The 57,671-nt window shown below is 44.8% G+C and carries 46 protein-coding genes and 2 tRNA genes (1 of these 48 running past the window's edge); 21 read left to right on the forward strand and 27 right to left on the reverse strand.

The window, feature by feature from the left end:
* Window positions 1–258: 258 nt before the first annotated feature.
* The 9 genes from ISR87_04705 to ISR87_04745 all read left to right on the forward strand — a co-directional run bounded on the left by ISR87_04705 (window position 259) and on the right by ISR87_04745 (window position 8,054).
* On the forward strand, window positions 259–1,521 hold the full coding sequence (locus ISR87_04705; protein ID MBL7024737.1) for an alkaline phosphatase family protein: 1,263 nt from the start codon (window positions 259–261) through the stop codon (window positions 1,519–1,521).
* Window positions 1,522–1,639: 118 nt separating this feature from the next.
* Window positions 1,640–3,829 carry a hypothetical protein gene (locus ISR87_04710; GenBank protein MBL7024738.1) on the forward strand — a complete coding sequence of 730 codons (2,190 nt, stop codon included), beginning with the start codon at window positions 1,640–1,642 and terminating at the stop codon, window positions 3,827–3,829.
* A complete protein-coding gene (locus tag ISR87_04715) occupies window positions 3,826–4,740 on the forward strand; it encodes a serine hydrolase (protein MBL7024739.1) in 915 nt (304 codons plus the stop codon). Before ISR87_04710 ends, ISR87_04715 begins: the two co-directional genes overlap by 4 nt.
* A 97-nt stretch (window positions 4,741–4,837) precedes the next feature.
* The gene (locus ISR87_04720; GenBank protein ID MBL7024740.1) at window positions 4,838–5,626 is read left to right on the forward strand and encodes a 3'(2'),5'-bisphosphate nucleotidase CysQ; all 789 of its coding nucleotides are present in this window, start codon (window positions 4,838–4,840) and stop codon (window positions 5,624–5,626) included.
* A gap of 1 nt (window position 5,627) precedes the next feature.
* Entirely contained in the window at window positions 5,628–6,329 is a 702-nt protein-coding gene (gene thyX, locus ISR87_04725) for an FAD-dependent thymidylate synthase (GenBank protein ID MBL7024741.1), read from the forward strand.
* Window positions 6,330–6,338: 9 nt separating this feature from the next.
* A complete protein-coding gene (locus ISR87_04730) occupies window positions 6,339–6,482 on the forward strand; it encodes a hypothetical protein (GenBank protein ID MBL7024742.1) in 144 nt (47 codons plus the stop codon).
* 38 nt (window positions 6,483–6,520) lie between these two features.
* Window positions 6,521–7,765, forward strand: a complete 1,245-nt coding sequence (locus ISR87_04735; GenBank protein ID MBL7024743.1) for a 6-phosphofructokinase — start codon at window positions 6,521–6,523, stop codon at window positions 7,763–7,765.
* Between the two features lie 72 nt (window positions 7,766–7,837).
* Window positions 7,838–7,910: transfer RNA gene (locus ISR87_04740), tRNA-His, on the forward strand.
* A 72-nt stretch (window positions 7,911–7,982) separates the two neighbouring features.
* Window positions 7,983–8,054 (forward strand) — tRNA-Glu (locus ISR87_04745).
* A 63-nt stretch (window positions 8,055–8,117) separates the two neighbouring features.
* On the opposite strand, the gene ISR87_04750 is transcribed toward ISR87_04745, so the two are convergent.
* The 6 genes from ISR87_04750 to ISR87_04775 form a co-directional block, all read right to left on the reverse strand.
* Complete coding sequence (locus tag ISR87_04750) at window positions 8,118–9,722, reverse strand: hypothetical protein (GenBank protein MBL7024744.1); 1,605 nt, start codon at window positions 9,720–9,722, stop codon at window positions 8,118–8,120.
* A gap of 303 nt (window positions 9,723–10,025) precedes the next feature.
* Entirely contained in the window at window positions 10,026–10,997 is a 972-nt protein-coding gene (locus ISR87_04755) for a protein DA1 (protein MBL7024745.1), read from the reverse strand.
* A 61-nt stretch (window positions 10,998–11,058) separates the two neighbouring features.
* Entirely contained in the window at window positions 11,059–12,033 is a 975-nt protein-coding gene (locus tag ISR87_04760) for a phosphatase PAP2 family protein (GenBank protein MBL7024746.1), read from the reverse strand.
* Window positions 12,034–12,069: 36 nt separating this feature from the next.
* The gene (locus tag ISR87_04765) at window positions 12,070–12,498 is read right to left on the reverse strand and encodes a small multi-drug export protein (GenBank protein ID MBL7024747.1); all 429 of its coding nucleotides are present in this window, start codon (window positions 12,496–12,498) and stop codon (window positions 12,070–12,072) included.
* A gap of 40 nt (window positions 12,499–12,538) precedes the next feature.
* The gene (locus ISR87_04770) at window positions 12,539–13,159 is read right to left on the reverse strand and encodes a CDP-alcohol phosphatidyltransferase family protein (protein MBL7024748.1); all 621 of its coding nucleotides are present in this window, start codon (window positions 13,157–13,159) and stop codon (window positions 12,539–12,541) included.
* Between the two features lie 14 nt (window positions 13,160–13,173).
* The gene (locus tag ISR87_04775; protein MBL7024749.1) at window positions 13,174–14,484 is read right to left on the reverse strand and encodes an inositol-3-phosphate synthase; all 1,311 of its coding nucleotides are present in this window, start codon (window positions 14,482–14,484) and stop codon (window positions 13,174–13,176) included.
* Window positions 14,485–14,707: 223 nt separating this feature from the next.
* On the opposite strand from ISR87_04775, the gene ISR87_04780 reads away from it, so the two are divergent.
* Both ISR87_04780 and ISR87_04785 read left to right on the forward strand, forming a co-directional pair.
* On the forward strand, window positions 14,708–15,676 hold the full coding sequence (locus tag ISR87_04780) for a phosphatase PAP2 family protein (protein MBL7024750.1): 969 nt from the start codon (window positions 14,708–14,710) through the stop codon (window positions 15,674–15,676).
* A gap of 22 nt (window positions 15,677–15,698) precedes the next feature.
* Window positions 15,699–16,121 (forward strand): GNAT family N-acetyltransferase, encoded by a 423-nt coding sequence (locus ISR87_04785; GenBank protein MBL7024751.1) that lies wholly within the window; start codon window positions 15,699–15,701, stop codon window positions 16,119–16,121.
* 322 nt (window positions 16,122–16,443) lie between these two features.
* Here the strand turns inward: ISR87_04785 and ISR87_04790 are convergent, their stop codons facing one another.
* From ISR87_04790 to ISR87_04810, 5 genes are all read right to left on the reverse strand, one after another.
* A complete protein-coding gene (locus tag ISR87_04790; protein MBL7024752.1) occupies window positions 16,444–17,025 on the reverse strand; it encodes a fumarate hydratase C-terminal domain-containing protein in 582 nt (193 codons plus the stop codon).
* Window positions 17,018–17,905: a fumarate hydratase gene (locus ISR87_04795; protein ID MBL7024753.1), complete on the reverse strand. Its 888-nt coding sequence runs from the start codon at window positions 17,903–17,905 to the stop codon at window positions 17,018–17,020. The genes ISR87_04790 and ISR87_04795 overlap by 8 nt, the downstream gene beginning before the upstream one ends.
* Before the next feature lie 15 nt (window positions 17,906–17,920).
* A complete protein-coding gene (locus ISR87_04800) occupies window positions 17,921–18,949 on the reverse strand; it encodes a 2-oxoacid:ferredoxin oxidoreductase subunit beta (GenBank protein ID MBL7024754.1) in 1,029 nt (342 codons plus the stop codon).
* 34 nt (window positions 18,950–18,983) lie between these two features.
* Window positions 18,984–20,822, reverse strand: coding sequence for a 2-oxoacid:acceptor oxidoreductase subunit alpha (locus ISR87_04805; GenBank protein ID MBL7024755.1), 1,839 nt, complete (start codon window positions 20,820–20,822; stop codon window positions 18,984–18,986).
* A gap of 286 nt (window positions 20,823–21,108) precedes the next feature.
* Window positions 21,109–23,502, reverse strand: coding sequence for an AAA family ATPase (locus ISR87_04810; GenBank protein MBL7024756.1), 2,394 nt, complete (start codon window positions 23,500–23,502; stop codon window positions 21,109–21,111).
* Between the two features lie 454 nt (window positions 23,503–23,956).
* On the opposite strand from ISR87_04810, the gene ISR87_04815 reads away from it, so the two are divergent.
* Window positions 23,957–25,504 (forward strand): aldehyde dehydrogenase family protein, encoded by a 1,548-nt coding sequence (locus tag ISR87_04815; GenBank protein MBL7024757.1) that lies wholly within the window; start codon window positions 23,957–23,959, stop codon window positions 25,502–25,504.
* A 94-nt stretch (window positions 25,505–25,598) separates the two neighbouring features.
* Here the strand turns inward: ISR87_04815 and ISR87_04820 are convergent, their stop codons facing one another.
* The 5 genes from ISR87_04820 to ISR87_04840 form a co-directional block, all read right to left on the reverse strand.
* Complete coding sequence (locus ISR87_04820; GenBank protein MBL7024758.1) at window positions 25,599–26,003, reverse strand: DUF1761 domain-containing protein; 405 nt, start codon at window positions 26,001–26,003, stop codon at window positions 25,599–25,601.
* Between the two features lie 114 nt (window positions 26,004–26,117).
* The gene (locus ISR87_04825; GenBank protein ID MBL7024759.1) at window positions 26,118–27,902 is read right to left on the reverse strand and encodes a long-chain fatty acid--CoA ligase; all 1,785 of its coding nucleotides are present in this window, start codon (window positions 27,900–27,902) and stop codon (window positions 26,118–26,120) included.
* Between the two features lie 103 nt (window positions 27,903–28,005).
* Window positions 28,006–29,427, reverse strand: coding sequence for an aspartate aminotransferase family protein (locus ISR87_04830; protein MBL7024760.1), 1,422 nt, complete (start codon window positions 29,425–29,427; stop codon window positions 28,006–28,008).
* 111 nt (window positions 29,428–29,538) lie between these two features.
* Window positions 29,539–30,684: a hypothetical protein gene (locus tag ISR87_04835; protein MBL7024761.1), complete on the reverse strand. Its 1,146-nt coding sequence runs from the start codon at window positions 30,682–30,684 to the stop codon at window positions 29,539–29,541.
* Between the two features lie 57 nt (window positions 30,685–30,741).
* Window positions 30,742–32,505: a T9SS type A sorting domain-containing protein gene (locus ISR87_04840; protein MBL7024762.1), complete on the reverse strand. Its 1,764-nt coding sequence runs from the start codon at window positions 32,503–32,505 to the stop codon at window positions 30,742–30,744.
* Between the two features lie 127 nt (window positions 32,506–32,632).
* On the opposite strand from ISR87_04840, the gene ISR87_04845 reads away from it, so the two are divergent.
* The gene (locus ISR87_04845; protein ID MBL7024763.1) at window positions 32,633–33,676 is read left to right on the forward strand and encodes an LD-carboxypeptidase; all 1,044 of its coding nucleotides are present in this window, start codon (window positions 32,633–32,635) and stop codon (window positions 33,674–33,676) included.
* Window positions 33,677–33,907: 231 nt separating this feature from the next.
* Here ISR87_04845 and ISR87_04850 read toward each other — a convergent pair whose 3' ends face one another.
* The 6 genes from ISR87_04850 to ISR87_04875 all read right to left on the reverse strand — a co-directional run bounded on the left by ISR87_04850 (window position 33,908) and on the right by ISR87_04875 (window position 42,049).
* A complete protein-coding gene (locus ISR87_04850) occupies window positions 33,908–34,459 on the reverse strand; it encodes a YqgE/AlgH family protein (GenBank protein ID MBL7024764.1) in 552 nt (183 codons plus the stop codon).
* A gap of 154 nt (window positions 34,460–34,613) precedes the next feature.
* Window positions 34,614–36,974, reverse strand: a complete 2,361-nt coding sequence (locus ISR87_04855; GenBank protein ID MBL7024765.1) for a penicillin acylase family protein — start codon at window positions 36,972–36,974, stop codon at window positions 34,614–34,616.
* 39 nt (window positions 36,975–37,013) lie between these two features.
* On the reverse strand, window positions 37,014–38,132 hold the full coding sequence (locus tag ISR87_04860) for a glycerol-3-phosphate dehydrogenase/oxidase (GenBank protein ID MBL7024766.1): 1,119 nt from the start codon (window positions 38,130–38,132) through the stop codon (window positions 37,014–37,016).
* A 189-nt stretch (window positions 38,133–38,321) separates the two neighbouring features.
* Complete coding sequence (locus tag ISR87_04865) at window positions 38,322–39,719, reverse strand: DASS family sodium-coupled anion symporter (protein ID MBL7024767.1); 1,398 nt, start codon at window positions 39,717–39,719, stop codon at window positions 38,322–38,324.
* An 18-nt stretch (window positions 39,720–39,737) separates the two neighbouring features.
* Window positions 39,738–40,658: a universal stress protein gene (locus ISR87_04870; protein MBL7024768.1), complete on the reverse strand. Its 921-nt coding sequence runs from the start codon at window positions 40,656–40,658 to the stop codon at window positions 39,738–39,740.
* The gene (locus tag ISR87_04875) at window positions 40,655–42,049 is read right to left on the reverse strand and encodes a DASS family sodium-coupled anion symporter (GenBank protein ID MBL7024769.1); all 1,395 of its coding nucleotides are present in this window, start codon (window positions 42,047–42,049) and stop codon (window positions 40,655–40,657) included. Before ISR87_04875 ends, ISR87_04870 begins: the two co-directional genes overlap by 4 nt.
* A 256-nt stretch (window positions 42,050–42,305) precedes the next feature.
* Here ISR87_04875 and acnA point away from each other — a divergent pair, with 256 nt between their 5' ends.
* A complete protein-coding gene (acnA, locus tag ISR87_04880) occupies window positions 42,306–44,984 on the forward strand; it encodes an aconitate hydratase AcnA (GenBank protein ID MBL7024770.1) in 2,679 nt (892 codons plus the stop codon).
* Window positions 44,985–45,799: 815 nt separating this feature from the next.
* Window positions 45,800–47,983, forward strand: coding sequence for a DNA helicase RecQ (gene recQ / locus ISR87_04885; GenBank protein MBL7024771.1), 2,184 nt, complete (start codon window positions 45,800–45,802; stop codon window positions 47,981–47,983).
* Window positions 47,984–48,193: 210 nt separating this feature from the next.
* Here recQ and ISR87_04890 read toward each other — a convergent pair whose 3' ends face one another.
* Together ISR87_04890 and ISR87_04895 are read right to left on the reverse strand one after the other, a co-directional pair.
* Window positions 48,194–49,300 (reverse strand): dienelactone hydrolase family protein, encoded by a 1,107-nt coding sequence (locus ISR87_04890; GenBank protein ID MBL7024772.1) that lies wholly within the window; start codon window positions 49,298–49,300, stop codon window positions 48,194–48,196.
* 198 nt (window positions 49,301–49,498) lie between these two features.
* Complete coding sequence (locus tag ISR87_04895) at window positions 49,499–50,212, reverse strand: 16S rRNA (uracil(1498)-N(3))-methyltransferase (GenBank protein MBL7024773.1); 714 nt, start codon at window positions 50,210–50,212, stop codon at window positions 49,499–49,501.
* A 119-nt stretch (window positions 50,213–50,331) separates the two neighbouring features.
* Here ISR87_04895 and ISR87_04900 point away from each other — a divergent pair, with 119 nt between their 5' ends.
* From ISR87_04900 to ISR87_04915, 4 genes are all read left to right on the forward strand, one after another.
* Window positions 50,332–51,600 (forward strand): hypothetical protein, encoded by a 1,269-nt coding sequence (locus tag ISR87_04900; protein MBL7024774.1) that lies wholly within the window; start codon window positions 50,332–50,334, stop codon window positions 51,598–51,600.
* 132 nt (window positions 51,601–51,732) lie between these two features.
* Window positions 51,733–52,830 (forward strand): histidine kinase, encoded by a 1,098-nt coding sequence (locus tag ISR87_04905; GenBank protein MBL7024775.1) that lies wholly within the window; start codon window positions 51,733–51,735, stop codon window positions 52,828–52,830.
* Complete coding sequence (locus ISR87_04910) at window positions 52,823–53,548, forward strand: response regulator transcription factor (protein MBL7024776.1); 726 nt, start codon at window positions 52,823–52,825, stop codon at window positions 53,546–53,548. The genes ISR87_04905 and ISR87_04910 overlap by 8 nt, the downstream gene beginning before the upstream one ends.
* A gap of 143 nt (window positions 53,549–53,691) precedes the next feature.
* Window positions 53,692–54,837, forward strand: coding sequence for a hypothetical protein (locus tag ISR87_04915; GenBank protein MBL7024777.1), 1,146 nt, complete (start codon window positions 53,692–53,694; stop codon window positions 54,835–54,837).
* A 36-nt stretch (window positions 54,838–54,873) separates the two neighbouring features.
* Here ISR87_04915 and ISR87_04920 read toward each other — a convergent pair whose 3' ends face one another.
* The 3 genes from ISR87_04920 to ISR87_04930 form a co-directional block, all read right to left on the reverse strand.
* A complete protein-coding gene (locus ISR87_04920; protein MBL7024778.1) occupies window positions 54,874–55,269 on the reverse strand; it encodes a hypothetical protein in 396 nt (131 codons plus the stop codon).
* Between the two features lie 66 nt (window positions 55,270–55,335).
* Window positions 55,336–56,046 (reverse strand): TIGR00730 family Rossman fold protein, encoded by a 711-nt coding sequence (locus tag ISR87_04925; GenBank protein MBL7024779.1) that lies wholly within the window; start codon window positions 56,044–56,046, stop codon window positions 55,336–55,338.
* Window positions 56,043–56,924, reverse strand: a complete 882-nt coding sequence (locus tag ISR87_04930; GenBank protein ID MBL7024780.1) for an FMN-binding protein — start codon at window positions 56,922–56,924, stop codon at window positions 56,043–56,045. The genes ISR87_04925 and ISR87_04930 overlap by 4 nt, the downstream gene beginning before the upstream one ends.
* A gap of 162 nt (window positions 56,925–57,086) precedes the next feature.
* On the opposite strand from ISR87_04930, the gene ISR87_04935 reads away from it, so the two are divergent.
* Both ISR87_04935 and ISR87_04940 read left to right on the forward strand, forming a co-directional pair.
* Entirely contained in the window at window positions 57,087–57,572 is a 486-nt protein-coding gene (locus ISR87_04935) for an asparaginase (protein MBL7024781.1), read from the forward strand.
* 14 nt (window positions 57,573–57,586) lie between these two features.
* Window positions 57,587–57,671 carry the beginning of a hypothetical protein gene (locus ISR87_04940; GenBank protein ID MBL7024782.1) on the forward strand. It continues 209 nt past the right edge of the window, so the window shows 85 of its 294 coding nt (coding positions 1–85); it begins with the start codon at window positions 57,587–57,589; its stop codon lies off the right edge, out of view.

A 57,671-nucleotide genomic window follows, 5' to 3' on the forward strand; every position in this document is an offset into this window, starting at 1 on the left:
TATGAGACATATTACTTAACAGAAAGGAAACTGTTCATCTAAAGATCGCTGATAATCAGATATCGTGAACCCACAAACTTTTTTGATCAAATGTATCAGACAAAACTCTTTAACTGGGCTTTATATCGGAATCAGGGACCCTGGCTAACAGATATGCAGTATTGAATTAACTGCCTGTTTCAGATAGATTATTGCTCTCAAATTGATCGCATAAAACGAGTCCAGCATTGCTAATGAAACTGGTGTTAAAGGGAAAGCATGAAAATCCATAAAAAGATAAAATTAATTGCCCCAGTACTACTGTTTGTTCTTGTCATCGTTGCCTGTTCCAGCAACCCCTACGTAAAAGAGATTCCAAAGAAACAATATGTGGTCATGTTATCCCTGGATGGCTGTCGTTGGGATTACCCCCAAATGGCTGATATGCCCAATCTGGAAGCCATCGCACGTGAAGGGGTTAAAATGGAATCCTTGCAACCTTCCTTCCCCAGTAAAACTTTTCCAAATCACTATAGCATTGCTACAGGTTTATATCCTGACCACCATGGAATTGTGCAGAATACCTTTTATGACCCGGATATGGATGCCTACTATAAGATCAGAGACCGCAAGGCTGTGGAGAATAAGGATTTTTACGGCGGAGAACCAATCTGGGTTACCGCAGAGAAACAGGGCTTAAAGACCGCCTCCTTCTACTGGGTGGGAAGCGAAGCTCCCGTCAATGGCACCTATCCTTCCAGATGGAAAAAATATGATCATCACTTTCAATATGAAGCCAGAGTAGATACGGTTATTTCCTGGCTATCCCTTCCTGAAAAGGAGCGCCCCCGCCTCATCACCTGGTATTATCCAGAACCAGACGAAGTTGGCCACAATACCGGTCCTGAAAGCGACAAAACCAGGATTAAACTTGAGTATCTTGATAGCTTGATTGGAGATTTCCGGCAAAAGCTGGCTACACTTCCCATTGCTGATCAGGTAAATATTATTGTGACGGCAGACCATGGCATGACACAAATTTCAGGCGACAAGTGGATTTACTTTGAAGATTACATTCAGCCAACCTGGCTGGATACTTCCCTGGGCAGCACACCGGTCTGGATGTTTGATGTCAAGGCAGGGTTTGAAGATTCTGTTTACATCAATCTCAACCGGGCTGAACACCTAAACGTATGGAAGAAAGACAGTATCCCGGATACGCTACACTATGGTAAAAATTCCCGGGTAATGGATATTGTGGCAACCCCTGATCTCCATTGGAGTATTGGATGGGGAGATAGAAAATATCCACTTGATATGATTGGAGGCGCTCATGGATATGATCCTCGATATAAGGATATGCATGCCATCTTTTACGCATCAGGTCCTGCCTTTAAACATGGTTATGTTCATCCCACGGTTGAAAATATCAATATCTACCCCCTCATTGCTAAAATTCTGAATCTCAAACCAGCTGAGACTGATGGCAAACTTGAAAATGTCAGTCGCATGCTAAAACCAAAGATGCTGATAAACGACTAGATATGCTGGATATTGTTTTTCCCGGAGGATTGTACATCTTTGCAGGAATTGTCGTCCTGCTATTAACGTTCTACAGATGGATCAACAGGTCTGATCGTTGACGGGTATAAACAAAAAGGTGGCACAATATTTCATCCTCTTTGCAATTATTGTAGTGGGCTTGAATTCATGCTTCCTTTCTGATTTGCACCTCAAGGAATACTTACGTCCTGTCCGTAAATTTTTAAATAAAGAACGGAGCTACTGGACCGATAAAATTGAGTATAAGGGCGAGACTGGATCCGAGATTGTTTATTACAAAAACGGACGACCTGCCCTGGAACGTTTCTTTGATGAAAATGGACTGCTAACAAGCATCAGCTATCTGGGTAGAGATGGTCGCGCCTTGCGGACGGATTCTCTGGTATATGCAGGAGAAGAGCTGATTGGTGGGTATTACTTCTCAGAACCCAACCATCATCTCCAACTGCGTTTTCTGAGCTACAAAAAGCAGGGGCAGCTGAGTCAACGCTCCTGGTATGGCGCTCTGAATGAATTGTTGAGCCGTGAGTTCTTTCTATTTGATCGGAATGGGTACCGACGAATGAGGATGATTTTTGATGGTAATGATTCACTTCTCTACACCGAGTCTTTCAGACGCGGGTCAGATGAACTGGAGCTGCAGAACACCTACTCTATTTTTGGTGAACTCGTTCATCAAACCATCTATGAACCCGGTAAGCCTCCTTACAAATATGATTTTAAATCAGATGGAGAGGTCACACGAATTTCCCAACTTTATCCAGGAGGGAATCCAATCTGGTCAAGTGATCTGTTCTATAATTCCAGGGGGGTGATTGAGCGCAGTAATTTTAGTGTAGACGGGCGCTTCCTGTTCACCCATCTCGGAGATATTGAACTTTTTCAAGAATCCCTGCGATCGTGGAAACACCCTGCGTCACCCAGTCAAGTACAACACATATACAAATTCAGTCATACCGACCCTTTTGTCGAGGAGATCGGTAGTGAGAACCCCGACTCAAAAATAATTGAATATAGATTGCCTCGCAGTGGCGCCGTCTTCAAGCGGTCTCTTTTGGATGAAAATGACTTGCCCCTACGTGACAGCATTTTTTCCAGTCGTGAGGGATTTCATCCAGTTTCTGTCCGGCAATTCAACCCCAAAGGATTTGTTGCTGATGAGGTAACGTATGATCTGTCAGGCAAACCGAAGTGGCGGCATAAATGGTTCAGAGATGACCAGGAGCGCGTTATCCGCGAGGAAGTTTCAGCGCTTCCTGACACCTTCACTGCTGCTGTGAGTCGATTCTACGATAGTTTTGGTCTACCAGCCTTCTACGAACGCTTTGCATCACCGGACTCATTTGATGGTACCTGGGTTTTCTATCATGGAGGCGGTATTAATAAAACCCTTTTTTACAACAATCAATTTGATCTAAGTGAGTCGTGGCTCATAAGACCTGGTGGAGATACAACGCGACGTTCAACCTTTAAAAATGTTGACTATATAAGGGTTGAGTCGAAATATGGACTCCATGATACACTCCTCTCACAACTTCGATTTACAGATGATGGGCTTTTGAATTGGGAGTTATTTTTCGATAGGGAGAAGCGTATCCTGAAAGAACTCCACAGGAAGAAAGACGGCTCAATATACAGGGAGGTTACTTACGATCACCCCGAGCGGAGCATCACCAGCACGACCTATGCACCGCTGGATCCTGGGAATGTTGGTTCTGCAGGACAATTCAAGGGCGATTTGACTTCTCGAGTGGTCTCTAAATTGAATGGTCAGGGCAAGAACATTCAGGTTATTTCATACAATTCCAGTGGCGAGGCTAACTGGGAGAAACGCAATGCGTATCGCGCTGGAAAACTGCTAAAATCAGCCCAAATGGACCCCCAGGGGAAACCCGTATTCATTTCCAACTACACTCACAATGACCAGCGACAGGTGCTCACCGAAACAGCCCTTGATAAAAATGGTGGCGTTGTTCATACCATTGAAAACCAATACAATGAAGAGCATCAGCTCATCTGGAAAACCTTTTCATCCACACTGTCGGGAACTGCCAGCGCGAATAGGCTTTATTATGATGACCTGGGTCGTTTGCAGCGAGATGAGATTATCGAGGATAAAAGATTTATTGAGGCTGTAGAATATGAATACTTCCCTGAGTTCTATCTGAGAATGGCGACTCACTATACAACTGAAGGTGAGATCATTCGCAAAGAGGTTGAAAATTATTTTGGCGACAATGTTTTTGCTGCCAGCTCAAGTGAAGACAATAAAGGAATCACTAAATGAAAAATATCTGGCTCGTTTCACTTCACCTTATTGTTGTTCTTGGTCTTGTTTCCTGCTCAGGTACGAAAAAGACAGATGAGGTCACAGCTCCCCATGAAGTCGGCATAGCGTATATGAATCTGAAAACGGGAGAAATTCTCGCCTACAATGCCCACGATCTCTTCCATGCAGCCAGTACGATAAAAACCCCTATCATGTTTCAGTTATTTAAAATGAGGGACAAGGGCATCATCGATTTGAAACGTGAAATCCCCGTAAAGAATCAATTTACCAGTATTGTTGATGCCAGTCTCTTCAGCATACCTGTTGAATCCGAAAAAGATGAAATTCTATACCCCTATATTGATCAAAATCTCAGCTTCTATGACCTCATTGAAAAAATGATTACCCACAGTAGCAATCTGGCGACAAACATATTAATTGAATACACGGGTGCAGATTCAATTGGCGCTACCATGCGTAAGATCGAGGCAGATGGCGTGTTGGTCATGCGGGGTGTGGAAGATCTTAAAGCATACAATCTGGGTCTAAACAATGTGACTTCTGCTTATGGGATGATGAAGGTCATGGAGGCTGTTTACAAATCAGATTTGGTTACTGAGTCCTCTCGTCAGGAAATGCAGGAAATTCTTAAACGTCAGCAGTTTAACACCATGATACCTGCTGGTTTGCCACAGGATGTTATTGTCGCACATAAAACTGGGTCAATCACGCGTATCGCCCATGATGCTGCCCTGATTTATCCTCCAGATTCACCTCCATTTGTCCTGGTTATTTTGACACGGGGTTGGGATGACCACGCTGCTGCACAAAAAGTGGGCGCTCGTATAAGCGCTAAGGTATACGAATATCACCGAGGTCTTTTAAAACGAACCGATATCGCCATTCCTGATCTACTGAGAGATGAATAACCCCCCGACTATTTACCATACTTATTATCCAAAAACTTGCCACGGCACCTCGAAATAGAAACTGGCACCAAGGGGTGCAAAATGTTATGATACGCCCATGATAAATCTTCATGCCCTGGCCACTGAGGCTGCCATTCAAGCCGGCCACATTCTCATCAAATATTATAAAAATGCATACGAGATTCAGGACAAGGGATACCATAACCCGGTAACAACTGCAGATCATGAGGCAGATGCTTTTTTGAAGCAATATCTCATGGAAGCGACGCCAGAATTTGGGTGGTTATCCGAGGAAACAATAGACTCACAGGAGCGTCTTGAAAAAGAGTTTGTCTGGATTGTTGATCCTCTCGATGGAACCAAGGAGTTTATTGAAGGGGTTCCTGATTTTGTGACATCAATCGGTCTGGTGCATAATGGAGTTCCAATTCTGGGCGTGCTCTACAACCCCATTACTGAGGAGTTGATCAGAACTGATGCAGCAGGGATAGTCTGGTACCAGGATCAAAGGGCAGTGCTTTGTCAGGAGACAGAACTAAAAAACGTGGGCTGCTTAAACAGTCGTTCAGAAACACGACGTGGCCTCTGGGAGCCTTGGGCCAATGAGTTTAAAAAATTAATCCCCATCGGGAGTGTTGCTTACAAACTGGGTCTGGTCGCAGCAGGGCAACAGGACTTCTTTGTCACCTTACGCCCTAAAAACGAATGGGATGTATGTGCTGGACATGCGCTATTACTGGCACTGGGTGGCACCATGAAGACAACAACAGGGGCTAAAATATCATACAACCAGCCAGACACCATTATCAAGCCGGGGATGACAGGTGGAAATAAAGATTTGGTAGCGGCTTTTATTAGTAGATTCAATGCGCGGAAAGGGAAATAAAATGAGTAATGATTCAAAACAATTCGAAGCATTTGATGTCCTGGGAGATGGGATCAGTTTTGTCCGACTTATTAACACCATGGGATCTGATGTGGAAATTGTCAATGGAGCCAGAGTTTCATTTGGAAAACGTCGTGAAGAATTGGATGATAAAGATAAAGTGCTTATTCAATATCTGGCTGATGAGAGACATACCTCCCCTTTTGAACATGTCGCCTTTACCTTTCATGTAAAATGCCCGCTATTTGTGACTCGCCAATGGCACCGCCATCGCACCTGGTCCTACAATGAGATCAGTCGTCGCTATACATCCATGAATCTCGAATTTTATGTGCCCAAGGCCTATCGCCAGCAGGCTGAAACAAACCGACAGGCAAGTACCGATGACCTGATCGAAGAAACGAAAGATGGCAAAAACATACGTGATCTCGTGGAGACACATACTGCAGGAGCCTTTACGTTTTATGAAGATTTAATCAAACAGGGTGTGGCCAGAGAGCAGGCACGTATGGTCCTTCCGCAGAACATGTATACGGAGATGTACGCCTCTGTTAATCTTCACAATTTGATCCACTTTGTTGAATTACGAATTCATGCAGGCGCCCAATGGGAAATTCAACAATATGCTCTCAAACTTCTGGATCTGGCTGAAGAAGCAGCACCCTATGCCATCAAAGCCATCCGCAAAGCACGCAACTGGTAGGAGTTAAATATGGAAATTATGGGATTTGTATTTGGATTGGCAGCACTGGCGTTTGCACTGATTGCCAACTCTCGGCTCAATAAATTAGAAGACAAACTTAAAGAACTTCAGGTGCTGGATAAGGATTTTAAATCCGGCGAAAGAATTTCCTAAGAATAATTACTCAGATTTAACAATGGAGAATATTAAAAATGGCTAAAGCAAACGCCGTATACGCCCAATCAGGGGGCGTCACCAGTGTCATAAATGGATCTGCCTATGGTGTCATTAAGGCAGCCCGGGAATCTGGTATCATTGACAACATCTATGGTGGACTCTATGGTATTAATGGAGTGCTCGAAGAAAATCTGGTTGATATCAGTCAGGAGAGTGCTGCTGATATTGATCGACTCCCTTACACACCTTCAGCAGCATTTGGGTCTTGTCGTAAAAAATTGCCTTCTCTGGAAAAGAATCGCGCTGACTTTGAACGAATTATTGAGGTTTTTAAAGCCCATGATGTCCGCTACTTCTTTTACAATGGAGGTAATGACTCAATGGACACAGCTTATAAAATTTCGCAACTCTCCCATGACATGGGTTATGATGTTACCTGCATTGGTGTTCCCAAAACTGTTGATAATGATTTACCCGTCACAGATAACAGTCCCGGATTTGGTTCAGTAGCCAAATACCATGCTGTCTCACTGCGTGAAGCTTCTTTTGATGTGGCCTCCATGCATCATGACAGCACCAAAGCTTTCGTGGCTGAGACCATGGGTCGTCATGCTGGCTGGATTGCTGCTTCTACTGCCATGGCTGCCAACAATGAAAATGAGGGGCCACACATCATCCTGTTGCCTGAAATTGCTTTCAGAGAAGAGGCTTTTCTGACGGAAGTTGAAAGAATTCGAGCCAAGATAGGATATTGTGTTATTGCAGTCTCAGAAGGATTGCAGAATGAAGCAGGTAAGTTTGTTGCCGATGCTGGAACGGTTGATATGTTTGGTCACACTCAGCTGGGTGGGGCTGGAGATTTTATTTCTAATCTTATTAAGAATAAGTTGAGCATCAAAGTACATAATACCCTGCCTGATTACTTCCAGCGCTCAGCTCGCCATATCGCTTCCAGGACCGATGTTGAACAGGCCATTGCAGTTGGAAAAGAAGCGGTGCGTCTGGCAGCTGAAGGTCTCAACGGTCAGATGGTAACCATTGTCAGGGATTCGGATACACCCTACTCCTGGTCAGTTGGACATACTGATATAGTTAATATCGCCAATAAGGAGAAGGTGCTTCCCGCCGACTATATCCGCGAGGATGGCTTTCATGTTACCCAGGCATTTAGAAATTATTGTCGACCTCTTATTCAGGGTGAGTTATGGCCAGAATATTCAGGTGGAATCCCTGTATATAGCCAACTCGTGCGGAATCTTGTCCCTAAAAAATTAGGATAATTTACTGCATTAAAAGCGTTTGGAGGTGCATTTCCAACCGTATATATTGACCCGCTTTTTAAAGTATGCATGGTGGGCGTAGCTCAGTTGGTAGAGCGCGCGGTTGTGGTCCGCGTGGTCGTCGGTTCAATCCCGACCGTTCACCCCTAGAAGTGTAAGCGAAGAATATATTTGTGTTCACTTTGAATTCTAATATTTTCGCCACACTTAATCTGCTGGCTCCTTCGTCTAGTGGTTAGGACTCGAGATTTTCATTCTCGCAACAGGAGTTCAATTCTCCTAGGAGTCACGTAAAAAACCCGATCATTTGATCGGGTTTTTTATTTTCCACAACATTCTGAAAGCTAAACTGCTAGATATCCAACGCCTGATATGCCGCAACCCATTTATTGAGTGCAGTAGCGTATGCCTGTATGAAGCTATCAACCTTGAAGGCCTTGAGAAATTCCTCGTAAGTCGTATCCTTGGTGATGGTAATTGGATGAGACTTGTAAACAGCGATTGCACTGGGAATATACGTACCCATTACAATGGATTTCGGAAATGCCTTGTAGTGCACTGAAATATTCATATCAAATACAAACAGGTCTCCTGAAACCCCCTCTTCAGGTTTGATGCGGGTTGCCTTGACATAGCATTCAGCCAGGGCATCTGCACCAGATGTTTTGATCATATCATAATACCAGGATTCTTTGCCGCCAAATTTGACTTCAAAATTCTCCCACATGTCAAAGTTTGCCAAATCTCTTGCGGTCACAAAAAAGTTGTATGGACCTGATTTACCTTCACCTGCTGCCATGCGCTTATATGAGGCATTATTAACGAATGCCTCCCTGGGAACTTCTTCAGCATCCAGACCTGTGAGAAGGGCGTTCATTACCCCGTCGGCCATGATATTGGCAACATCCGTTAATACTTCTGTCCCGAAATCATAACCCCAGGTTGTAGTCGTCACTGTGGTTTGAGTAGAGGTAACCTTTTCTATTTTTGTACTACCCCTGAATACAAAGGAGCTTAAACCCACTTTTTTGATACTGTCCAGATAACCTATTGCGCCACCACCTGGGTTGTATGCAGTCGTTACTGGATTAATCTTCACCGTTACATCACCAACTGTTTCAACAATCTCTGGGATGTAAGGGTTATTGGCACCGTGTGAACCTTTTACATTACCGCTCAGATTCACTTCAATAACATCTGTGTCAACAGAGCTGACCACCACATCGCCATTCATGATATGGCGAACCACATCCTTTTGGCGTTCCAGCATGATCATATTGGGCCCTGCTTGAAATTTTTGGGCAGGTCCAATGCTTTCACCCAGGATTTCTGGAGAAATGAACTCTGATCCATCATCATCCATCAGGTATATGGGCAAAACATTCTGGAGACCTATCTGGGTCAACAGCATGGAAACCTTGATGATCTTGGTGGTATCTGCCCCTGGGGTCCACTCCAGCATGAATCCTTTGGAAAGATCAATTTCAGCGCCTTGTGCAGGTTTGGTGATGGTGATTTTTTCACCTGTGTAGGTTTCTGTAAAAGTGACTGGATCACCTGCTGTTCCATCGATGGAAAACGAAAAGGTTGCCCCTGGCTGGACATCTTGTTTGCAGAGATACATACCGTTTCCGAAGAAATCCATGGGATCTCCATTACAGGTTACTGTTCCGTCAATCTCAAGAAATTTCATCCCCCGCGAGAACATGATCCATGCATTACTTGGTGTCGGCTCCAGATCAAAGCCCTTGCTGGTGATATACTCAATTTCAAGATCTGTCCAGGGTCGTCCCCGGTTAACATTATTCAGCTTGATAAATGCTGTGGCATCAGAAACATCCCCGGTTTTTTCCTGCATAAATGACGTAACCAGGCTGCCTGCCTTCAACATCACCTTTGCACAGCCGACCAGCAGCAGTACAGCAACAACGACAATCAACAATTTTGAAAGTCTCATTTCCATCTCCCCTTGTTTTGTTATACATGACTATTCTATGTATTTAACATGCTATGGAATGCCAGACTGGCCGAGATATCAGTGCGAATTTTTCCCCGATTGAAGTACGTGCGCGATGAATCTAAAAATCAATCCTTAATAGTTCAAGTACACAATGTAATGCACAGTAGTTATGATATAGCATGTGTTACTACAGCTTTGATAGCCTCTAAACTAAAAAATGGAAATAAAAAACCCGGTCAGGTGATCGGATTTCTATTGAGATAAGATGTTTTTTTTGAGTCAGGTCTTGACTGCTTTTTTTTAGTAGGTATCCAGAGTTTCCAGAAGATAATTCCATCCCCACTTATCCAGTAATTTGGACATTTTTCGGTACCCATAGCCGTAGTCTGGATCCTGACTTTTCTCCATATTGAGCAATCGGAATTTGGCATATTCAGAACGGGAGTCCTTGTAAACCAATTCACTCCCAAGATTGCAGAAGCCCTCGCTGATATCGGATCTGAGCTCAAGATCCCTGCCAAATAAATAGACGTGTAGTAATTCATGTGCCAGAACAGCTCTGAACATGGTCAGGGGCAAATGAGAGTGGATATAGATATGGCTATCTTTTCTAACAATCCTGCCATTCCGGGTCTGAATATTGTGCTCGGTGAATCCATGCATGGCATCTGAATAAGATGTAGCCAGTTGTTTCAATTGGTGCTGATCCACCAGGGTGATGGGGATATCATCAGGCAGGTTGTCTATTCCCTTTGATTCCAGGAGCCTGCGGACATAGGACAAAGAGGACTCCAGCAGGAAATCTCCTGAGACTTCTGTTTCATTACAGATTCCGCAAAGAAAACGTCCATCATCCAGCTCGAATCCACCCCTGGTTAACGCTTCACAGATCAGGCGACCACAGGTACTGCACTCTGGCAATTCTGATGAGTGACTCCCATGAAATGAATTTCCCCAATAGTCTGTATAGTATTTGCCCTGGAGCGGCTGATCGCAAATCGCACATTTGGGGAGGATGTGATTTGTGTAGCACTGGGGATGATACATTTTTTCATTCATGATCGCATATTTCCCATCGATGAGTTTCCCACAATGCTCACACCTCGGTTGAACATGATCACAGTAACAATTCTCATGATAGGATTTTCCATCAGTAGTGAGATAATTGCCCTTAATGGATTTAAAGCAATAACCGCATCTGAGATCTTGAGCCTGGATAGTTCCCAACAACAGGGTAACGGCAAAGAGAATTTGGAGGGGTATCAATGGCATGAGTTAATATATCATTGTTTAGAATATGAACCCATATACATAAATGGTGATTCGACTGAGTTTATGCCTTTTCCCGAAAGCCTAAAACAGGTGGTGAATGGGTAATGATACCCTTGCTATCCTGATATGCCCGCCATTTAGAATCAATATAGGGTGTGACATACCAGACGGCTGCGCAGAGAAACAGACCAGCATAGATATCAACTACATAGTGGTGCCTGAGGTAGACTGTCGCAATGATCAAAGACACGCCTATGGGAAGGAATATCCAGAAGAGACCTTTGTGGAAACGCCAGGCCATTCCCAGAGTGAGAAAGGTGATGGTACAGTGCAAAGAAGGGAAAGCCCCCCTGGCGGAAGCAGAACTAATATTCACTACAGCTCTGGCGCTGTCTGAGATGAGCGATGTTCCTTTAAAAATATTTATGGTATACATATCTGCCAGGGCAAGCCGTGGAGGCGCAGCCGGCAATAAAATGTAGAGTAGATAGCCACCATAATAACACAGCATCATGGTGAGCATAACGGTTCTGAATTCTCGTTTCTCACCCTTGTAATACATGTATAGCACCAGGATGACGGTGATCCAGAAATAATTCATATAGGCAAAAGACAGCCAGTCAGTTAACCAGGGAGTATAAAACTTTTCTGCCCATACCGTTGGGGACACGCCAAACATCCATTCATCGATAGCATTCAGTTGAAAATGTACATCGTTGGGATTAACAAAATGAATGGTATCATGAAGATTGGTATAGACAGCGATGGCGAAAATAAAGGGAGCTACCTCTCGAATAAATTTGAAAGCCCTCTTGTCAGGTCTGTACCAAAGAAACCAATAGAAAATCAACATCAGTATGATGGTTACAATTATTCTGGCAATACCACCTTCGATTTTTTTTGAATCCTCACCAACTGTTGTATAAAAATACCAGTTGGCCCTGAGGGTAATCAGTATGGACGGGATAAGGAAAACCAGGAAGATGATTTCCTCAATTCGTAAACCCTGTATACGTCTTGTCCAGGTTTTCAGCATACCGTATCTCCCATCATATAAACCAGCTTCAATTTTTTATACCTGCACTTCAGAAATTTCAACAATGCTCAGGATTCCCAGCGCTGCCAGGACAAAAATAAGACAACCTAAAATGACTCCTAACCCCACAGCTAAACTGGTTTGTTTGCTTGAAAGATTCATCACCCTAGCCAGAGATATTCCTGTCCAGACACCACCCCCAAAGGGTATGGTCGTGATAGCAAGCGGACCCAGCCACCCGATTTTCATAAGCCCTGCTGTCCATTTCCGCTGGCTTAAGCGGTCCTGAATTCGCAACGAACGTTCCTGCAAGTACATGGCCCATTTGAATTTTTCAACGGATAGATCAAACATGTGATTGATGAAAACCATCAGGACAAAGTCCGAGAGGATGACGACGATTCCTATCTCCCAGGCATTGAGACCCAGGATAAGACCAAGGGGGAAGGCGGCCTTCTTTCCCAATGTGTACTGCGCCACAAGTAGCGGGATAATCGCCAGTATTTTAGGAGGGATCAGATGAATCGCCCTCAACTTTTTTTACGATCATCAGTCTTTGGTAAGCGGTGTAATTGGTACCAACAGCCAGAATGATGATAGATACTTCCAGCACAATCTCGGAACCGAAAAAACCAACACCCCAGGGATTGAGAATAGCACCAAGAGATAAAATAACAAATCGTTCGAAGCGCTGCATAAAGCCCACCAGCTCCTGAACTCCCAGGGATTGAGCGCGAGCGCGGATATAACTCACCATCATGGATCCCATGATGGCCAGGAATGACCAAAAGAACATGGGGGTATCTTTAAAGTGGTAGGTGATCCCCATGAAGACAAACATCTCCACATAGCGATCCAGGCTGGAGTCCAGAGTGGCACCAAATTTACTTGAGCGTTCTCCCAACCGGGCTACGGTGCCATCAAGGGTATCCAGAATGCCACTTAATAAGAGCAGAAGTCCTGCCGTGGCACTATGTCCAAACATGAAGAAACCAGCGGCAATCACACCAATAATTGAGGCTGTGAAAGATATGGAGTTGGGATTCATCCTTGTCAGGGGTGAATGTGAAACGATGTATTTTACAACCCTATAATAGCCCTCAATAAGGTTACGACGATTAAGCATCCCTGTTCACAATTCTATTCGTAGCTATCATAATATTCATGTCCAACATGGGTGATAAGTTCCTCACCCATCATCCAGCGAAGTGTATTCTTCAGCTTGGTGAGTTGAATGAAGATATCATGTTCGGGATAAAGACCAGGCCCAACCATGGGTGCCTTAAAGTAGAATGAAAGCCACTCCTGGATACCTCGCATCTTATAGCGAAGCGCCAGATCAGCGAATAATACCAGATCCAAGACAATGGGCGCAGCCAGAATAGAGTCCCTACACAGAAAGTCAATCTTGATCTGCATTTTGTAACCCATCCAGCCGAAGATATCGATATTATCCCAACCTTCTTTGGCGTCGCCACGGGGCGGGTAATAATTGATCCGAACTTTATGGTAGAGATCTTTATAGAGATCTGGATAAGTGTCCGGTTGCAGGATATAGTCCAGGGCGCCCTTTTTGGAAACTTCCTTAGATTTAAATGACATGGGATCATCAAGTACTTCACCATCGCGATTTCCAAGAATATTGGTGGAGAACCAACCTTCAACACCAAGCATTCTGGCTTTGAGTCCAGGAGCGAGGATAGTTTTCATTAAGGTTTGGCCGGTTTTAAAATCTTTACCTCCGATGGGTAGTCCCTCGGCCATGGCCAGTTCCTGGATGGCAGGAATGTCTACCGTAAGATTTGGTGCGCCCATGAGAAAGGGAAGACCACTTTTTAAGGCGGCGTAAGCATAGATCATACTTGGAGCTATAAGGGGGTCATTGTCTCGCAAAGCTGCTTCAAATTTCTCCAGGCTGCTATGGATGTCTGAGGGCTCCAGGTAGGCTTCCGTACTGGCACACCAGATCATGACTTCACGCGTGGTATTATTCGTTTTTCTAAAGGTCTTGATGTCATCCATGAGCATTTCAGCCAAGACCATTTTATTGGGAGCTGATTTCTTGTGAACCCCATCCAGATTTTTTACATAGGACTGATCAAAAACTGCTTTCATTGGTTTAACTGATTCCAGGAGAGGGCGAGCTCTCTCAATATCTTGAGGCGTCAAGACCTGTGCCCGTGCTGCGGCCTGATATCCATCATCCTCAAAAATATCCCAGGCACCAAAAACCAAATCCTGAAGCTCGGCGAGGGGTACAAATTCTTTAATCTTGGGATTCCGGTTCTCAGTTCTTTTTCCCAAACGAATGGTTCCCATCTGAGTGACACTACCAATGGGAGCGGAATGCCCATTAATGATGGCGTCTACACCGGCAATAAATGTGGTTGATACTGCTCCTAATCCAGGAATTAAGACTCCCAGTTTCCCCTGTGGTGCTTTTGTATCCAAAAAATACTCCTCTCACGCTATCAACAGATTTCTGTGAATAATTAAAGGCAAAATTTAATCTCGCCACCAGGCAATTCAAGGCATGGATTGGTGCATTTAGCCAGGCATTAATTGGGCGCAACAACTTATGAAAAAACCCGGTATACCTAGGGACTTTATAATATCTGAATAGAACTCAAATTTTGGTCTACAATTCATACATCCCCGCCTTATTTTGCCAGCAATGAAGAGGAATACCCTATTTACTAATTCTCTGCTCCAGGCACTTCGCATCGAGGAGGTCATCGGTCTATTACTGATAACATTCGCAGTGTTGTTTGCCACTTTCTCCAACCTATACATGTTCATGAACGACCTACCAGAAGCGCAAAACATTATTGTCAATATTTCTCGCATTCTTACCTCCACTTTTTTCACCTTTTTATTCTATCGATCCATTCTGGTTCATGCTGAAAACCGGGGCTTCCAGATCTTTCGTGATTTTGCACCTTTTTTATTTATCCTGATTATTTATTTCAATCTTCAGGATACCATATTTCTCATTAACCCACAGGACATCCACCATACGCTGTTACACCTGGATGAAAAACTTTTGGGGATGCAGCCTACTGTCTGGGCTGAAAAATTTTACCATCCTCAACTTACTGATTGGTTCTCATTTACTTATTTAAATTATTATTTCATGACTCCGATCCTGTTAGGTCTCCTCTATCTGAACAAGAGACATGAGCAATTTAGAATCGTAATGGTGACCATGATGATTAGCTATTTTATCGGTTTTATCAGCTATATCATTTTTCCCGCCTCGTCTCCATATCTGGTGATTCCGGAACTGTATAAGGTTGATATCTGGAAAGACACATCCTTTTTCTCATGGCTCACCTACACCATTGTTGATATGTCTCCCCATCGTGTACGTGATGCCTTCCCATCTATGCATAATGGCATCGTTTTACTAACTATGATTATGGCCTGGCGCTATCATCGGATCTTCTTCTGGATACAGCTTCCCCTGGCCCTTTCCTTGCCCTTCGCTACGGTGTATTTAAGATATCATTACGTCGTAGACATCATTGGAGCCCTGCCTGTCATAGCTGTAGCACTATACATCAGTCCGCGGCTTGAACAAAAATGGAGACAGATCCAAAAACGAAATACCTCTCTTGAGGACACTCCAGCGAAAGTGGCGTGAATTTTTGAGTCCTGAAAACCTAATTAAGGTTTCTCGTATTCATTCTGATAGCGATACAAAAGCATCGCGACAAATACGCGAGGAAGTATTTGTGGTGGAGCAGCAGGTTCCTCCAGAAATCGAGTATGATGAATACGAACAGAATTCCACCCATATCCTGGCAAGACTGGATGGCGTCCCAGTCGGCACTGCTCGATGGCGCAAAACTGAGCGGGGTCACAAGCTTGAGCGTTTTGCAGTATTGAAATCAGCCAGAGGCAAGGGAGTCGGTGAAGCCCTGGTGAAATTCGTACTTAATCAGATTGAGGATTCCGAACCAGCCTATTTAAATTCACAAGTTTCCGCCATCCCTTTTTACGCCCGTCAGGGGTTTGAAGCAACCGGTGGCATCTTTTACGAGGCTGGAATTCCCCACCGGAAAATGGTGCTAAGGAGAGTAATTTAGATTTACTCTCTATACTTACCCCGGCTTTCAAGCCGGGGGTAAACTACGCAACATAATATAGGGGTTTTAACCCCAACCGGATCATTATCATCATCCGTCAGGGCTAAAGCCCTTTGATCTGGGAGCTTTCTTTTCCCCGCCTTAGAATGCGGGGAAAAATGCAAGAAATGCCTACCGTCATCCCGAGCGGAGTCGAGGGGCCTGATAATTGATTATTCTAGTTATCCCTCGACTCCGCTCGGGATGACAAGCATGGATATCATTACACACAAAAATGGCCAGGAAACCCGGCCATTTTGATAAATCCATTTTGATGGAGCCCTCAACCAAAGATGAGTTTTTTTGCAACCTCATCTGATTTTGCTTTGATGGCTTTATGCAGTGAACCGCCATGACTATCCATGGTGACCACTGCAGGAAAATCCTTGACCTCAATATGCCAGAAGGCTTCTGGTACACCGAGTTCATCCAGCATATATACATCATGAACTTTCACAACTGATTTTGCCAGGGAAGCGGCCAATCCTCCAATTGCATGGAGATACACACCACCGGATTTAGCCAGGCCATTAAGGGTCTTTTCACCCATACCACCCTTCCCAATCACTGCTCGCACTTTGTAATGCTCCATCACTGCAGCCTCATAGGGTTCTTCACGAATGCTCGTGGTTGGACCTGCGGCGACAAATGACCAGGAACCATCTTCATTCTTTTTGACCACCGGACCACAGTGGTAGATCATGCTGTCTTCCATGATGGGCTTGAGCCAATCCGGCCAGTTCTCATGGATGTATTTGTGAGCGGCATCTCTGGCAGTAACCATCAAACCTGAAATAGCAACTTCATCACCCATCTTTAATTCACGTATGTCTGCTTCGGAGATTGGTAATTGCAAATTAATCATAAGTCACCTCCCCATTGCCATTCAGAATCATGCTGTGTCTACGATATGCCCAACACATGTAGGATATGGAGACAAAGAAAGAGGCTGGTAATCGGTGCATGGTTCCCATTTTTACACCTAGAATGGTGGTTTTGCCACCAAAGCCCATGGGACCAACGCCTAGCTCATTTAAATCGGCTAACAATTTTGATTCCATTTCGGCCAGATCTGAATTGGGGTTCGTGTCTGTCATTTTTCTAAATAGTTGAGATTTTGCAGTGAGGTGAGAAGTGGTTCTATCACCCCCGACGCCTATACCTAGAATTCCGGGAGCGCACCCAAGACCCTGGGCCTGATTAACAGCATCCACAATGACTTTATAAACACCATCCAGATCACGACCTGCACCCAGACCTACATCGGGGAGCTTGTATTGGGTGGATACATTTTCACATCCACCCCCCTTGAGCATGAGTTTGAATTCGATATAGTCGTTGTCCCATTCTTCAAAATGGATAAAAGGCTGTCCCTCACCAATATTGTTTCCAGAATTTTTACCTGTGATACTGTCCACGGCATTGGGGCGGAGATAACTCTTATCAACTGCTTCAGCTGTGGCTTCATGGATTAAGGCAGTCAACTTGCGCATGCCCACGCCCTCTGGAATGTGGACGAGATAAATGTTGGTCCCGGTATCCTGACAGATCGGAGTGGATTCAACGCGAGCCAGCTCGATATTTTTTAGAATCATTCCAAAAACACTACGGGCAGCTGAACCTTCATCTTCATTCTGCTGGGCTGCCTGAATACTTTCAACTACATCCTTAGGCAAATCCGTGGCTGCAAGGCGAATTAATTCCAGCAGTTGATTTTTCAGAACTTTTTTATCGTATTGAAACATGTATAACCCCCTAAACTATTTAACCTCCCAAACATCACCGCTATAGAAAAGATTCTCAAGGGTCCCTTCACCTTTGATCTTTGTGACCTCTTTAATCTGCTCAATCATCATATCATCATAGGTAGGAGCATCCACAGCCCGCAGCACACCAAATGGTGTAGGGTTGGTTGGATCAAAGGTCATCTCAAGCAGTAAGTTGGTGATAATTTGATTGGTTTCATCGTGTACGAGAAGATCTTTTTCTGACCATTCCTGACCGAGGTGAACAACCTTGGGATGGTTGTCCTTCATAATGATACCCTTATCGTTTTCCTTACCAAAAATCATAGGTTCTCCATGAACGACAAACAGAGCATTATCAGGACGGGTGGCCTTATTCTCAACGGACTCAAATTCGCCATCATTAAAAATAATGCAATTCTGATAGACCTCGATGAAAGATGCACCTTTATGACGTTGTGCTCTTTTGATGCTCTCCTGCAATCCTTTTGCGTCCACATCCAATGCTCGGGAAATAAAGGTGGCATTGGCTCCCAGGGCGACAGCACTGGGGTTAAAAGGACGATCAATTGACCCAAAGGGTGAAGATTTGGTCTTGGCGCCCAATAAAGATGTGGGAGAATACTGGCCTTTGGTCAGACCATAGATGCGATTATTAAACAACATGATGTTCATGTCAATATTGCGTCTCAAGGCATGAATCATATGGTTTCCACCAATGGAGAATCCGTCTCCATCGCCAGTAATAACCCAAACAGCAAGATCCGGGTTTGCCAACTTAACACCTGAGGCAATGGCAGGTGCCCGACCATGAATTGAATGGAAGCCGTAAGTGTTCATGTAGTATGGGAAGCGACTTGAGCAGCCAATACCCGATATAAATGCATAATTTTCTTTTTTTACACCCATGACTGGCAGAGTTTTTTGCATATTTGCCAGAACTGAATAATCCCCACAACCTGGACACCATCGCACCTCGTTGCCGGGGACGAAATCTTTCCTGGTTAGATTCAAGTCTTGAATTTCGACCTTAGTTTCACTCATCTCTCTATACCTTATCTATTCAATATCTCGGGGATTAACCGAGGATCTCGTTAATTTTATCTTCAATCTCAGACGCACGGAAGGGTTCTCCCCGTACGATATTCAGCTGGTGAATCTCTCTGACCAGCTCACCCTTGAGAAGCAGAGCCAACTGTCCCGAGTTAACCTCTGGAATGAGGATTTCATCAAAACCATCACAAATAGCCTTTAGATCTGATGGGAACGGACTCACCCAGCGCAGATGCATCTGACTTACAGACTGTCCCTTGGCCAGGGCACGATCTACTGCAACATGGATGACTCCATGGGTGCTACCCCATCCCAACACCAGGAGTTTGCCCTTGGGTTCTCCATGAATTTCTGAAGGAGGGATATCCTGTTTGATATTATCAACCTTGCGAGCACGGATGTCAGTCATCAACTGATGATTCTCAGGATCCTGGCTGACCATACCAGTAATGTTCTCTTTTTCAAGTCCACCAATACGATGTTCCAGGCCAGGTGTTCCAGGAATCGCCCAGGGGCGAGTCTCATTTTCATCCCGTGCATAAGGCATAAATCCATCTTCACCACCATCTGAAGAACTGGGATGATTTACTACAATTTCTGGAAGGGTTTTGGGATCAGGAATTTGCCATGGACCAGAACCCTGTCCCAGATAACCATCCGACAGCAAAATGACTGGCGTCATATATTTCATTGCTATTCTGGCAGCTTCAAAGGCACAATCAAAACAGTCTGCTGGATCCTTGGCAGCAAGCACTGGAATTCGTGCATCACTATTTCGTCCGAGAACAGCTTGTAGGAGATCTGATTGCTCCATCTTAGTAGGCATACCCGTACTGGGGCCACCGCGCTGAACATTCACAATCACCAGGGGTAGTTCTGTGATTATGGCAAGTCCAATTGCTTCCGTTTTCAAGGCCATACCAGGTCCGGATGTTGTGGTAACTGCTAAATCTCCGGCATAGGAGGCGCCGATAGCCGAGGAGATACCCGCAATTTCATCTTCTGCCTGAAAGGTTTTAACGCCATAGTTTCTTAGCGTGGACAGAGTGTGGAGGATTTCACTGGCTGGCGTAATTGGATATGAACCCAGGAACAATTCCTTGCCCGCTTTCTTGGCAGCAGCTACCAAACCATATGCAACAGCAACATTGCCGGTAATATTTCGATATTTACCCTTGGGTAAGTTGGCCTTCTCCACAGCATAGGAGGTTGTAAATATTTCCGTGGTCTCACCATAATTGAAACCTGTTTTCATTGCTGTGATATTTGCTTCGGCGACGGAAGGATTTTTGGCGAATTTTTTTCGCAGCCAGTCTTCGGTTGGTTCAATCGGCCGATTGTACATCCAGAAGAGCACACCCAGGGCGAACATGTTTTTGGTTCGCTCAATACCCTTGGAGGTCAGATCTGAATTCTCCAGAGCTTTGCCAACCAGTTTAGACATTTCAATACTGAATACTATATACCCTTCCAGAGACCCATCCTCCAGTGGATTGGCCTCCCAGCCAGCCATTTTGAGGTTCTTCTCTGTGAACGCATTGGCGTTGGCCAATATGGACCCACCACTTTTCAAATCCCTCAAATGCACCTTAAGTGCAGCCGGGTTCATTGCCACCAATGTGTCTGGTAAATCACCAGGGGTAAATACCTTTTGAGATCCAAACATGAGCTGGAAAGCACTTACACCAGCAAGAGTTCCAAGAGGAGCCCTGATTTCTGAAGGGTAATTGGGAATGGTTTTTAGATCATTTCCCACAATTGCCGTCGCTTCAGTAAAGCGCGTACCTGTCAATTGCATCCCATCGCCTGAGTCTCCTGCGAAACGAATGGTTGCATCATTAATTCTAATTACTTTTTTCGCCATGAATACGAACTCCCGCTATACGAATCTATTGTTTGTTTGATTAAAAATGATTGAATCTTTGTTTTCTAAACAACTCAGTTTCTGGATATGAGCCAAAAGGATAATACGCTGTTTTAGGAAAGAATCTTGATACAGGTCAAGGCCTGAATACTGCGGTTCACTCATGATCAAAAACTAACGTCCACCTCTCCCTAAAACAATGCTGAATGATCTGTGACACCATTTATTTTTCACAAGTATTGGACAAAGCAACTATTGAGCCGTAATAGCTATTTCCCTGGTTTTTCTATGTCTGTTTGGCCAAGTTTTGACCTTTAGCAAAATACTTTTTCAGCTGATTCTGGGCTTCCCCAAATACCGTGCGGGCAGGAAAATTTCCATGCCTGTTTAAAACACCGGCCTTTACCCCTGTAAGTATCTCAATCCCTTCAGAAATATTGTCAACGGACCAGATATTGAATTTCCCAGACTTTACTGCCGCTTGAATATCAGGCATAAGCATAAGATGATCTACATTTGCAGATGGAATCATGACTCCCTGCTCCCCGGTCAACCCCCGTAGCTTACAGAGATGGAAAAATCCTTCAATCTTCTCATTCACACCACCTATGGCCTGAATCTCCCCCCACTGGTTGACAGAGCCCGTCACGGCAATCCCCTGTTTAATGGGGATGCCAGAAAGAGCAGAGAGAATAACATAAATTTCTGTGGAGCTGGCGCTGTCTCCATCAATTCCCCCATAGGACTGTTCAAAAGTAAGGGTAATGGTCACAGACAGAGGAAAGCTTTGGGCAAATGTCTGGCCCAGATAGCCATTGATGATCAGATTGCCCTTGTCATAGGTTTTTCCAGACAGTTTTGCTTCCCGTTCAACCGATATAATACCTGGCTTACCCATATAGGCCGTTGCAGTAATTCTGGATGGTTTTCCAAATGAATTGTCACCCATGGAGTAAACAGCCAGACCATTGATCTGACCAACCCGTTCACCGCTAACATCGATCATCAATGTTTCACTTGCGATATTCTCCCACACTTTCTCCTCGTAAAGGCTCCCCCTGAAGCGTTTTTCAGAGATGGCTTTCCGAACATCTTCCATCTGAACCTGACGGTGTTTCTGTTTTCTAGCCCAGTGAGTGGATTCAGTAATGAGACCAACCAATGTTCCGAATTGGAGAGAAAGCTTTCCTTTATCACCAGCCAATCTTGAACTGAACACAATAATCTGGGTCGCTGCCTGAGAGGTGAAATGGGGTGATTTCCTCTCACGACAGACTTTGGCGATGAACTGACAGAGGAGAAGTTCATTTTGAGCATTGCGAGTAACTTCATAGTCAAAATCTGCACGAACTTTAAAGGTTTTATTAAAGGCATCATCCACTTCCTGGAGATAGTGAAAGTGATCGGATCGACCAATTAAAATCACATTTAAATCAAGGGGAATCGGCTCTGGCTGGAGGGATGTGGTCGCGTTTAAGCCATACTGCTCATTAATATCTTCAATTTGCAAAGATTTGTTTTTGAGGGTCCGTTTTAGATACTCCCAAACATTGGCACTCTGAAGCACATTTTGGATATCCAATATGAGGAAACCACCATTGGCCCGCAACATGGCACCTGAAGTTATCATGGTAAAATCACTGTACCAGCCACCCATGACAGCCTCTTTCCCAATTCTACCAAAAAGATTGTAGTAGGAAGGATTGGCATCAACAATAACAGGTGCACCTTTCTGACGGCAATTATCTACCAGCAGGTTGACCTGGTATCTCTGCATTAACGCATGATGACTCTGTCTGGGATTCGGTTCCGCATCACCTTCTCCAGCACTATCCATACCCACAAATTCCTGGACATGCTCGGCAATATCATCCCTGACTTCCTCGAGATATTTCAAAAGTTCAGGATGATCTGCATAGTTCTCCAGCAATCTACCGATGCGATGCTCTACTGAATCAAGCGCAATTTTCCCTTGAAGCGATTCAATCACATCAGCACGTTCTTCTTCCAATTCCGCCATATCGCGCAGGGCTTCCCGCAAATGCTCCTGGATGAGATTGATTTTTTCATTAATTGCTGCCAATTCCGCCTCAGTAAGGGCAGAAACATCAGCTTCATTCATGGGGACGCCATCTTTAAGTGGAATCGTTTGAAAACCTGCTTGAGTGAGATTCAGCTGGATGCCTTGTTCGGCAGCTTCTGCATTAACGGCAGCAATTATTTCATCACGACCCGTATCAAATTCCGCAGTGATTTCCTTTTGCCGCTTGGCATAAATTTCACCGGTGAAAACTTTGGGGAGATCAACGCTTAAGCTGCTAATTAAACGCTTCATTTGTTTGGCGAATTTGTTGCCCTCTCCAGCTGGCAATTGAAAGACTCTGGGATGATATTCATCATGAAAGTTGAAGACCACCAGCCAATCGGGAGGGACCGGTTTGTGGGCCGCAAACTTTTCAACAAGGTTTTTAACAATGGTACTCTTACCGGTTCCAGGGAGCCCGCCAACAAAAACATTGTAGCCCGGGGCCAGGAGCTCAAGACCAAATTGAAGTGCTCGCACAGCACGCTCCTGTCCGATTACTTTATTGAGGCTGGGAAGTTCCGATGTGGATTTAAATTTCAGGGCATCATCGTCGGTGGTTCTACAAAGATCTTTTGTGGTCAATTTCTTCATCATCTCATCCTGATCATATTTTGTAATCCAAATTAATCAATGGACCTATAGGTTTATATGTTATGCGTTTTGCTTGAATCAATAGTGCCCAAGATAAGCAAATTCAGCTTTGTTACTGCCTTAAAATCTAAACAACATCAGGAATACATGCGTTCCTGAGCATCTTTTCTACCATGAATTTAGCCAAGATTACAAATCCTGATGACAGCACAACTAGAAACAGGCGTGTTGGACACGAATGCCACCAATTTTCATTAAATACCATGAATAATTTTGAGAAAAAAACTATTAATCAGGATTCGCTTCGTGTCAATTCGTCCAATTCGAGAAATTCGTGTCTAAAGGTTGAGCAAATAGAGCCTTAAAGATAGATCCTGGGTTTTCTACGATATAGGATAAAATAAATTGCCCCTCGCATCATTCCGTATACATTTTCTGAGCCATTAAAGGGGAGTTTATGTCAGCACTTGCACACACTGAAGCCTTCAATCCAGCCACTGGCGAGTCCTTGGGTCAGATACCTCAGAATACACTGGAAGATATTCAGCACGCCGTATCCAGAATCAGAAAAGCACAGGCTAAATGGGCAGCATTTTCCTTTTCAGAGCGCGGAAAGCACCTGAGAAAAATGCAACATCACTTGATCGAGAATGGAGAGGAATATGCCAGGATTATCTCTGCTGATAATGGTAAAACCCTGGCTGATGCCTACATGACTGAAGTTTCATCTGCTGTTTTAGCTTTCGACTACTATATCAAGCATGCTTCCAGGGTGTTAAGAGAGCGTCGCATAAAAGGCTCCCATATATTCGGTCTTTTCACCCGCAATCGTCTCCAGCATGTTCCCATGGGCGTCATAGGTATCATTTCACCCTGGAATTATCCCCTGGCCATTCCCATGCATGAAATCCTCATGGCCCTCATGTCTGGCAATGGACTTCTCTATAAGGCAGCTTCTGAAACGCAGATGGTGGGGCAGGTTATTCAAAAAATTGTGGATGCCGGGGAATTACCCCAGGATCTTTTTATCCAGGTAAATGTTGCCGGACGAATAGCTGGAGATGCCTTTCTCGAAGCTGGCATTGATAAGCTATTTTTTACCGGGAGTGTTCCTGTGGGCAAAATTCTCATGAAAAAAGCCGCAGAAACCCTCACACCAGTCTCCCTGGAATTGGGGGGCAATGATCCCATGATAGTATGTGCTGAGGCCAATCTTAAAAAGGCTGTCAATGGTGCAATCTGGGCGGGTTTATCCAATTCGGGGCAGAGTTGCGCCGGGGTTGAACGTGTTTATGTGCATCGTGATGTTTACAAACCCTTTATGAAGCTTCTCAAAAAGAAGGTGGAAAAACTGCGGGTCGGAAATCCTGATCAGAAGAACACTCATATCGGTACCATGACAACTTCCAGACAAAGGGATGCTGTGAGGAAAATATTGGAGGAGGCGATTGCTCAAGGAGCTACGGTTGAAGCCATGTCCCAGATAGATGAAACCACAGCGCAAGCCCTCCCTGCCACTATTCTTGCTGATGTAAATCATCAAATGCGGGTTATGAAGGAAGAAACCTTTGGACCTGTCATCGGTGTGATGCCCTTCAAATCAATTGAAGAAGCCATCCAGCTGGCCAACGATTCCGATCTTGGACTGACTGCCTCTGTCTGGACCAAGAACCATCGCCTTGGTCGCAAAATTGCCTCACAATTGGTAGCTGGAGTTATCACCATCAATAATCATCTGATTTCTCACGGGATCCCCAATCTTCCCTGGGGTGGCTTCAAACAGAGCGGAGTTGGACGAACCCATGGTGAGTTGGGCTTGCTGGAAATGACAGAAGCACGCGCCATTGTGAATGACTATTTGCCCCTCAACAAACAGTTCTATTGGACACCGGTTCCAGGATATGTTTATCGACGTTGGGTAGGATTTATGATGATAGTTGGTGGAGCCTGGTCATTGAAACTAAAAGGCCTGCTAAAGCTGATGTTTGGATTTAAACGGATCTGATGCAATAGAATTTTTCATGATTAACCTTGCGAAGGTTAACCTGGCCATCGTTGCTCTGAGAGCGGAGATGACAACCTTCGCAAGGTTAGATTCCTTACCAAATTGCCAGAACGGCTCCCATAATGAGGAGACCAACCAGATACATCCCGGAGTTAATAGCCCACAATTGAAGTGAACGCATTTCAAAGGCGTGATTCACACCAAAGGAAAAGCCAGTAAATCCCAACCACATGAAAAGTCCCAGGAGGAGTCCCCCTCCCAAACTTGCAGTACCTGTCCAGGCAATCACATTGGCCATGAAGAAGGCCATGAAAAATGAATTCAGAATGGCCACCACATAGGGAGGCATCATGTTCTTGCCTTCAATATCTTCCAGTTTAATCCCCGTGGCTTCCATCCAGGGTTTGCCAAACAAGGGACCATACCAAACTGCGCCCAAACCCATATTGACAATCATTAACACTCCTATTGCTATCCAATTCACATCAAAAGTAAGCATTTGACATCTCCTTTTTTCAGGTTTTTCATCCCTCTATAAATCACTATGACTTTATTTGTCACAATTTGCAACCTTTGAGAGAGGAAACCAGCATTTTATCTAGCACATGAAGGGTTATTGTTTGTTGTACATCGCATCAATCAAGGCTTTGAACTTCTCATTGATCTGCTTGCGTTTGAGTTTCAGGGTTGGGGTGATCTCGCCACCCTCCTGGGTAAAAGGTTTGGCCATGAGTTTGAATTTCTTAATGGTCTCATACTGGGCCAATTTCTTTGACTGCGCTTCAATACGCTCCTTGAAAAATTCAATAACATGGGGATGGGCAATCAGCTCTTCATTGTCCTGAAATTGTATCTTCTTTTTATGAGCCCAGGCTTCCAGACCTTCAAATGCCGGAACAATTAAAGCACTCACAAAGTTGCGCTTATCTCCAATAGCGATAATCTGGTCAATGAAAAAATCCTTACCGATCAATTTTTCAATGTTCTGTGGCGCAATGTTTTTTCCTCCAGACGTGATGATCAAATCCTTGATACGATCTGTGATTTTTAAGAAGCCATCCTCGTCAAACTCACCCACATCACCTGTTTTGAACCAGCCATCCACAATACTTTCGGCTGTGGCTTCTGGGTTATTGAAATAGCCTTTCATAATCTGGGGACCCCGGGCCTGGATTTCACCATTGTCTGCGATTCTGACTTCACAGTTGGGTACCAACTTCCCCACAGTGCCAAATTTGAAATTATCCGGCGTGTTGTATGAGATCATGGGTGATGTTTCGGTCAATCCATAACCCTGACAGATCAGGAGACCACAGGCCAGGAAGAATTCTTCTATACTTTTGTCCAGGGGGGCACCACCAGCTGAGAAGAAATTCTTGTCCCCTCCCACAACGGCCCGAACCTTGGAAAGGACTAATTTATCCAGAATCTTGTATTTCATCGCCAGACCAGATGGAATTTCCTGCTTCCTGAAAAACAGATTGTTATAAATCGTACCTGTCTCAATAGCCTTTTTGAACAGAAAACGTTTGATTGATGAGGCACTTTCTTGCGAGTTCATTACAGCCCCATAGATTTTTTCATAAAGTCTGGGAACAGATACCATGGCAGTGGGCTTGACTTCCTGCATGGTTTCTATAACCTGTTTTGGATCTTCCAGATAGGTCTGAACGGCCCCTTTGAGATAGACATAATAGGACCACATGCGTTCATAAACATGGCTTAGGGGTAAAAAGCACAGGGAAACATCCTTTGAGCTAACATTGAAATTCGCATCCACACACTCAAACTGATGAAACAAGTTTCCATGGGATAACATGACCCCTTTGGGGTGCCCCGTTGTTCCAGAGGTATAAATAATGGTGGTGACATCATCTGTTTTGATTTTTCCGGAACGGAGATTCATTTCTTTGGTCAGCTCTTCCTGATCCTGGACATTCAGATAATCTCTGAAATAGATGGCGAATGTGGCGTCAATCTCTATGGCTGGATCATAGCAAACCACCTGGAGGGGGTGACCATCTTTATGGATGGTGGCAAGATTGTTATACTGTTCCAGGTTTCCCACGTAAATCAGCTTGATACCGGCATCCTGAATAATGTATTTGGCCTGATCCAGGGTATTGGTGGCATAAATGGGAACTGAAATGGCGCCAACCAGAATGCAGGCAAAATCACTAACTGCCCACTCGTAGCGATTGGCGGAATAGATGCCCACCGAATCACCCTGCTTTACACCGGACTGTATCATGGCGCAGGCGAGATTGGTGATTTTTTCACCAAATTCTCTGTAGGTCAAAGACGCCCAGCCATCTCCAATCTTATATCTCAGAGCGGTATTATCACCATACTCAGCAATTTTAATGGTGATCATCTGGCCGATGTGGTCGTAATTCATCTTTAACTCCCCAATTTCATGATAATATTTTTAGTCTTGTGACCTTGCTGACAACTTATTGTATTGTCGTCAGCGGCAAAGCAAAACCAGTTGGGTTGTGTCCCTATCTCCCTGATTTCTTTGATTTAATTTTATGCATAAATCCAGCCACCTTTTCAACCAGCCAGGGAGTGTCCGCAGCATCCATTGGCATCTGACCCTGGGAACTATACATCCCTTCCATCATCTTCATGACTTCGTTCTTGATCATCCCTCTAAAAGGAAGATTAGCAATCATGCCATACATGGCTGCATTGCCTTTGGCTGCCAGCTTGGGGTTGGAACGGACCGCTTCAACTGACGATTGGAGATCATTGAGATACTCCTGAGTAATTTTCCCATGACCTGGAACCACCATGACATGCAGACCCTCAGGGCGCTGCAATCGATCAATCTGCCAGCCCTGGGCTTCCATTTGATCACCCACTGCAAAAATATTGATCTTTTCATCGGTAGAATGATAGGCAAACACACTCATATCAGGATGACCCAAAACCTCAAGACCTTCTATGGCATTAATGCCTTTTTGCAGTTCTTGAGTGATACTCATAATTTTTTGGGCATTTTCCTTGTACCCATCTTCACCAAGGGCATGCATGGCAGCCCAGGCAGCTGCAAAGGAGCCCCCAGGTCTGGTCCCTAACAAAGCGGGTGATGCAAAAACGCCACCGGGCCAATCCTCATGGATGAAAAATTGATGCTTCATATCGCTCATATTACGATAAATGACTGTAGATGCCCCCTTGGCTGCAAAACCATATTTATGCACATCGGCAGAAATGGATGTCACACCCTGTACTCGAAAATCGAAAGCGGGGATCTGTCCGCCATTCATTTCAATAAAGGGTAGTAGAAATCCACCCAGGCAAGCATCCACATGGAGGGGTAAATCATGCTGGAGTGCTAACCTCCCCAGTTCCTCAATGGGGTCTATCACACCATGGGGATAAGATGGAGCCGAACCAACCAGCATGATGGTGCGACGATTGATCATTTTTTTTACTGCACTAACATCCACGCGGAAATCTGACTTGAGGGGGGCGTACTTAATTTTGACCCCAAAATATTTGGCAGCTTTGCTCAAGGCCACATGAACGCTCTCTGGAGCAATCATTTCCGGTTTAAAGGGCAGTTTTCTGAGAGCTTTTGCCCGGTCACGATAGGTCAGCACCGGTAGAAGACAACTCTCTGTACCACCTGATGTCACGGTACCTACGGCTTTATCATCGCCATGGAGCATAGTGGCTGTCATATTGATGATATCTGTTTCAAAGCGCTTCAGGCTTTTGAAGGCCATGGGATTGAGGGCATTTTCAGAGAAATAAAGGCCGTAGGCCTGTTTCAGGAATTCAGTATGCTTATCATCCAGGTGGTAGACCAGGCTCCAGGTGCGGGAGTCGCGATAATTCACATCCTGTCCGCCATACTCACGCATCTCGTCCAAAATTTTGCTTTGATCTATTCCTTGATTGGGAATGCTCTTCATTCAGAATGTCCTTTTGAAAATATGAACTGTCAAATTAATCCAGATCCAGATTGAATTACTATGATATAGCTAGTATGGCGAGGGAAACAGAATGCTCGAATAGGTGGCCTTCTAGTCCAAAATGGTGTTTATCATCACTTGTAAATCGGACACATCAACAGCATCATCTTGATTGAGATCGGCCATGCCAAGCTGGTACTCACTTGCCTCATGATTGCCCAGTATGATGCTCACCAGCTGGATCACGTCAGAAATGTTCAGGGTGTAGTCATAGTTGATATCACCCATGGGATCAAAAAAGATATCCCCCTGTCCGAATGACCAGGTGGTTGAGGTGCTGTAAATCGAGTTCCCGGCATACCACATCCGATAGAGACCCTGCTCAATGATGGCTATGCTGGGTCCCGTACTCGTTTCTTCATTCCAACTGCCGACTGCCCCGTGTGGGATAATGGGATTGTTTGGATGCCGGGTCCATTGAACGCCATCTGGGGAAGTCGCTAAACCAACCTGTCGATAAAGTCCATCAAAACCCATATACGCCATCAAGAAACTGCCATCTTCCCTCAAAACGACTGCGGGGAATGTCAGATAGGTAGATTCCCATTCAATAGTGGAAGCAGTCATAAGGACTGGACTTTGTTGATCCTCCTCCCAGCCTATCCCATCTGTTGAGTAGGCCAGGCCAATTCCCACCTCTGAATTGGTGTTGCTCCCCGTGAACCACAAATAATAGAGGCCATCTCGTTTGATTACTGAAGCATTATGTGACCTGTATTCATTCCAACTGCCAGTTTGGCCCAATTCCAAAATGGGATTTTGAGCATATTTGGTCCAGGTGATACCATCAGGACTTGTAGCCAGTCCAAGCCGGGGCATTGCTGATGAATTCGTTGCGGTGTAATACATTTTATATTCATCCTCGTCATGCAAAACCCAGATGGACTTAAGATCCTGGGAATCGAAATCTTCACCTGAACCAACGGTGAGGACAGGGGCCGGAAGTTCATCCCACACGATGCCATCCTGGGAAGTGGCATATCCAATTTGAATTGGAAGTCCCACATTGCGACCACCAAACCACATTTTATAGGCCCCATCTTCATACAGAACGGTTGGATTAATGACGGCTAAATCATCCCAGGATTGGGACCCATTAAAAATCGGATTATTGGGATTATCCACATATTCAAACGCCATTAATTGAGAAATTGATAACACAGCAATTATCAGGTATACCAGGCACATTTTCTTCATAATCAATTTTAACTCCCCAGTTTCAAGTCGGATTGTATACAACTATACATCAATCACTTATTTTAACATAATTATTTTTTGAATTTCACCCACAGGTTGATTTTTGCTACTGAGAGTGGCTAAATAGACTCCAGACTCTACCAAATGACCGCTCTGGTCATCTCCCCTCCATGAGATCTCAAGCAGACGCTGCGCGCCTTCGAATTTAATTGTCCTAATTCGACGCCCCTTTAAATCATAAATGGATAATTCCTGCTGATCCACATCCTCAGCCAGGCGAATAATCAGTGCTACCTCTCCATTAAATGGATTTGGGTAAGCATTGAGCACTCCCATTTCGTCAGGAATGACAACTGCATATTCATTAATATTAGTCATGATTAATGGCTGTTTCATCCAGAATTGAAGTGAAGTGTTTGCATTAATCAGGGGTGTTGAAAAATATACGGTGTGCTCAGCCCACCCCACAAAATGGAGTCCCCCTACCCATCCATTGGAGAACTGCAGAAGGCTACTTGGTCCAGTACTATCTGGTGGAGCATTTTGACTATAGCCCCAGGATATATCACTGCCATTTAGTGCTGAATCAAAATGCCACTCATTGTGATTTAACGTACCATAATCAAAGCGTATATCCTGGCCAGACCATAGCGAGATGCCATTAAAAAGCAAGGCTCCAGAATCATGATTTCTCACCAGGATTTGAGGTGTTAAAATCAGCCTTAAACTATCTGATGTGGTAGGCATGGGAGGATATCTATGAAGGTCTGAAACAGGAATAGTATAATGATACCAATTCGTATCAGGAGGAAAAATTTGTATACCTGGTGATTCTAAATTCACTCCCAGTGACAGGGAAACAGGTAAATTCATGTCACCCCTGACCTCACCTTGATCTTGCAAGCCCACGAGATCTGCATGCACTGAGGTGCCGGGAAAATCCTCCCGAATCAACCCAACCCCATAGGCGAAATGTAAATTGTGTCCTATGGGACCAAAGGGAGACATTATTTTTACAAAAGTAATCTCCCCAAACACTTCCTGATAATACTCATGTGAGAGAAAGGAACCCCAGGAGGTATCACCACCGGCATACTCATCAATGGGTAACTCGAAATCAAAGATCATCTCATCCAGGTCCAGTATGTTTTGCCGGGCATTGGAATTCGTGTAGGTTTGATCAATAACATAAACTTCATGAGAACCCCCAGTGCGAAAATGATGCCTCCTTACAGTATATATTGTTAAATCGACTGTGGTCGTCTCATTATACTTCTCAGCCAAAACAGTCCGAAAGCCCCAATCATCAACATTCACATCATATCTGGCCAATTCAGGTGGTTTGAAATATTTATTGAACTGGATCGAAGCATCGGCTTGAAATTCCAGCCCCACCAAATCAGGGACGACAGGATACCAACTATCAGGCTGCGAAATTCTCAGAGTATCTACACCCAGGTGGTTCGAATCAAATTCGATGTGTAAAACAAACCCGGAATCTGATGGATGTTCAACCAGAAGGGCTTGTGAGATACCAACTGATGTTGTTAGCTCGGGTAGATCCTCCTCAAAATTGATATAGGCATTGGACGGGAAACGGATGTTGTCGATATGGAATTCTCTGTTGTGACAACCATTAAAAATCATCTGGAGCATCGGTGATTGTCCGGTTTCTATAAGATCGTAGGGTGCTTTGTACGCACGAAAGGTAGTATCGAAGGGGATTTCGAATCTTTGGGTGGTGTGCTCATAAAAAGAAAAATGAACCTCCTGCCCAAAAAGCAGGCCGGACATAAAACACAGGTTTAGAATTAATTTCACGATAACCCCCTTTGAATTGAGTTGAAAGTTACAGATACAGGTGCCATTCGACAAGTATTCAAAGCTTACAATTGCTAACACTTTGAATTCAAACTAGTTTAAGGCAACATTCATATATGAGGTCGCAATGAGCATCACACGCAGGCAAGTTTTACAGATGGTTGGAACTGGACTGGTAGCCACACAGACTCCCCTGGCATCCGCAGCTGGAATATTCTCAAAATCAACCCTGAAACCACCACGTCTGAAACCTGGGCAAACGGTGGGGCTCATCAATCCTGCAGGCGCCACCTTCCACCCCGAAGATGTAGTCATTGCCGAAGAAACTTTTGCGGCACTTGGTCTCAAAATGAAGGCTGGGGCCCATCTCCTGGATCGATATGGATATCTCGCCGGAACCGATGAGGCCAGAGCCGCCGATGTGAACAGTATGTATGCTGATCCAGATGTTGATGCCATCATCACCCTCAGGGGTGGCTGGGGCTGCAATCGTATTCTGAATTTTATTGACTATAAAACCATCGAGAAGCACCCCAAAATTATCATGGGCTATAGTGATATCACCAGTCTGCTTCTGGCCCTTAATGCCAAAACCTCGCTGGTCACCTTTCATGGCCCCGTAGGCATATCTACCTGGAATGAATATTCAACTGATTTCGTGAAACGTCTATTGTTTGAAGGTCAGGCCTTCACCATGGAAAATCCTACTGACAAGGGGGACAATCTCACCCAGGTGAAAGACCGCGTACTGACTATCCATGGTGGGCAGGCCACCGGCAAGTTATTGGGTGGCAATCTATCAGTCCTCTCATCCATGGTGGGCTCAGACTATCTTCCTGACTTCAAAAACAATATCCTCTTCCTGGAAGAAGTTGATGAAGCCCCCTATCGAGTTGACCGTATGCTCACTCAGCTCAAACTGGCGGGTATCCTGGATGAGATTTCAGGATTCGTCTTTGGGAAGTGCAGTAGCTGTGATTCTGGTGAAAGTTATGGGTCATTCACCCTGGAAGAAGTCCTTGATGATCATATCAAACCCCTGGGTATTCCAGCCTGGTTCGGTTCCATGATAGGTCATATTGAGAATAAATTCACCATCCCCTTGGGGATCAATGCAGAAATTGATGGTGATAAGGGCTCTATTAAACTTCTGGAGTCATCCGTTATTTAATGGGTGATAAGTTCTCAGACCGTCATCCCGAGCGGAGTCGAGGGATGACGCTACACGGTGCCACTGATAAAGTTGGAGTTGTTTAGCTAGACTGTCTTCACGAGTCGGTTAGGACGGGGCGATCTCGAAACGTGATCAACCCAAGAATTTGGAGATTGCCTCACCCCTGCAGCTCGCCCGGGATGATGTAAACCAAATTCGTTTTATTCGTCGTAGAAGAAAAAAGAATATCTAGGCCAGTCCACCTGTGGTGGGAGCCATTTCGATGCCAAAACTTTGAGTGGCTGAAATCCACTTTTCTGAATCATTACCTGTAAAAATGAATTCAAGTGTGACCTCCTGAAACAGCCAGTCACCATTTTCTATTTCACGTTCAAGTTGACCCTCTCCCCAACCAGCATATCCCAGCATCATCTTAAAAAAGCGAGGACCCTCGCCTTCCTGGATGGCATCAATCACAGCAGAATTACTGGTAAGTGAAAAATCCTCTGTCACCTCCAGGGTATCGGAGTTGACATAGTCACTGCTGTGGAGAATAAAGCCCTGTTCAAGCGAAACTGGTCCGCCAAAGTACATGGGTGATATGACTTCATTGATGGCTTCGTCGTTGATGATCAGAGTGGGGAAGACTTCCTTGACCACCTCATCATCAAAAGATTTATTTACTATTAGACCCATGGCTCCATTCTCATCATGTTCGCAGATAAACACCAGAGACCGATTGAAATAGGGGTCAGTCAGATGGGGCATGGAGATGAGAATATGTCCTTTCATGGAAGCCATGTGTAAAATTAGAGTTATTTGGCCCAAATCCCATGAGAAGATGAGTGGTGTGAAATATATTGGTATTTGAGGATTACGAGGCGGGGATCCTAATCCCCGCTTGGAATTATATTCTTTCAAGGTCAAAAACTTAAACCTGCGGGAGGTTAAAAACTCAATCCTTAGGTATAAGCCGCAGTTCCTGAACCTCACCAAATTCTGCCTGGTCCAGATGCATATCCACATAGTCGCCGGCCAGCCAGATATCCACTAGATCAGTGTAATGCTTGTGAAGGGGCATCCCTACTTGGCCTGAGGCGTTGGCCATGCGGCTTCGAGATATGTCGGACAGATCAACCAGCAATCTCATGGATGCAGTCATTTCAGCCATGTAGGGCGCATCAAAATTATGGGTTCCACGATTCACTGTCTCACCATCACCACCAAAAGGAAAGGGGCCATAGTTAAAGAATTTCTCTATAAGGCCTCCCTTGGCCTCAAAGGGGTGATGAAACGTGATATTGTGGATGATGCCCCACTCCCAGGTCTGAATGTCTTCAGAGCCAAATTTCAGTGCCAAACTTCCCATGGCAGTTTTGAATGCCTCCAAGAGCAAATCATCTCTGGTCTCAATTATATCTGTATCAATTTTATCAAACCATGAGGATGAGTTGTCATCCAACATTTCCACCCACCGATTCAGTGATATGTACCAGGTATCCAGATATTTTTCCGCCAATTCCAGACCCATTTCATCCACCCAGATCAATCTCAGGAAGGTTTCCAAAGTCTCATGATAAATGGAACCCTCAACCCCATTGGGATCCAGTTCGTGGTTCCAGGTTTCTAATAGCTCTCTAACCACTTGCTGGGATTCTGGGATAAACGGTATGAGATGACTCAGAAAGATTGGCGCTAGATATGATTTCCTGTCAAACTGAAACACCGCCATATCATCCAGACTGAGCTTTTCCTTGGACTCAATCATATCTTTGATACGACGGGTCCGATAATCAGGAGCATAAACTCCTGGCATGGGATATGGATAATCTGCACCATAAGGCTCGGCATTGGCTGTAACAATCATACCCCCCTCAGGATTGTAGATATGGGGCATTTCTTCGAAGGGGATATAGCCATCCCAGTCATAGTCACCGGTCCATCCTGGTACGGGAAATATGCCTGAACCACTTTTCCTGATGGGAACCTTGCCTGCGCCATAATAGCCGATATTTCCTTCCGTATCAGCATATACAAAATTCTGTGGTGCTGTGGAGAAGTGTGACAAGGCCAGTGAAAATTCTCCCCAATCCCGGGCATGATTCAAGCGGTAAAATGCTTCCATCTCTTCATTAAACTGGTGTCCCGTCCAGGAGAGAGCCAGGAGTTCCTCGTCTTCTTTGACAATGGGACCATGAATGGTTTTACGAATCTCAAAATCTTCGATCCTGAATCCATCTTCCTCCTCGCTGTCTTTAATGCGAATCTCCTGTGGGATAATTTCAAAGTCCAGCCATTCGTCTTTGTACATGTATTGTGTGGGGTCGTCAGGGTTGATCTCTTCGATAAAGAGATCCTGAACATCGGGTCCCATATTGGTGATACCCCAGGCAATGTTGCGGTTGTGACCGATCAAGGCAGTGGGTAAACCAGGGAAAAAGCTGCCAGCTACATCCAGACCGGGAGCACTCAGGTGAGCAAAGTACCAGGGTCCTGGGAGTCTTGAGCCATGCAGGTGTGGATCTGATGCCAACAAGGGTTTACCAGAGACTGATCGTTCACCAGAAACGACCCAGTTATTACTGCCGCCATTGGTTCCCAGAAGTTTCCGGAGCTGGGTAGCCTGTGAGATCAATTCTGAATCTCCTGATTTGGTTTTTCCAAAAGCATCTAGCAGTTTCAGGTGTTCAGGAGCATAATATGGAAACAGCTCAGCTGCCCTTTCCACGCCAAGTTTTTCATTTAGTTGGCGATAGATTAATTCCATGTCATAGTTGTAAGAGAGCTGCCAGCTTTGAAGCTTGACGATGGCCATCATGTCCGCAATACTCCAGAGCATGGGCGCATGGCCCAGCAGTCTGAACTCAATGGGTAAATCAGGATCATCTTTGATAAAGGCATTAATCCCATCTCTGAAAGCGGTCAACATGGACTGAACTCGAGGCGGGAAGGTATTAAACAGGTCCTCAGCATTTCTGGGTCTCAGCATGATTCGACGCAGAAATTTGTCTGATTTTACCATGCTTTCACCCAGAATTTCACTGAGACTGCCATTACCAGCTGCTCTTAAAAACTCCATCTGGAATAGTCTGTCTTGAGACATGGCATACCCCAGAGCAAAAAATGCATCTGCTTCAGTTTCTCCAATAATATGCGGAATTCCTGATGCATCTCTTAAAATGGATACCTCCTTTTTCAGCCCTTTAACAATAATGCTGCCTTCGTGATCCGGAATACCCACTCTCAGATAATGGTTCAAATAGACACCACCTAATAAAAGCACAACAAAGATCCCGATAATTATTTTCTTGAGCATAAAGCCCCCTTCAGCTTGATATTTTGGGACACGACCAGATTACTTCTTGATTTTCAGGACATCTGCCACGTTCTCAGCCAGAGATAAATAGGTCGTCAACTTGCCTCCAAAAATGTGCAGAAGTTTCGTATCTCCCCTGGTATGTAAATCCAGCTTGTATTCGCGACTGACATCAGTGACATCACCCTTTCTGCGAACCAGAGGTCTGACCCCGATATAGATATCCCTCACATCTTCTCTCTGAAATTGAAAGTCTGGTTTTAAATAGACATTTACCTGATCCAGCAGATATTGAATATCACTTTCCTGAGCATCCAGGTCATCCATGTCACAATCTTCTTCACGTTCAGTTGTACCGATGAGTGTCTGGTCATTTTCAGGCTCAGGAATAACAAAAAATATGCGCTTTTCTTTGGTTTGCATGAACATGAGTTCGGGTACGATGAGACCATCAAATATGAGATGAATCCCACTCACCTTGCGGATTTGGAATCGGGCAGGGAGATCAAATTTTTCGTTGACCTCATTGAGCCAGGGTCCAGTAGCATTTACCAGGATTGGTGCTGCAAAATCTCCTGATTTTGAATGCAGCTCAAATCCATCCATATTCCAGTCAATACTTTCAATATCACAATGGACAATAACCTTTCCGCCCAGATCCTGAAAATCATCCGCTACTCTTCGCGTTAGCTGGCGATCATGGGTCTTGGCATCCACATAGGATAGAACGGATTTCAATCCGTCTTCAATAAATGCCGGAAACTTTGATTTAAATTTTGCAATATCCTCAGTTCTGGAATGTCCTACTTTTTGTGCGCCTGAAAGCAGGTCATACATCCACAATCCAATTCTTATCATCCAGGCAGGTCTGGGACTACTTTTATAGATGGGCAGAAAAAACCGTCTGGGCTGTACCAGATCCGGATATTTGTCTATAAGTCGTTGACGATCATGGAGGGCCTCATAAACGAGGTGAATTTGACCCGTTTCCAGATATCGCAATCCACCATGAATGAGCCGTGAAGATTTTGAAGAAGTCCCCTGCCCAACACCCTCTTTGTCCAGCAGCAGAACCTGCTTGCCAGCTCGAGCCAGATTTTCGGCAATACCACAACCGTTAATACCGGCACCCAGTACAATTACATCATAATTTTGCATGGTCGAAAGATAACTCATTAATCAGGGATTAACGAACAGCTTTGACCCCATTTCTTTCGAAAACTGAGGAAATGGGATTCGTCATCCCGAGCGGAGTCGAGGAAGGTGATAATTCGTTTACCTTGTATCCCTCGACTCCGCTCGGGATGACATTCTTGAATTCCTTGGTTGTAATCTGGGGTTCATTGTCTATCTAAAAAGCGGCCACCAAACCAGAGCCACCAGAGCCAGGGAAATGATGGACATAATGGCCATCTTCCAACCAGCCCGGAGGAAGTCAGGGGCTTTTACCAATCCACTGGAATAAATGATGGTACAAGCTGGAGCGGCAACAGCAGTAAAATATCCAAAGGCCGAGGATATGACCGATGCCAGACCCAGAAGGATGGGATCTCCTCCCAGGTTCAGAACGACAGGACCCACCACGGCTACTGTGGCTGAGCTACTGAGAAGATTTGACAGGACCCCGCTTAAGGCTACAGAGACAATTGCACGCAAGGCATCAATATTTGGAATCAAGCTCTGGAGCAGATTGACACTCCCTTCAGCCAACCAGGCAGCACCTCCCGTATTTTTCATCTGGACACCAATTGAGATTGTCGCTCCAAAAAGAAGGATAACTCCCCAATTCACACCTTTGCTGAGGTCCTTCCAGGAAACCAGACCAAAAGCCATAAACAGAAAAATTCCAATAAGTGCGATACTCCCCAATCCATAATCTTCACTCAAAACAATCCAGCCATAAAGAACACCTCCAAACAAGACGAGCGAGAATATCTCTTTGGCAGACATCTTACCAGCATGAGCTACCTCCACAGAGAGTCGCCTAACTGCCGTGTCAAGATTCTGCAATTCAGGCGGAAAGGTCTTTAATATGATAAAAATGGTAAAGGGGATCTCAATCAATACCATGGGATAAACCATTTTCATCCATTCGATATAGCTCAGAGTGCCTGATCCAAATTCAGCCCAGTAATTCATCATGATCACATTACGACCACCACCAGAGGGCGTCCCGATCGATCCTGTGGTTGCTCCATAGGCTATCGAGAAGAGTAGAGCAGCAATAAGTCCAGTATTTGATTTCCCTTTTTTCCCTGTAAACCGAATCAGAGTTAGAGCAACAGGAAGCATCATGGCGGTCACCATGTGGGGACCAACAAAGCTTGAAAGAATGGCAGAGATTGCCGTAAAACCGGCCACGATGCTCCAGGTTTTATTCCCAGTAAACCGGATGATTCCCAGCGCCAGCCGTTTGTCCAGACCCTGACTCACAATGGCTACGGCCAGCATGAGCGAACCCATGATAAAGAAAACGGCATCATTCATGAAATAACCGCCCACCTCATTGGGAGTGCTGCCTCCGATGATGACCTGCCAGAAAATCAACTGAAGCGCAATGGCTGGAAGGGGAATGGGCTCTTTGAGGATAAGAATGAGGGTCATCAAAATAATGATGAGAATGTGGTATCCATCCTCACTTAAAGATTGAGGGGATGGAACCAGGAAATAGAGAGAGATGCCCACTGCCAGAGAGATCAAGAGCCAACGTTTCTGTTGGACCCAGAAAAGCATGTCAGCAGAGATGTGCATTGATATGGTCAGCTATCGAACGATTAAAATTGGGACATCACTTTGTTCAAGTGTCTTGATAGGCTTACTTCCAAACAAGAGTTGCTTAATGGGATTCAGAGTTGAGGCACCCATGATCACAAAGTGATTGTCTCCGGCAAAATCTACAAAAGTTCTTACAGGATCACCGGTGAGGAAAAATTGTTCGACCTCAATCCCTCTGGAGTCAAAGTATGCTTTGGCCTTATCTGCAGCGCCCTGATACCCTGCTCCAAAGCGCTTGGTTTTGGAAACAGTAAGCGTTCGTACAGGCCATCCCAATTTTTCGGCAATCAAAGCGCCCCACTCTACGGACTTGTTTGTGGCTACGGAATCATCCACCAGAAGCAATAATTTGTATTTTATGCGAGGATTAAATTTTTGAAGCACAAAAATGGAGGACGGTAGGTATTGGATGAGTGAATGTGCGAGATGTCGCTTGTTCTGACTACCACCAATGATGGCGAGGTCGTAACTCTCCAGTTGGATTTCCTTCCTCAATTGGTCAACCAGCTCACCCTCTCGGAGCACCAGCTCTATTCGGCAGCCTTTATCATCAGGTAGTATGACGCGGACCCGACCATCCTCTTCATAAACATGATCAGAATTAAATTGAATTTTAGCTAACTCTTCATTTTCAGGGGACAACTTTTTCAATTCCTTGAGTGCCCATTCCAGAACTTCAAGACCGGGGTGGATAATATTCCAATTGTCCAGATTCGTTCGTGTCAGGTTGACGGAGCTTCCATGAAACTCACTGGCTCGTTCCCCAACATAGACAACGCCATGACTGGCATCAAAAACGGAGGCAATCAAAGCGCCCATTTTTAAGGTAGGTTTGGAATATTCTACACTACTGACTGCAGTAAGAAACTTGAGTGATTTAGGATCGATTAATGGTTTCTTTTTTGTCATAATAATGGCCACCATATTAAGGATAAACCGAGGAGGCTAACAAGGGATAAAACCCCCATTTTCCAACCCGCTCGTAGAAAGTCTTTTGATTTTACCAGCCCACTGGAATAGATGATGGTACAGGCCGGGGCAGCTACAGCGGTGAAATAGCCAAAGGCGGAAGCAATAGCTGTGGCATACCCGATGAGGATTTTATCTCCTCCCAGATCAAGCACGATGGGACCCACAACTGCCACCGTCGCTGAACTACTTAAAATATTTGACATAAAGCCCGTGAGGAGAACTGAAACACTGCCCTGGAGAATTGCGGGATTATCTATAACCTTCCCCAGATTGGTTATAATCACTTGAGCTATCCATCGTGCAGCACCGGTTTCATTCATCTGAATTCCAATGGAAATCGCTGAACCAAAAAGCAGAATAACACCCCAGTTGGTCTTCCGATTTAGTTCCTGCCACTCCACCAGGCCAAAGGCCAGATACAGGAAAACACCAAGGAGAGCAATGATTCCAAGCCCAAAATCCTCACTGAGAAAAACCCAACCGAGAAAAACGAGGATAAACAGGAAAATGGCCAACCATTCACGACCTTTGATTTTGCCAGCTCGAGCTACATCAATCACCAGTTTTCTGACTGCACTATCAAGATTGCTTTGCTCAGGTTTGAAAGTCCAGAGTAGAATAAGAACGGTGAAGGGTATTTGGATCAGCACCATGGGATAGACATATTTTATCCATTCCAGATAGGTCACAGAACCAGCTCCAAATTCAGCCCAGTAATTCATCATGATCACATTGCGACCACCACCCGAGGGGGTTCCAATGGATCCAATGGTTGCTCCATAGGCAATGGAAAAGAGGAGAGCAGCAGTGAGACCCGCAACCTTTTTCGGATCCTTGTGGGCATATCGAACCAGGGTCAGTCCCACAGGCATCATCATGGCAGCAACAGTATGTTCACCGATAAACGAAGCCAGTATGGCGGAAATTGCAGTGAAGCCAGCAATAATTCGCCAGGTTTTATGCCCGGTCAGATATATGATGGCCAGGGCAAGGCGTTTATCCAGCCCCTGACTCACAATAGCCACGGCTAGCATGAGAGACCCCATGATAAAGAAGACAGCATCGTTCATAAAGGAGGAAGCCACATTATTGGCGGTGTCAATTCCCAGAACCACTTGCATAAACAACATAAACATGGCAATAGCTGGAAGCGGTAAGGGCTCGGTTATGATGAGGATGAGCGCCATAGAGATGATAATGAGGGCATCAAAGGCGGCGGGGTTAAGGTCTACTGGGGGTGTCACTCCAAAGTGCATGATAAGACCATAGGCAATGGCAAAGAGGAACCATCGTTTCTGACGCATCCAGAACAAAACATCAATGTATATCGTCAACTTAACATCCCTGTTTTTCTGATTCAAACATGAAGGCTGAAATATGCTCTTAAATCAATCAATTTGAAACTATTCATAAACAGATGTAATAAACCTGTATGAGTACCTGGGGGTTTTCCGAAAACCAGTTCTGATGTCGATTGATTTTGGCAAGTAAAATCTTAGTTTGTAAGGTGCTTAGCATCTATAATTATACCAACCTCCCAACCAACATATCATTGATTAATCCAATAAATTTCAGGAGCCCCACATGGCAAGCAAATCCAATTCTTTAAATAGCTTTAATACTCGGTCAACCCTTCAACTAAACGGTCAGGATTACGAGTATTATTCACTCTCAAAGCTGAACGCTGATGACAAATTGAGCAAGTTGCCCATCGCCCATAAAGTGCTGCTTGAAAACATGCTGCGCTTTGAAGATGATATCACTGTGACCAGTGGAGATGTTGAAGCTGTTTTAAATTGGGATGCCAACGAGCCTCCATCACACGAAATTCAGTTACGACCCAGTCGAGTTCTTTTGCAGGATTTTACAGGGGTTCCTGCAGTGGTAGACCTGGCAGTTATGCGGGATACCATGGCTGATCTTGGTGGAAATCCTGAAAAAATAAACCCTCTACAACCTGCCGATCTGGTCATTGATCACTCCGTCCAGGTAGACAAATTTGGAAGCCTCGGCGCTTTTGCTGAAAATGCCAGCATCGAGATGGAACGCAACCGTGAACGCTATGGATTTTTACGCTGGGGACAGGAAGCTTTTGAGAATTTTCGAGTGGTTCCACCAGATACTGGTATCATCCATCAGATCAACCTGGAATATCTGGCTCAGGTAGTCTTCAAAAAAGAGACCGAAGACGGCATTCAGATTTATCCTGATTCACTGGTTGGAACTGATTCTCACACCACCATGATCAACGGACTGGGAGTTCTTGGTTGGGGCGTCGGTGGAATTGAAGCCGAAGCCGTGATGCTGGGTCAGCCAATTTCCATGCTCATCCCCCAGGTTGTGGGTTTCAAGCTGACAGGAAAAATGGCTGAAGGCACGACTGCAACAGACCTGGTACTCACTGTGGTGCAGATGCTCCGTGCAGCTGGTGTGGTTGGAAAATTTGTTGAATTTTATGGGGCAGGTATTGCCAATCTCAGCCTGGAAGACCAGGCCACCATCGCCAATATGGCACCAGAATATGGTGCCACAATGGGATATTTTCCAGTGAATGAAGCTACTATTAAATATCTGAAATTTAGTGGTCGTGATGCTGAGCAGGTCGCTCTAGTGGAGGCATATACCAAAGCCCAGGGAATGTTTTATGAAGCTGGTGTTGACCAGGCAGTTTATTCAGCCAATCTTGAATTGGACATGAGTACGGTTGTTCCTTCCATTTCTGGACCCAAACGTCCCCAGGATCGTATTGAATTATCTAAATCAAAAGCTAACTGGGTCAAGGACCTTGAAGTCCTCAGGGGCTCAAGCAAAGGTGTAGCGGATGTTGTTGGTAGTGACTATCAGCTCAAGGATGGTGATGTGGTTATCGCGGCCATTACCTCCTGTACAAATACTTCCAATCCCAATGTCATGGTTGGCGCTGGTCTGGTAGCCAAAAAAGCCGTGGAATTAGGACTCAATATTAAGCCCTGGGTTAAACCCAGCCTGGCTCCAGGATCCAAAGTGGTGACTGACTATCTTGATGCGTCAGGGCTATCAACTTATCTGGATCAACTCCAATTCAATCTGGTAGGATATGGTTGCACGACCTGTATTGGAAATAGTGGACCCCTGCCCGCTCCAATCGCATCAGCCGTTGAAGCTGGCGATCTGGTGGTTACTTCAGTGCTCTCCGGGAACCGAAATTTTGAAGGACGGGTCAATTCGCATGTCAAAGCCAATTATCTGGCTTCACCTCCCCTGGTCGTGGCTTATGCCCTGGCTGGAACCATGAACATCGATCTGGCCTCCGAACCACTTGGCCAGGACAAAAATGGCAGTGATGTCTTCCTTAAAGATATCTGGCCAACATCTACTGAGATTGCCGCGGCTGTCGCACTGGCTGTTAAACCTGAGCAGTTCATCAGCAAATATGCCGATGTGTTTAGTGGAGATGCCGCCTGGAAGGGTTTGACTATTCCTGAAGGTAACACTTTTGATTGGGAAGCAGATTCAACTTATATCCGCAAACCTTCCTTTTTCGAGGGCATGACCCGTGAACATGGTGTCCTTAGTGATATCAGCAATGCTCGTGCTCTGGCACTTCTCGGTGATTCCGTCACAACGGATCATATTTCACCAGCTGGGGCTTTTAAAGCTGATACACCTGCAGGTAAATATCTCATCGACAAGGGAACTGACCTGAAAGACTTCAACTCCTATGGGAGTCGTCGTGGAAACCATGAAGTCATGATGCGCGGAACCTTTGCCAATATTCGTCTACGCAATCTCCTAGCTCCTGGAACCGAGGGGGGTTTTACCAAAAAATTACCTGAAGGTGAGGTCACAACTATTTATGATGGTGCCATGGCCTATAAGGCTGAAGGAACCTCTCTGGTAGTTATCGCTGGAAAAGAATATGGAACTGGATCCAGTCGCGACTGGGCAGCCAAGGGAACTTATCTTTTGGGTGTTAAAGCTGTTATTGCTGAAAGTTTTGAGCGCATTCATCGCAGCAACCTCATCGGAATGGGTGTATTGCCACTGCAGTTCAAAGATGGCGAGGGTCGGGTCAGCCTGGGACTGTCCGGTGAAGAAAGCTTCTCTATCGCCGGGATCGCAGAAGGACTCAAACCAGGTAAAGAGCTTGAGGTCAAGTGCACAAGAACTGACGGTAGTCAATTCTCCTTTACTGCAGTTACTAGGATCGACACACCCAACGAAATGGAATACTATCGCCATGGTGGCATCCTCCAGTATGTGATGCGGTCCTTGTTGGATTAATCCTACTCAGTCTTCGCGAAGGAGTGAAACGACTGACGCGATCTCGGTCCATCTGCTTACCAAGAATTCGGAGATTGCTTCGCAAGACAGCCTGCGAAACCACCAGCCATTTAACATCTTACAACGGATTCGACGAACTGAACGAAAAGGCACAACAACTAAAGGATTAACCCTGCGCAGTCTTCGCGAGAAGGTCGCAGACCGACGTGGCGATCTCTATCCATCCGTTAATCAAGAATTCGGAGATTGCTTCGCTTCACTCGCAATGACTCAAATGGAGCGATTCCAAAGTTTCGAGTGATAATTCAAGATCGCCTTTTCCTTACAACGAACTAGACGAACTGAACGAAAAGACATAAAATGATTCGTCATCTTCGTATGTTTCGTTGTAAAAAGAATGAGCTCTTTTTTGGGATTTACGACCTTGACAGGCTTGGCAGCGATCTCGATTCATCCGCTTTCCAAGAATTCGGAGATTGCTTCGTCACTTCGTTTCTCGCAAAGACATTTTAAGTTTGTCTCACTGACTGGAGCACGCGAAGGATCTTAGACAAACCATGCGGGACGAAATCGTCATGCTTCGAGAACCTCAGCAAGACGATTTCCGCTATTGGAGTTCGGTGGGATGCCCCGATCAAACTGATTTGTATTGGCTTTTCAATATGGTAGACATTTCTATTAACTTTCATCTGTGATTAACCTGGAGTTTGTGATACCTTCCAGCTCTAACCCTGATACAGTCGGATAAAAAATGAACCAAAAACAAGATTGTTGTGTTTGTACTACCATATATTTTCCAGAAATCGTGAGTTAATATGATCAAAGAAGCCCAAAATATCCTCAAAGATATCTTCGGATACGATGATTTCCGTCCTTTGCAAAAAGAAGTGATTGAAAATGTCCTCAAGAAAAAAGATACGCTCTGTATCATGCCTACTGGAAGTGGGAAATCGCTCTGTTATCAAATTCCTGCCCTGCTTTTTGATGGCCTCACCATTGTCGTCTCTCCCCTGATTTCCTTGATGGAAGACCAGGTCAAACAACTGGAAGCCCTGGGTGTTGAAGCGCTGATGCTAAACAGCTCTTTATCACCGAATGAATATCAAATGAATGTTCAACTTCTTCGGCAAAACAAAGTACGCTTACTATATTTGGCTCCTGAGACGCTGCTTATGGGGAGAACGCTTGCACTTCTCGAGTCTCAAAAAGTGGCCGCCTTTATTATTGATGAAGCTCACTGTATTAGTGAATGGGGGCATGATTTTCGTCCCGAATATCGCCAGCTGATGGATCTCAGGGAACGCTTTCCTGACGCCGTCTGTCTGGCCTTGACGGCTACTGCAACTCAAAGGGTTCAGCAGGATATTCAAAAATCACTGCGCTTTGATAAATCAGCTAGTTTTGTTGCCAGTTTTAATCGAGAAAATCTTTTTCTGGAAATTAAGCATAAATCCCAATCTGCTCAGCAAACGCTAGATTTTCTTGCAAGATTCCCTGACCAATCTGGCATCATCTACTGTCTCTCCCGCAAGCAGGTTGATGATATGGCTGATTTTCTCCAAAATGAAGGTTATTCCGTCAAACCCTATCACGCTGGCCTCTCACCTGAAGTACGCCAACAGAATCAGGCTAGTTTTATCCGGGATGATACACAAATTATGGTAGCAACCATTGCCTTTGGGATGGGAATAAATAAGCCAAATGTCCGTTTCATTTTACACTACGACTTGCCCAGTAACATAGAAAGCTATTACCAGCAAATTGGACGAGCCGGTAGAGATGGGCTGCGAGCCGATTGTCTATTCCTCTTTGGATATGGTGATATTCGAAAGATTAAATATTTTATTGGGCAAAAAAAAGAAAGTGAGCAAGTTATTGCCCATACCCAATTAAATGCGCTGGTCGGACTTGCTGAGACAGATGATTGCAGGCGCATTCCCCTGCTCACCTATTTTGGCGAAACTTACAATGATACAAACTGTGGCATGTGTGATAATTGCCTGGCTGATGATCAAACTTCCCGTGATGTAACCATTCCCGCCCAACAATTTTTGTCCTGTGTCAAACATTCTAAACAAATTTTTGGTGCAGGTCAGATTATTGATATCCTGCGAGGTTCAAAATCGCAAAAAGTGAAGAAGTTTGGTCACCAGGAGCTCTCCACCTACGGAATTGGGAAAGATTTTTCTAAAACAGAATGGTTTTATCTTTCGCGACAGTTTGTGCAAAAGGGACTCTTAACCCAGGATATGGAGCATGGCAGTCTCAAGTTGACTGCAAAAGCCTGGGAAGTACTTCGGGGCCAACAAATTATTTCTGCCCCGTTGAAAGAACGGCAGAAAAAACAACCTCAGCCTAAAACAGAGCAACCATACGATCCTACGCTATTTGAGTTGTTGAGGCAATTGCGCAAGACCCTGGCTGATGAATCCAATGTACCACCGTATGTGATCTTCCCCGATAAAACATTGATTGAAATGGCGATCTATTTCCCCCAATCTGAAGCTGTGATGCTGCAATTACATGGTGTTGGCAAGGTTAAATTTGTGAGATATGGGTCTTCATTTATGCAAACAATCGCTGAATACTGTCAGATCAATAAGTTGCAAGAAAAACCTAAAGGTGGGTCTGGTGGGAAACTCACATCCTCATCTAAAACCATTGGTACACCCCGACATCAGCTTGTTGGGGATAAATTCAATTCCGGTTCCACAATAGTAGAGATAACAAAGGAATTTAAGGTTCAAAACAAAACGGTTCTGGATCATTTATATAGATACTGCTTAGAAGGTAATACTCTGCGCGGCAACTCTGCTTTTATTGAACTTTCTAAGCTGTCTTCCAAAACCCAAACAGAAGTTTGCAAGGCTCTAGAACAACATGGTACGCTTGCGCTTCGTCCTGTGTTCGAAGCACTGGGACAGGAGATAAGTTACGAGGAACTGAAAATTATTCGTCTGCATTATCTGGCTAACGAACAGAAAAACACAAAATTTTAGCCTTGAAAATATAGTATCATATCTCATGCCGAGGGAAACAAGAGAACTCATTCGTAAGTCATGGAGAGAGAAACCATCAAGTCTGGTACAGCGTAGCCTACAAAGACCTGTAGGCATCCCCCAAAGTTTTCAATTAGTATCATAAACAAAGAAGCCACCTTCTCAAGTGGCTTCTCTTATTCATTCAGACTAGAATGAACCCCGTAAATTCTATAATTGCATCCATGCTACAGCCTCGTTAAAGACGTCTGCTTTGACATTGTGACGTCCTTCAAATTCTTTATAGGTGATGTCATAGCCCTGCTGTTCAAACATTGATTTCACTTTTCGAGCTGTTTCCACATCGATTGCCGCATCATCAATACCGTGGGCGATATAGAGCCGCAGATCTTTCCCAGTCGCAATATCCTGCTTGGTGAGAATAGACTTGTCCCCCTTCGTATCCATGAGATAACCGCTGAACCCGATCACTCCCTTAATCTTATCAGGATGCTTTAAGCCAATGGTATAGGCGTATACTGCACCTTGAGAAAATCCCATGATATAGACATCTGAAATTTTGTATTCACTAGACACTTTTTTGATGGTCTTTAAAATGTAGTCACTCACCATTTTGTCGCTTGATTTCCAGGCTTCCTTCCCAACATCAGTAATGGACCACTTGCGGCGATGCCATTGTGCTCCAATATGTAAGGATAACGGGTACTGGCCTTCAGGCGCTACAAATATGACCTGTGGATCCACCAGTTTGTCATATTGACTGATAAATCCTTCAGAATTGCCACCCATACCATGCATTCCTATGAGTAGTGGATAGCTTTTACTGGCATCATAGTCCTTTGGGAACCGTATCCGATATGGCATCATGGATGAAGCTGCTACATAGTCCATGGTTCCAATGGAATGGAAGCGTTTTTTAATATCCCCGGCAGCCTTTTTGAATTCCGGATCTTCCCTCACGGGATCAAAATCTGTATCCTTATTGAATATTTCCAGCCCTCTGAAACCATTTTGGAAGGCAAGGGTCACGAATTTTGCAGCCTGGGTAGCGTCACCCTGCAGGGCATAGCAACATGCCAGGTTATAGGCTACAATAGCATCATTCTGGTTGTGGATCAGCACCTTTTGGTAGTAATTACCGGCATCTGCAAAATCTCCAGCACGATAGGCTGTCGCTGCATCTGCGAGCAATTGACCACGATTTACTTGTTCAAAAACCAGCTCTTTTCCCTGTTGAATTCCACTACAACCCAGGATCAGTGATCCCACTATGGTAAAGATGAAAAGATGAGTAATAAATTGTCTGTTCTGCTTCATGAATGCTTCCTCCCTTGAGTGTCATGATGCCATTTTAAGCTTGAAAGGATTATGAAAATGAATTCATCTGCAGATGGTTGTCTTTTTCTTCAAATGGTCACTGGGAGCGATTGGGATGGAGGGAGGTCAATCAGATCACGGGTGCGCAAAACAATTATTTGTTCTGCATCCCAGGCGAGGAATGGGTATGGGGTAGCGTTAAAATGGCAGCATTTGTGAGAGCAAGACTGGCACTGCGGTTTCAACCCGGAGGATCCTCTCACCGAGGCTGAAAGGAATAAAACCGCAGGCCACTAACATGTCGATCTCATAGGGGATGAAGCCCCCTTCTGGACCGATGGCAAGTGTGGTTGGCAGGTTGGGTTCCAACAATGCCCCCTTTGCGCTGGTTGGGTGGGCGACCAGGGCTTTGGTGCCCTGGCACAATTCCGGTAATTCATCTTCCACAAAAGGTTTAAAGCGCTGTCGCAGATGAACCTCTGGGAGCATTGTGTCCCGAGCCTGCTCTAAACCGAGCAAGAGTTGTTCGTGGCGTTTTTCAGGCTGCAGAATTGGACTGCTCCAGAAGCTCTTTTCCACCCGGAAGCTGTTGAACAGGTAAATCTGTTTGACACCCAGAGAGGTTACACTTTGTAGAACCCGCCTAAGCATTTTTGGGCGCGGTAGAGCCAATAAAAGGGTGACAGGGAGAATTTCTGGTGGTGATTGATCAAATGTGGTGGTCAACTCAACAAAATCAGGTTCGATCTGACTAATAATTCCGTAACCAATCTTGCCGTTGAGCAGCCCAACTTTCAGGTGAGATTCAGACTCAGCCCGGTGAACTGTTCGTATATGCTCCAATCGGCGTCCCGTCAGACGGACCTGGTTTTCAGCAATAAAATCATTCTGATTTAGCAAAATTAAGTTCATGCTGGGCAGTCTAGCCAGACCGGGTTAATAGTGGAAGTAGAAAATGAGACCCCGCAGGTAAACTTGGATGCCATCTTGCAGTTCATATTCAGATTGCTAATTTGCTACCGAGCCCATCAATGAAATCAATACCTGAATCCTCAAAACTACTCCTGCTACTGTTAGTGGGAGTGTCGTTGATCACCATCAACCCACGTATTAACGGTTGGAATGAAGCCAGCAGGATGGCACTAACCCAATCCCTTGTGGAGCATCACAGCTTTATTATAGACGAAAGCATTTTTGTGAATGGTGGAGATAAGGTCTTCATTGAGGGTCACATCTATTCCGATAAACCTGCCATTCCATCCATGCTGGCAGCCATCATTTATGCTCCCTTGCATGCTCTGGGATTGCATCTGGATTATGGTTGGAATCTGAGCTACTATCTCATCATACTCTTCACCGTAAAAACCTTCTGGATAGCAAGCATTCTAGCCTTTCGCAGTGCGCTTTCATTCACATCAATCCAGAAAGACAAACTTCCCCTGGCCATCATTCTCTATTCCTTTGCTTCCCTGGCATTTGCCTGGTCATCCAGCTTCAGCAATCATAGTCTGGCTGGTTCAAGTCTCATGATTGCTTTCTTTTTCTATCTGAAAGGGAAGCATAAAGATGTGAAACAGGCGCTATTTTGGTCAGGGTTGTTCTTCGGGTTGGCAGCCAGTATGGATATACCCACTACGATATTCCTGCTGGGTTTTGGTCTGTTGGTCGCTCACAAATGGCGTGTTTCTTCTCCGACAATCTTATTCATGGTTGGAGCTTTCATTCCTCTCGCCTTACATCTCGGAGTAAATATTTTTATCGGGGGAACCCTTTTGCCCCTTCAAATCAATCCCGAGTTTTTTGTATTCGAAGGTTCGGTCTGGACAGATTCTCGGGCCCTCTCCGGGGTCAGCATAAACTCCCCATTATTCACGTTTCAATACGCATTTTTGAGCCTCTTCGGGTCTAGAGGATTGGTCTGGTATAATCCCCTGTTGTTCTTTTTAGCCCCCCTGCTCATCAGGAATGTTTGGAGAACGAATGGCTTTCAGCTTGAAACCCTCACCATTCTGGTGGGCACAATTGTTCTCATGTCCTACTATTGGTTATTCAGTTCTAATTACGGGGGGTGGAGCTATAGCATCCGTTGGTTCGTACCCGTTCTACCACTCATTTACTTCAACCTCTATGAACTAGACTATTTGAGTGATTGGCGATGGAATAAGCCTGTATTGTGGGCTCTGGCTATATGCTCAATCATCATTGCTGGAATAGGTCTCATCAACCCCTGGAGTAACCTGGATATTCATGCCATCCCCATCATCGCCAACGTGAAACAGCTCTGGACTATTTTGCCCTAACCGCTTGTCGTACTTATTGGCCGTTGGGCTAAATCAGAATATACTATTAAAATCACCGACTAAATTGGGCTCAACGCTTATGAGAAACAGAATTAGCAATATTATTTTATCACACGAAAGTTATCTTCCTTTATGACATCCACAAAAGATCCTGGCAAAATCTCACTCTTCTGGGTACTCCAAATTTCAGGCTGGTTCCTGTATGGGGTGATCTATTACCTCATTTACTATTCTTATAAGGATCTGGATGTAGCAAATACCATTGGATTTGCAGTAACCTACATGGTAGCCTTTCTTGTGACCATCATCATGCGGAAAATATATCAAAAGCTGGATTATCAGCATCGATCCATTCTGAATGTATCAGGGATAGTCATCCTTACTTCAGTTGTCTTTGCTGTGATCTGGGTTTATGTGGACCGATTTGTCTCCTACCCCATCTACGGAATTGAAAAGTTTCAGAAAGCCCTGGATAAAATCACCATGCGCAGCAATATCAGTCAGATATACTGGAACTCATTTATCCTGTTTACGTGGTCCGCACTCTATTTTTTAATCAATTTCTGGCGACAGTGGAACGAACAGCTTGCCCGCACTGAAAAAGCCGAACTCCTGGCACATAGCGCACAGCTCCAGATGCTGAGATATCAGCTAAACCCACATTTTCTGTTTAACTCTTTGAATTCTATTCGGGCTCTCATCCTGGAAGACCAGGGTAAAGCGCGGGATATGGTGACAGAACTGGCAGAACTCCTGCGCTATTCGCTGGTAAGTAAAAACAATGGTGACGTGCCCTTCAGCGAAGAGATCACTGCCATAAAACATTACTTCGCCATTGAAGAAAAGCGCTATGAGGAAAATCTGCAGGTCAGTTTCGAAATCGACCCTTTGGCCGAGGAATATCCCATCCCCAGCTTCCTGGTGCATCCCCTGGTTGAAAACGCTGTGAAGTACGGAATGAAGACCTCCAGCATGCCTTTGAAAATTAAAATCCTGGCCAGTGTTAAAGACAATGAGCTTTCCGTCACCGTGAGAAACAGTGGGACCTGGTTGTCAGATGATGCTGAGGGGCGTAGTCGACCCGCAGGCACAGGAACCGGCTTGAAAAATGTAAAAGAACGCCTTGAAAATAGATTCCCAGGTAAATACGACCTGACGACTTCAGAAGAAGAGGGTTGTGTTGTTATAAGGATTTCAATTTCACGAGATGTCGAGGGAAATAATGTCTAAGCTTTTTCGTGCCATTGTAGTAGATGATGAACGTCTTGCCCGCAATGACTTACGTTTACTTCTCAATAACCACAAAAATATTGAGGTTGTGGGAGAAGCCCCCAATGGACAGGATGCGCTTGAAATGATCAAGGATGTGGAACCAGATTTGGTATTTCTGGATATTCAGATGCCTGGCATGAATGGTTTTGATGTCCTGGAACATATCAGTTCCGATATACGGGTCATTTTTGTCACAGCTTATGACGAATTTGCCTTACGCGCTTTCGAAGTCAACGCATTGGACTATTTGTTAAAACCAGTCAGCGCTGACCGTCTTCAACAATCCATCGAACGACTTGAGTTGATTCCTGACGAAGCAGAAGATGACTTAAGGGAGTTGGAATACCATGATAGGCTGCTCCTCAAACTGGATACCAGTCTGGGATTTTTAAAGATCAGTACCATCGTCTGCATAACATCAGCCGGAGATTATTCTGAGGTCCTGTGTACCAACAAAAAGAAGGTGCTGGTACATAAATCCATGGCGGAGTGGGAAACCCGACTCCCCCAGGCTTTTTTTAACCGGATTCACCGAACGACCATCGTCAACATGGAGTTTGTGGATCGTCTGGAAGAGTGGTTCAATAATTCGTACCGGGTCTACATGAAAGGTATTGAAGAACCCTACGTCATGAGCCGTCGGTATGTTACCAAACTTAAACAGAAACTCAGCTAAACAGAGAAATCCCATGCACTCCCCCTGTTTCAGGGCCCTGGACTCGTCTGGATTGTAGTCAATAATTTCCTGATCTTTACATGTTGAAAATATGGATTTTCCCGTAAGTCCCATAATGAATGATAACCCATGAGGTATCTGCTATGTTTAAATACTGCCTGGCATTAATTTCCCTCTGCTTTAATTCCTGCTCAACAAATGACGGCTCATTTATTCAAACTTATGGTGAACGGGGTCCGGATCGAGGGATTCACATCATTCAAACCTCTGATGAAAATTTTGTGATTGTCGGCAATACCTCGACAGAAGCAAAAGATCTGGATGTTTATCTTTTAAAAATAGATGCATCTGGTGATACCGTCTGGACCAGAAAATTTGGGGGTCCAGGCGATGACAATGGCTGGTGTATCAAAGAAACCAGCGATAAGGGGTTTATCATCGCTGGGTTTACCAATAGCAGTGCAACAAGCCCAAATGATGTTCTCCTCATTAAAACAGATGCATCAGGAAAAAAAGAATGGCGTCGGCAATTTGGAGGCCCAGGCGATGACATAGGATGGTCCATTGTTATAAATAATGACGGAGGATACACCATCGCTGCCCAAACCAATAGCTTTGGGAATGGAGAACTCGATGCCTACTTAATTCGGACAAACGCTGGTGGCGACACCTTATGGACCAAAACTTTTGGGGGTTCACAAACGGATCGGGTCTTCTCAATTGATAAAACCAGTGATGATGGATTTGTGGCCGCTGGAATTACTTATTCCTACGGTGCAGGGGACAGAGATGCCTATCTCATTAAAACTGATGAGAATGGCCAATTGCTCTGGGAAAGGACCTTCGGCGGGGCAGGTTATGACAACGCTCATACCGTTATTATTGATCAGTCGAATGAAGTCATCCTTACGGGCTATGGTGAGTATTGGGGAAATTCAAATAATATGAACATCTTTCTAAAGAAAATCACGATGCAGGGTGAAGAAGTCTGGTCTAAAACATATGGCGGTCCTTCACACGATCGAGCCATGACCGTATTTCAGACACAAGATGAAGGCTTTATCTTAACTGGTTTCACCCAGAGTTTCGGGCAAGGAGAGTGGGATGTATATGCGGTAAAAACTGATTCAGTAGGCGACACGATATGGACCAGTACCTACGGTACACCTGCTCCTGACTTTGGCTATGATATTATTCAGAGCAAGAGCGGTGAATACTACATCACAGGCTGGAGTCACGGTTATGCAGATCCAGAGGGTGACTTGTTAATTATCAAGCTAGGACATTGAACAAAGGGGCTCCCTGAACACACATCTCTCCAGTTTCTAGTTGAGTTCATTCGTAGCGGATCTAATGTCCACCTGATTTTTTATACTCAGAAAAATATAGCTCACTCCGATCAGCAATCCACAGACGGCTGGCATGATGAGATAGATCGAGTAGTTCTTATCCCAAACGATGCTTATGAAAACCATGAGAGAGCCGAATATATAGATTCCACTCGTCGCCACACCCAGGATCTTTGCCCATGAGAGGTTTTTGAAAATGCCAATCCCACAAATAATGGATAGTGGTCCTGTTAGTAGGACATCAGCCCAAGGGATCCATACCTTAATCAATTGATTCTGATTGAAAATGATTCCATCTCCCCAGGTGTAGCCTCCCCCAACTATGGCAAAGATGCCAGTGAGGATAAACAGATTTCCAAATAGTTTATTCATCGAAGTATTTCCATAATCGTAGCTTGTTTATATTTGGTGCTTGTGAGACTTCATGATTTTGAAAACCTAAAAGTTCGGTACCATCTCCTTGCGGAATTTGGCAAAAAAGCGGGTAATGGAATCCATGGCCTCCTCGGCCGTTTCCACAACTCTAAACAACTCGATATCATCGGCCCCTATGTAACCCTCAGCCAGAGCTCTTTCTCGTAACCAGTCAACCAGACCAGACCAATAATCACGACCCACTAATAGAATGGGAAATTTAGGGGTTTTGCCTGTTTGTGAGAGCGTCAGAGATTCAAATAATTCATCCAGGGTGCCCAGACCGCCAGGAAAAGCTACAAATGCCTGGGAATATTTTAAAAACATGAGTTTCCGTACAAAGAAATAGCGGAAGGTAATATTCTTATCTGCGTCAATAAAGGCGTTGTTAGAGGCTTCAAAGGGCAATTCAATACCAACACCTGCTGATGCGCCTCCAGTCTCCTTAGCACCCTTATTGGCGGCTTCCATGATGCCTGGACCACCTCCTGTTATGACACTGAGACCCTCACGGGCCAAAAGTTTTCCCAGTTCATAGGCAATCCCATAAAAGGGATCATCCGGTTGGGTGCGTGCGGAGCCAAAAACAGTCACAGAAGGACCAACCTGTGTCAATGCATCAAAACCTTCTACGAATTCTGCCATAATGCGAAAAACTTGCCAGGAATTCTTGGATTTCACTTCTGACCAGGTCTTCTTTTCAAATTTGCGGATGACTCGTTTATCTACATTCATTGCGCTTCCTCCAGGGCGATCTCTATCGCCTTCATCAAACATTTGCTGGTGGTGGTGGCACCTGTGATTCCATCAACGTCAGGACTTTGATTTCGGATCACCCGCGGGATAATGCCTTCTGCAAACCTGGCATATTCACTATCCCGATTATTGACCACGCCTACTCCCTCAATTCGTGATTCGATTACCTTAACGGCTACAGTAAACTCAAAACCTGAATAGCTCACCGAGCCGCGATGGATGCCATCAGGAACCAGGGTCAAATCAGGACTCCTTATCTCCATATTGCGATAGGATTCCAGATCATAATATCCCATAAATCCCAGACCCACTCCCAGAGCCACACCCATACCGGTCAGGGACAACACCCAGCTGCGATTCATCTCGTATTTTTGGTTTCTTTGCCCCCAGGGTCTGAAAATGGTAATGGCGATCAGCGTAAACATAATCAATAGCGCCACTGCTATTACAGGTGTTAAGGTGTTGTGATATTCAATATAACTATGAGGTACCGCCGATTCCTCCATCCCAATATCTGAAAGTGCTATCATACCATTGATTGCTGGTCCCAACCAGATCCATACCAGAGCGAAGAGTATTACCGTTCCTGTCCATTTTCCAATTATCCACCAGTGTTTGGTCAATCCCCAATGGGTAAATACTGAGTAGATCAGCCCAGTAGTCACCACCCCGTAAAAGGACCAGGTCACCACCGTATTGAAAAGCGTATATATAGAATAATTTGCAATAAAAAGTTGGCGTGTGTCGAGACCAGAAATGGCCTTAATCGACAGGATTGAAGCCAGACTGCCCATGAGAGAGGCGATAAATATAATATGAATGACTCTCAGCCACCTTCGGCCTGTTTTTTCCAGCATGCAAACTCCTTTGTTGAAACAATTCTTATTCTAAGCAATTTTATCAATTATTCCTGCTCTTTTTTTGTTAATCGATGGACTCCTCGCATGTAGTTTCAGGGCATACTGCTTTCCGTTAAACCAGAAAGTCGAACTAAACCATTGTTCAGGAGAACACACGAGATGCAAATACAGATCTTCATCACTGGGGGCACCTTTGACAAAGAATACAATGAGCTGAATGGGGATCTCTATTTTAGAGACACACACCTGAAACAGATGCTGGAGCAGGGTCGCTCACAGCTTAATGTGAATATTCGAAGCCTCATGATGATAGACAGTCTGGAAATGACGGAACAGGATCGGGGAATAATCCTGACTCATTGCCAGAAAAGTGCCACAGATCGGATTGTCATTACCCATGGAACTGACACCATGGTTGAAACGGCTCACTTTTTAGCCGATCATATTAAGGACAAGACCATTATCCTGACTGGCGCCATGATTCCCATCGTATTTGGTAGTTCTGATGGACTATTCAACATGGGGGCTGCCCTGGCCTATGTTCAAACTCTGGAACATGGGGTTTACATTGCCATGAATGGACAGTATTTCGACAATGACAAGGTGCGTAAAAATAAAGCCAAAGGGCTTTTCGAGACCTTATAAACAAGGAGATATCCATGAAACATTACAGATTCATATTTCTAGCTTTAATCACTTTGTTGATTCTCATCGCATTTACTTCCTGTATGCCCAATCCTGAAC

It is taken from the genome of Candidatus Neomarinimicrobiota bacterium (assembly GCA_016784545.1).
In the GTDB taxonomy this organism is placed as follows: Bacteria; Fidelibacterota; UBA8477; order UBA8477; family JABMPR01; genus JABMPR01.

Coding starts and splice junctions, on each gene's coding strand:
- ISR87_04705 (MBL7024737.1), top strand. CDS start 259: ATGAAAATCCATAAAAAGATAAAATTAATTGCCCCAGTACTACTGTTT.
- ISR87_04715 (MBL7024739.1), top strand. CDS start 3,826: ATGAAAAATATCTGGCTCGTTTCACTTCACCTTATTGTTGTTCTTGGT.
- ISR87_04720 (MBL7024740.1), top strand. CDS start 4,838: ATGATAAATCTTCATGCCCTGGCCACTGAGGCTGCCATTCAAGCCGGC.
- thyX (MBL7024741.1), top strand. CDS start 5,628: ATGAGTAATGATTCAAAACAATTCGAAGCATTTGATGTCCTGGGAGAT.
- ISR87_04730 (MBL7024742.1), top strand. CDS start 6,339: ATGGAAATTATGGGATTTGTATTTGGATTGGCAGCACTGGCGTTTGCA.
- ISR87_04735 (MBL7024743.1), top strand. CDS start 6,521: ATGGCTAAAGCAAACGCCGTATACGCCCAATCAGGGGGCGTCACCAGT.
- ISR87_04750 (MBL7024744.1), bottom strand. CDS start 9,722: ATGAGACTTTCAAAATTGTTGATTGTCGTTGTTGCTGTACTGCTGCTG.
- ISR87_04755 (MBL7024745.1), bottom strand. CDS start 10,997: ATGCCATTGATACCCCTCCAAATTCTCTTTGCCGTTACCCTGTTGTTG.
- ISR87_04760 (MBL7024746.1), bottom strand. CDS start 12,033: ATGCTGAAAACCTGGACAAGACGTATACAGGGTTTACGAATTGAGGAA.
- ISR87_04770 (MBL7024748.1), bottom strand. CDS start 13,159: ATGCTTAATCGTCGTAACCTTATTGAGGGCTATTATAGGGTTGTAAAA.
- ISR87_04780 (MBL7024750.1), top strand. CDS start 14,708: ATGAAGAGGAATACCCTATTTACTAATTCTCTGCTCCAGGCACTTCGC.
- ISR87_04790 (MBL7024752.1), bottom strand. CDS start 17,025: ATGATTAATTTGCAATTACCAATCTCCGAAGCAGACATACGTGAATTA.
- ISR87_04795 (MBL7024753.1), bottom strand. CDS start 17,905: ATGTTTCAATACGATAAAAAAGTTCTGAAAAATCAACTGCTGGAATTA.
- ISR87_04800 (MBL7024754.1), bottom strand. CDS start 18,949: ATGAGTGAAACTAAGGTCGAAATTCAAGACTTGAATCTAACCAGGAAA.
- ISR87_04805 (MBL7024755.1), bottom strand. CDS start 20,822: ATGGCGAAAAAAGTAATTAGAATTAATGATGCAACCATTCGTTTCGCA.
- ISR87_04810 (MBL7024756.1), bottom strand. CDS start 23,502: ATGATGAAGAAATTGACCACAAAAGATCTTTGTAGAACCACCGACGAT.
- ISR87_04815 (MBL7024757.1), top strand. CDS start 23,957: ATGTCAGCACTTGCACACACTGAAGCCTTCAATCCAGCCACTGGCGAG.
- ISR87_04820 (MBL7024758.1), bottom strand. CDS start 26,003: ATGCTTACTTTTGATGTGAATTGGATAGCAATAGGAGTGTTAATGATT.
- ISR87_04825 (MBL7024759.1), bottom strand. CDS start 27,902: ATGAATTACGACCACATCGGCCAGATGATCACCATTAAAATTGCTGAG.
- ISR87_04830 (MBL7024760.1), bottom strand. CDS start 29,427: ATGAAGAGCATTCCCAATCAAGGAATAGATCAAAGCAAAATTTTGGAC.
- ISR87_04835 (MBL7024761.1), bottom strand. CDS start 30,684: ATGAAGAAAATGTGCCTGGTATACCTGATAATTGCTGTGTTATCAATT.
- ISR87_04845 (MBL7024763.1), top strand. CDS start 32,633: ATGAGCATCACACGCAGGCAAGTTTTACAGATGGTTGGAACTGGACTG.
- ISR87_04850 (MBL7024764.1), bottom strand. CDS start 34,459: ATGGCTTCCATGAAAGGACATATTCTCATCTCCATGCCCCATCTGACT.
- ISR87_04855 (MBL7024765.1), bottom strand. CDS start 36,974: ATGCTCAAGAAAATAATTATCGGGATCTTTGTTGTGCTTTTATTAGGT.
- ISR87_04860 (MBL7024766.1), bottom strand. CDS start 38,132: ATGCAAAATTATGATGTAATTGTACTGGGTGCCGGTATTAACGGTTGT.
- ISR87_04870 (MBL7024768.1), bottom strand. CDS start 40,658: ATGACAAAAAAGAAACCATTAATCGATCCTAAATCACTCAAGTTTCTT.
- acnA (MBL7024770.1), top strand. CDS start 42,306: ATGGCAAGCAAATCCAATTCTTTAAATAGCTTTAATACTCGGTCAACC.
- recQ (MBL7024771.1), top strand. CDS start 45,800: ATGATCAAAGAAGCCCAAAATATCCTCAAAGATATCTTCGGATACGAT.
- ISR87_04890 (MBL7024772.1), bottom strand. CDS start 49,300: ATGAAGCAGAACAGACAATTTATTACTCATCTTTTCATCTTTACCATA.
- ISR87_04895 (MBL7024773.1), bottom strand. CDS start 50,212: ATGAACTTAATTTTGCTAAATCAGAATGATTTTATTGCTGAAAACCAG.
- ISR87_04900 (MBL7024774.1), top strand. CDS start 50,332: ATGAAATCAATACCTGAATCCTCAAAACTACTCCTGCTACTGTTAGTG.
- ISR87_04905 (MBL7024775.1), top strand. CDS start 51,733: ATGACATCCACAAAAGATCCTGGCAAAATCTCACTCTTCTGGGTACTC.
- ISR87_04910 (MBL7024776.1), top strand. CDS start 52,823: ATGTCTAAGCTTTTTCGTGCCATTGTAGTAGATGATGAACGTCTTGCC.
- ISR87_04915 (MBL7024777.1), top strand. CDS start 53,692: ATGTTTAAATACTGCCTGGCATTAATTTCCCTCTGCTTTAATTCCTGC.
- ISR87_04920 (MBL7024778.1), bottom strand. CDS start 55,269: ATGAATAAACTATTTGGAAATCTGTTTATCCTCACTGGCATCTTTGCC.
- ISR87_04925 (MBL7024779.1), bottom strand. CDS start 56,046: ATGAATGTAGATAAACGAGTCATCCGCAAATTTGAAAAGAAGACCTGG.
- ISR87_04930 (MBL7024780.1), bottom strand. CDS start 56,924: ATGCTGGAAAAAACAGGCCGAAGGTGGCTGAGAGTCATTCATATTATA.
- ISR87_04935 (MBL7024781.1), top strand. CDS start 57,087: ATGCAAATACAGATCTTCATCACTGGGGGCACCTTTGACAAAGAATAC.